Genomic DNA, 57671 nt, shown 5'->3' with positions numbered 1-57671 from the left:
TCCTCCGCGGGGCCGTCCAGGAGGTCATCGCGGACGAACGGCTGCACGCGGTGCTCGTCGAGGGCGGAGGCCGGCAGTTCAGTGGCGGCGCGCCCGCCGATCTCCTGCTCTCGTCCGATGCGGACAGCCGCGTCGAACGGCTGATGGCGGAGGCCGGCCAGTTGCTCCTGGACGTCCCCGTGCCGACGATCGCCGTGATGTCCGGCCACGCCGTCGGCGGCGGGCTGATGCTGGGCCTGTGGTGCGACCTGGCCGTTCTGGCCGAGGAGTCGCTCTACGGCGCCAACTTCCTCGACCTCGGCTTCACACCGGGAATGGGATCGACCGTCCTCGCCGAGGAGGCGTTCGGCGTTCCGCTCGGACGCGAGCTGCTGCTGACCGGGCGGCTGGTGAAAGGCCGGGAGATCCGCGCCTCTGGAGCCCCCATCGGGTACGCGGTCGTGCCACGGTCCGATGTCCGCGCGACCGCGCTGCGGCGGGCCCGGGAGATCGCTGACCTGCCGAGGGACGCCGTGGTCCTCCTCAAGCGGCACCTCGCGGCCGACCGCGGGAACCGCCTCCGCGAGGCCCTGCGACGGGAGAGCGCGATGCACCGCGAACTGCTCACGCAGCCGACGACCCGTCGCCGCATCGAAGAGCGGTATGTGGGCGGTGATCGTTGATGGGCGTTCCAGTACCTCCGCCGGACGAGACCGGCCCGGTCAGGGTGGACCGTCGCGGGACCTCACTGCATCTCGTCCTCGACGACGAGGCGAACCGCAACCGATTGTCCACCCGAGTGCTGCGTTCGTTGCGGCTCGCCCTTCCAACCGCCTCCCGCACGGTGGACGAGGAGATTCGCGTTGTCGTGCTGGAGAGCTCCAGCCGGCGGGTGTTCTCCGCGGGCGCCGACCTGAGCGAGATGAACACGCTCACGACCCCCCGCGGCATGAAGGAGCTCGCCGGCGCGCTACCGGCATTGGTCGAGGCGATGCGGCGGTGTCCCGTACCGGTCCTGGCCCGTGTGGACGGCCTCTGCCTCGCCGGAGGTGTCGGCCTGGTCCTCGCCGCCGACATCGCCGTCTGCGCCGACACGGCGCAGTTCGGGCTGACCGAGGTCGACGTCGGGCTCTGGCCGTTCATCGTGTCGGCCCTGCTCATGCCGCACTGCTCGCCGAAGCATGCGCTGGACCTGATGCTGAGCGCCGAATGGGTCGACGCCGCCGCGGCACGCGAACTCGGGATGGTCTCTCGGGTGGTGGACGCGGACGAGCTCGACACCGAGATGGACCAGCTGGTCGCCACGATCTCGCAGAAGCCCGCGACGGCGGTCCGCCTCGGGAAGTCCGCGTTCCACACCGCGTCGTCCCTCCCGCCCGACCGAGTGCTGGAGTACGCGCGGGAGAGGCTGGCCGCCTCGCTCGGGCATGCCTCCGTGCGGCGTCGCATCGCCGCTTTCCAAGCCGGCGCCTCCGGTGGATCCGCACGGGCCCGGAGGACCCAGGCGCCATGAACCCCGGGTCTTGGACCGCGCACCAGGCCGATGCACAGCCAGCCGAGGGAGAGGACAAGATGGGCACCACCAGATCGACCACCCGGCGACGTGGCCTGCCACCAGGCCCGGCCCTGCCGCCCGTCGCCCAGCTTCTGCTCTACGCGGCGCGCCCCGAAGGCTGGCTGCGCCGCTGCGGCGCCCGATACGGGGACACCTTCACCCTCCGGGTCGCGACGCTCGGCACCGTCGTGTTCTTCACCGACGCCGAGACCACGCGCGCGATCATCTCGGGCGATCCGAAGATCTTTCACGCATCCGAGATCAACATGGTCGAGCTGATGCCGATCGTGGGCCCGTACTCCTCCTTCACCCTCGACGAGGACGCGCACGCCAGATCCCGTCAGCTGCTGAATCCGTTCTTCGGCCGTGACCGCTCGCGTGCCTCCGGCGCCGCCGTCGAGGAGGTCGCTCGACGCCAGGTCGACTCGTGGCCCCGGGGACGGCCGTTCGAACTGCGTTCGCACATGCAGGACCTGACCCTGGATGTGATGCTGCGGGTGACCTTCGGCGATGACGTCGCGCCTCGCCTCGCCGAACTGGCGCAGGCGATCACCCGCATGGTGGAGAGCGGCACCCTGGTGCTCCCGCTACCGGCGCTGCGCCGTGACCTCGGGCCGCGGAGCCCGTGGGGCAGATTCGTCAGGGCCCGGGCCCGGGTCGATTCACTCGTCCACGAGATGATCGACAGGCAGCGCGCGGCGGCGGACGCGGCCGAGCGCACCGACATCCTCTCGCGGCTCGCCACGGCGACGGACAAGCAAGGCGGCAGGCTCAGCCGCAAAGAGATCCGCGATCACATCGTCACGGTGCTCATCGCCGGCCTGGAGACGACGTCCACGGCGCTTTCGTGGACGTTCCACGAACTCGCCCGCAACCCCGGCGTCCAGCAGCGCGTACGGGACGAGCGCGCCCGCGGCGACGACGCCTACACCAAGGCCGTCGTCAAGGAGTCATTGAGGCTGCACCCCCCGGTCCTGGTCGGCCCCGTGCCCATGGTGATGGAGGACATCACGCTGAAGGGGTTCCGCATCCCCGCCGGGACCTTCGTGACGCCGGGGACCACGCTCATCCATCATGACCCCGGCGATTACCCCGAACCCGACCGGTTCCTCCCCGACCGGTTCATCGAAGGCTCTCCTCCCGCCCACCGGTATCTGCCCTACGGCTGGGGCCCGCACCGCTGCGTGGGCGCCAATCTGGCGTCCATCGAGATGGAGCGCGTTCTGGGCGCCGTTCTCGAAAAGGTGGCCGTGCTCCCCACCGCGCCGAAGCCCGAGCCCGGCGTCATCCGCTATGTGACCTGCGCGCCCAAGAACGGGGCACGCGTCGTGGTTCAGCCCGCCTCCCGATGAACGGAGCTGAGTGACACAGTGAGCACCGAGCATTTAAGAACCCCCGAAAGCCCCCCTGCAGCATCGGCCGACAGGTTCGGTCTCCCGCAACTCGGCACTTCGATCTTTCCTGCGGCGAGCGCGCTACCCCGTACCGTCTCCTGGCGCTACGCGGTCGTGGTCGGCCTCGGAGCGGCCATCCTCATCGTCGTGTCCTTCGGCCCGATGAGGGACGACATCGGGAACATGGCCCTGGTCGTGTGGCCGTTCGCCGCCGTTGTCGGCGCTCTGCAGTGCCTGCTCATCGGCGAACTCGCCTCGCGGTTCCCCTACCGGGCGGGCGGGGTGGCACAGTTCGGCTACCGCGCGACGCCCAACGGCTCCCCCGCCCTGGGGGCCGTCTCGAGCTGGGCCTACTGGTTCGCATGGACACCCGGCATCGCCACGCACCTGATCCTCGTGTCGACCTACCTTCACGAGCACGTAGTGCCCGGGGTCAACATCCTGCTACTCGCGGCCCTCATCGGAGCCTGCCTCTATGCCGTCAACTCCCTGGGGCTGCGCATCACGATGACGCTCAACATCGGGCTGGCGGTATTCAGCATCGTCCCGCTGACCCTCATCATGGTCGGGCCGCTCTTCCGACCGTCCACCTTCGAGTTCGATCGGGTGTGGCCGATCAGGGTGCCCGACGAAGCCGCCGGCGATCCCCTCCAATTCGCCCTGATCTTCCTCAAGTGGCTGTTCATCGCCGCATGGGCCGCCTACGGAGCCGAGATGGCCTCCACCGTGGTCTCCGAGATCCGCGACGCGACGAAGAGGATCTCCCGATCGCTCGGCATCTCCAGCATCATCTGCATCGTCACGTTCACCGGGGTGCCGATTTCACTGATCGGCACCGCGGGCACGACCGGTGGCTCGTCCGAAGGGACGGCCGCGTTCGATCCGGCGGCACGGGCCATCTTCGGCCCCGCGGGCCCCACGATCATCGGGCTGATGCTCAGTTGCGCGATCCTCCTCGGGGCACAGGTGTTCATTCTCGGGTCGTCTCGGACGATCTATCAGATGTCCCTGGACGGGCACCTGCCCGGCGTCTTCGCGAAGACGAACCGGCGAGGTGCTCCGGTCGGCTCGATGTTCTTCGACATCTTGATCATCATCGGCCTGCTGTCGGTCTTCGGGACCGACGTGGTCGACATCGTCGCCGCCGCCGGCGTCGGGTACGTCACGGTGTTCGTCCTGCTCCCCCTCGCCTACCTGCTGCTGCGCCGCCGTCCAGACGGCGGTCCGGGCGCGTTCCGCCTGCCCCGCCAGGCGGCCGGACTGGCGGCGGCGCTGTTCCTGCTGAACCTGGTGGTCCTGCTGGTCGGCGGTTCACTCTGGGGCGCCAAGGTCATGGGAATCGGGCTCGCGATCACCTTCGCGATCGTCCCGATCTCCAAGCTGACCCGGCGCGCCCGCCGGCAGGCCGAGGGGCCCGAGGGCCCGGAGTCGCCGGAGGCGACATGAACAGCGGGCGCGCAGGAAACGGCCCCGCGGCGGCACGGGCTCCGGAGCCGTTGCCACCGCGGGACGGGTGCTGTCGTCGGACCCTGCTAAAGACCGCCGTCAGGTTGGCGGACGGTCCTCTGCAGGACGCGGTCCAGGTTGGCGTAGAGATAACCGTCCATGGCCTCGTCGGGGAGGTCGAGCCGAAGCGCGTCCCCGACCGCCCGGTCGAAGGCGAGAAGCGGCCATCCGCTCGCGAACATGACCTTCGTCCTGCCCCGCCGCGACCGCATGAACGAGACCAGTTCCGGCTTGAGATAGCGGGCGCTGTAGGCGGTCGTCATGAGGTAGAGGTTCTCGTACTTCATCATCAGCCGGATGAGCATCTCCTCCCATGGATGCCCGCCGTGCGAGGCGATGACCGTGAGGTTCGGGAAGTCCCGGAGTACACGGTCCAGATGCAGGGGGTCCTGCGTCCATGCCGCGCCCTTCGGCCCGGGGACCCCGACGTTGATGGAGACGATCGTGCCGCTCTGCTCGCACAGCGAGTAGTACGGGTAGAAGCAGGCATCCGTCGGCGGACGGTCGAAGTTGAACGGCACCAGCCGGAACACCCGGAGCCCCTGGTCGATCAGGGCCTTGAGGCGGCGGACTCCGGCGGTGATCCCATCGCCGTGGCCGCCGATCGCGCGCGGGGAGTTGAAGCCGGCCGATGCCGTGAAGAGGTCCGGCCGCTCCGCCGCCACCTTCACCACGTCCTCGCCTTGGACGCACCGGACCTCCGGAAGCTCCGGATACTCGACGCCGTAGGCGGTGAGAACGGCTCGCTCGATGCCCGCCGCACGCATCTCCTTGATCATTTCCGGGAGCGCGGTGCCGGCCTGCATCTGCTCCGGCCGACTGAAGAAGGAGCTGACCACATCGTAGATATCGACGGTGAATACCCCAGCAAACTCCGGGGTGTTCAGATTCACCCATCCATCGAGCACTCGGTGCATCACCTTTGCGCCTCCTTCACACATCGGGAACCGATGCGAGCAGTATGTTGCGGCGACAACACAGAAGCAAGGGAGGGGTAATTCGAGGCTGAAATCCATCCGACCAAGGCCTTTTGATAGATGGGAGTCAGCCAGCCGGCCTACATGGCGCCCGGCCGGCCATGAGCACTGACCTGCCTTTTTAATGCGCTAGGTGATCAGGACGGCGCTCCGACCACATCACTCGACCCCTTGACCAGTCGGCCGCGACATCGGATAGTTGCTAGCACGCGCACCGACGGATCTGTTTGGGAGAGGCCAAAGCAGATGAGTTTGGAAAGCGTAACGTCACATTCGACGGGTACGACCGCCAGAATGGAGCAGCCATCGAGCACATGCGCACATGCCAGCCTCCTGAAGATTGACGAGAACGCCGTTGCCCACGGCAACAGCCTCCGCATTCTCGCGCCGATACCGTTCACCCGGTGGAAGAAGATCGGCGACCAGCTGTCAATGCTGGCCAACGCGTCCGCCTGGTGGCTGGGCGACTGGCTGGTGTACGGCGAGACACGGTATCCCGAGCGGTACAAGCAGGCCGTCAGGGAGACGGCCCTCGACTACCAGACGCTACGCAACTACGCCTGGATCAGCCGCAAGATAGACAAGTCCCGGCGCCGGGTCACGCTCAGTTTTCAGCACCACGCCGAGGTGGCATCACTGCCCGAGGAAGAACAGGAGGAGTGGCTCGACCGGGCCGAGAAGTTCCGCTGGTCCAGAAATCTGCTGCGGCAATACCTCCGCGTTCACCGGCAGACCTCGGGAGCCGCTGGAGACGGTCGGCCCGCGAAGGGCGTCGTCATTCAGGTGAGCGTGCCCACCAGCGAGGAGGAGCGCTGGCTGGAGGCCGCACGGAAGATGGACCGCCCTCTCGACGAGTGGATGATCACCATCCTCAGCCGGGTGGCCGACGCACTGCTGCGCGGAAAGCACGAGATCACCGTCGAACCGATGTAACCGTCCAGCCGAGGTAGTCGCGGCGGCATCGACGAAGCCGCACGTTTCCCCAGAACATCGACCGGGAGGGCCGTATGTCCGATAACATCACCGCCGGCCACGACAGGACGCGGACCGGCAGGGTCGCTCTCGTGACCGGCGCCTCCAGCGGCATCGGCGCCGCCATCGCCCGCCGACTCGCCGGTTCGGGTGCGCGAGTGGTGGTCGCCGACGTGGACGAGAAGCGGGGCTCGGCCCTCGCCGAGCAGATCGGCGGCGCGTTCCACCGGACGGATGTCTCGGTGCTCGCCGACAACGAGGCCGCGGTCGAGGCGGCGGTCCAGCGGTTCGGCCGGCTCGACGTCGTCCATCTGAACGCCGGCATCTGCGGCGGCACGGAACTCGATCCTGATCAGTACCGCAGGACGCTCAGCGTCAATCTGGACGGCGTCTTCTACGGTGTCTGCGCCGCCGTTCCGCATTTCCAGCGGCAGGGCGGCGGAAGGATCGTCGTCACCGCCAGCATCGCGGGGCTCATCGGACTGCCGTACGACCCGATCTACACGATCAGCAAGCACGGCCTGATCGGCCTCGTCCGCTCCCTCGGACCGGCCCTCGCCCCCGCCGGCGTATCCATCAACGCTCTCTGCCCGAACTTCGTGGACACCCCCCTCGTCGCCGACGACCGCCCGTTCCTCGACGAGGCGGGAATCAAGCTCCTCGACCCCGAGCACGTCGCCGACGCGTTCGAGTCGGTGCTCGCCGACGAACGCACCGGGCGCGCATGGCTCGTGCAGGCGGGGCATGAACCGGCGCCGTACGACTTCGCGCCGATACCCGGCCTGCCCGCCGCCCTCGACTTCTCCTAAGACCGCCCGCTGAACATGGAGCAGAAGAAATGGCTGCCATGACTCCTTCCCACCGCGGCATTCTTTGGGACGATCTGCGGCACGGCCAGACCTTCTGGTCGAGCGGCCGGACCATCACCGAGCACGACGTGTCCGCCTTCTCCGCGCTGTCAGGCGACTTCAACCCGCTTCATGTCGACGACGAAGAGGGCAAATGCTCCGTCTTCGGACGCCGTATACCGCACGGCCCGCTGGGAATGCTGTTCGCGATCGGCGGATATGACCGTATCGGTCTCCTCGAAGGCGTCGTCGTCGCACTTCTGGACATGAGCTGGCGCTTCCGAGCACCGATGCACATCGGCGACACCCTGCGCACGAAGGTGACCGTCGCCGCGCTCGAAGAGAGCAGGAAGCCGGACCGGGGCAAGCTCACCATGCACCTTCAGATGTACAACCAACGCGAAGAGATCGTGCAGGAAGGCGAGCACCGTTTCCTGATCCGACGTCGCATCAACGGCGATGCATGACCTCCGGCAGGCCACCTGCAATTGACTGCCGTGTCCCTGAACGGCGGTGTCGGATCCGGCCCGGTCCCGCATCCCAGAGCACCGGTTGAGACCGTCGACCCGAGATGAGAAGAAGATGCTCCGCACGCTGAACATGGCGAGGCGGGAACCTGCCGGTGACGCCGACCGGCACCGGCTTCCCCCTGGTCCACGCCTCCCCAAGTGGCTGCAGACCGTCCTCGCGTTACACGACCCGGTCGGGTTCTTCGAACGCTGCCGCCAACGCCACGGCGAGGTGTTCCGGGTCGGCTTCATCGGGATCCCGCCCGTCGCCTATGTCGGCGATCCCGACCTCGCTCACCAGGTCTTCACCACCGACCGCGGCATCGGGCAGGCAGGCGAGGCGCGCAAGCCTTTCCTGGAGCCCCTCGTCGGCGTCAACTCACTGATCTGCCTCGACGGAGACGATTGGATGCGGCAACGGCGGCTGCTCGGCTCGGCATTCCACGGCAAGCGCATCGAACGGTATCGCGAGGACATCGCGGCCATCGCCGCCGCGTACGTGCAGGAATGGCCGACGGCCACGGAAATCCGTCTCCGCCCGCGCATACAGGTCATCACGCTCGAAATCATCCTCCGTGTCGTCTTCGGGGTTCGTGACGCCAGGCGTGTCGAGCGGCTCCACGAGTTGCTGCCCCCGCTTCTCGCCTCGTGGGAATCGCTGAACTCGGTCATCTCCATCCTGCCGAGATCGCTTTGGGCCCGCGTCGAACCGGTCCTGGCGCGCGTTCCCCGCAACCCGGTCGCGAGGTTCACCGACCTGTTCGCCAGGACCGACCAGGTCCTCTACGCCGAGATCACCGAACGCCGCGACGCGGACGATCTCCAGGACCGGGCTGACATCCTCTCCGTGCTGATGCGGGCCCGCGACGACGACGGCAGCGCGATGACCGACCTCGAACTGCGCGACGCGCTGATGACCCTCATCGTCGCCGGCCATGAGACCACCGCGACCGGACTGGCGTGGGCCTTCGAGCGGCTGGTGCGCAATCCGCGGGTGCTGGACCGCCTCACCCGGACGATCGACGGCGACGAGGACGATCGCGGCTACCTCGACGCGGTGATCAAGGAGACCCTGCGGACCAGGCCCGTCGGGCCGGACATGCCGCGGTACCTCACCGGTCCGCTCGAACTCGGCGGCTACCGAATCCCCGCCGGCTGGTGGGTCAACCCGTCCGCCACGCTGCTGCACAACCTGCCGGACCACTTCGCCGACCCCGACGACTTCCGCCCGGAGCGCTTCCTCGAAGCGGACCCGCCGGCCTGGATGCCGTTCGGCGGAGGGCGGCGCAAGTGCCTCGGCGCACAGCTGGCGATGTTGGAGATGCAGGCGGTGATACCGGCCGTGCTCGAACGCTACCGGGTCCGAATGGCCGGAGACGACCGTCCGGAGAAGCCGCTGATGCGGTACGCGACCCTCGTTCCGTCGCAGGACGGCCGCGTCATCGCGGACCGCCGCTGAACCGAAGGGAGCACAACGTGCAGGCATGGCGAGTCCGGTCGCTCGGCCGACCGGACGACGTGCTGTCGCTCGAGGACGTACCGGAGCCCTCCCCCGGCCCTGGCGAGGTCGTGATCCAGACCGAGGCCGCGGCGCTGAACTTCCCTGACATCCTGGTCTGCCGCGGTGAGTACCAGGAGCGACCTCCCCTTCCCTTCACGCCGGGGATGGAGGCCGCGGGCAGGGTGGTCAGCGCCGGAGCCGGCGTCACGATCGCCGAGGGCACGAGGGTGGCGGGGATCTGCCGCCTGCCGCACGGCGGTTTCGCCGAGCAGGCGGTCCTCGGCGCAGGAGAGCTCTTCGAGATCCCCGACGAGATCCCGACCGCGACCGCGGCCGCGATGGTGGTCACGTACCAGACCGGCATCGTCGGGCTCCATCGGCGCGCAGGACTGCGGGCCGGCGAGACGCTGCTGGTGCACGCGGGTGCGGGCGGCATCGGCAGTGCGGCGATCCAGATCGGCCTGGCCGCCGGCGCCCGCGTGGTCGCCACCGCCGGCGGAGCGGAGAAGGTCGGGGTGTGCCGCGCCCTAGGAGCCGACCTGGCGATCGACTACCAGAAGGACGACTTCGTCGCCGCCGTACGGGACTTCACGGGCGGCTGCGGCGCCGATGTCGTCTACGACCCGGTCGGAGGCGAGACGTTCGACCTGTCCCGCAGGGCGGTCGCGTTCGAAGGACGCATCGTGGTCGTGGGCTTCACCGGAGGCCGTATCACCCAGGCACCGACCAACCACGCCCTGGTCAAGAACTATTCCGTCGTCGGGCTTCATCTCGCCCTGTACTGGACGCGGCAGCCCCTGTACATCGCCGACGTCTACCAGACGCTCCTCAGGCTCTATGCGGAGGGCAGCATCGATCCACTGATCTCGGAACGGATCGACCTCACCGCCATCCCCAAGGCCCTCAACAGCATGGCCCTCCGCGGAACCATCGGAAAAATCGTCGTGACGAAGGAGTGATGGCCATGGCGGACACGATCCCCGCAAGCCCGCATTCGCGGCTCCGCCTCGGGGTCAACGGCATGCTGTGGAGCAAGGCCCCACCAGACGACCTCGCCGTCTCCGTCCGTGAGTTGGAAGAACTCGGGTACGACTCCTACTGGACCGCCGAGGCATACGGCGCGGACGCCTTCGTGCCGCTCTCGTGGGGCGCCGCCGGGTCGTCCCGTCTCCGCTTCGGGACGGCGGTCGCCCAGATCAGCGCACGCGCACCTGCCGCGACGGCAATGGCCGCGATGACGCTCGACCACCTCACCGGCGGCCGGTTCGTGCTCGGCTTGGGCGTGTCAGGCCCGCAGGTGGTCGAGGGATGGTACGGGCAGGATTTCCAGCATCCGCTGGCGCGCACGCGCGAGTACATCGCCATCGTTCGCGCGGTCATCGCGCGGGAGAAGCCGGTGAGTTTCGAGGGCGAGCACTATCGCCTTCCGCTGCGCGGCGGCACCGGCCTGGGCAAGCCGCTGAAATCCGCTCTGCACCCGCTGCGCCCGGACCTGCCGATCTACATTGGTGCGGAGGGCCCGAAGAACATCGCGCTGGCGCGGGAGATAGCCGATGGGTGGCTGACCTTCTTGTTCTCGCCGCATCACGAAGAGTCCTTCAGGGAGTCCCTCGACGCGGGGGCCGCCCAGGCTCGTCCCCGCCGGCCATGGGACGAATTCGAGGTGGTCGCCAGTACATGGCTGTCGATCGACGACGACATCGAGAGGGCCGCCGACCGGCTGCGTCCGACCCTCGCGCTGTACATCGGCGGTATGGGGGCACGGGACAAGAACTTCCATGCCGATCTCATGACGCGCATGGGATACGGAGAAGCGGTCTCCACGGTCCAGGAGCTCTTCTCCGAGGGCCGGCGGGCCGAGGCGGCCGCGGCCGTGCCCACCCGGCTCATCGAGGAGGTCGCCTTGATCGGTCCCCCGGAGAAACTGGCCGACGACCTGCGCGGCTGGAAGTCCAGCATGGTGACGACGCTCCTGGTGAACGGCGATATGCAGGCGCTTCGGACATTGGGTCGACTCGCCGTGTGAACGTCGCACGCGACCTCATACCGTGCCGGCAGTCCCGGCGCGGGACACGAGCCGAGCAATTGGCGGAGGTGGACGAGAATCGAACTCGCCAGGCGGGCGCAGCCCGCCTCAACGGTTTTGAAGACCGTGCCGGTCACCAGACCCGGAAACACCTCCAGATGCGCTGATCTAAATTCAGGATATATGGCCGCAGGTGCCGCGATCAACCTTTCCAGCCAGCTCCTGCCATGTCGGCCGAGCGAACGGTAGCATTCGCCCGTCAGCCACATTGTCAATCTGGCCACGATAACCCGGAGTATTCGCTCGATCACACCGACTCCCTCGCTGATCGATCAGAAAGAGGCGCCGCCATGGAAAATTTTCCTTTCTCTCGCACACCGTTCGATCCGGCCGATGACATCCGCTTGACGCAATATGCTCGGGGCGGCGGTTGCGCTTGCAAGATACCGCCAGGCGAGTTGGAGTCATTAGTCCAGAAGCTGTCATGGGACCACCATTTCTCCAATGAGACGGAGCTGCTGATCGGCCTGCTCGACGGGGATGACGCCGCTGTCGTCCGGTCGGCCGGAGGCTCGACGTTGGTGTTGACGACCGACTTCTTCACCCCGGTGGTCGACGACCCGTACGACTGGGGACGCATCGCCGCGGCGAACGCCCTCTCCGACGTCTATGCGATGGGCGGAACCCCGCTCATGGCGGTGAACCTGCTCGCCTGGCCGCGGGACAAGCTCCCCATCGAACTCGCCGCCGAGGTGATGCGAGGCGGCCTGGACACGGCCCACGAGGCGGAGTGCTTCCTCGCCGGCGGCCATAGCGTCGACGACGCGGAGCCGAAGTACGGGCTCGCGGTCTGTGGAACGGCAGACGCGGACCGCCTGCTGCGCAACGATGCCGGCCGTCCCGGCACACCCGTCTCCCTCACCAAGCCTCTGGGCACCGGGGTGCTGAACAATCGGCACAAGGCGACAGGTGAACGCTTTCCGCAGGCGGTCGCGACCATGGCCTCGCTCAACCGCGACGCGTCCGCCTCAGCCGTGCGGGGCGGCGCCGTCTGCGCCACGGACGTTACGGGGTTCGGCCTGCTCGGGCACCTGTACAAGCTCGCCCGCGCCAGTTCGGTGACCGCCGTGCTGGATTCCCGCGCGGTGCCTTACCTCGACGGTGCGCGCGAAGCGGTGCGAGACGGGTTCGTCAGCGGTGGGACGCGCAGGAATCTCGACTGGGTCGATCCGCACACCGACTGGGGCCCTGGGGTGAGCGAGGACGAGCGGCTGCTCCTCGCCGACGCCCAGACCTCGGGCGGGCTGCTCGTGGCCGGAGAGGTGCCGGGTGCACCGATCATCGGCGAGCTGGTCGAACCGCGCGACCGGGAACTCGTCGTCGTCTGATCCGGCGATGGCACGACCTGTCCCCTCGGAAACACCGCCCGCCCTCGTGAGGTGCCCATGCCTGATCCCCGTCGACTCGTCCCCGGCACCGATACCGTCCTCGCCGATACCCGTTTCGTCGAGCCTCTGCACCGGCTAGGCCAGACACTGGTCAAGCGGGCGGTGCGCGAAGCTCAGGTCCAGGCACGCCTCGGTGAGATACCGCCCGGGTCCGTGGCGGAGATGGCGCTCGCGCTCCTGCCGGACACAGCGTCCACCCTCCGGCCGGTTCTGAACGCGACCGGAGTCGTCCTGCACACCAATCTCGGGCGTGCCCCGCTGTCCCCCGCCGCGGTGGAGGCACTCCGCGCGGCCGCCGGGTACGTGGACGTGGAGTACGACGTGCTCAGCGGGGCGCGTGCCCGCCGAGGGCGCGGCACTCTGGACGCTCTCCGCGAGTCGGTTCCCGCGGCCGAGGACGTCCACATCGTGAACAACGGCGCCGCGGCCCTCGCACTAGTGGTCGCCACACTCGCCGCAGGACGCGACGTCGTCATCAGCCGCGGCGAGATGGTGGAGATCGGCGACCGGTTCCGCATCCCGGACCTGCTGGTCAGCGCCGGGGCACGGCTCCGGGAAGTCGGCACCACCAATCGCACCCAGCTCGCCGACTACGCGGACGCGGTCGGCGCGGACACCGGGTTCATCGTCAAGATCCACCCGTCGAACTTCCGCGTTGACGGCTTCACCCGGTCGGTCGGCGTCCGCGAGCTGAGCGCGCTCGGTCCGCCGGTCGTGGCGGACGTCGGCTCGGGCCTCCTCAGACCCGATCCGCTGCTGACCGGGGAACCGGACGTCACGACATGGCTGTCCGAGGGGGCCACCCTTGTCACCTCCAGCGGCGACAAGCTCCTCGGCGGCCCGCAGGCGGGCCTCATCTTCGGGCGCCGCGCCGTGGTCCACAGGCTTCGCCGCCATCCGCTCGCACGCGCCTTCCGCGTCGACAAGCTCACGCTCGCCGCTTTGGAGGCGACGCTGCGAGGTCCGGAGGACCCGGTGCGCCGGTACCTCAGGATCCCTCCGAAGGAACTCCGGCGGCGGGCCGAGGCCCTCGCCGCCGGGCTGCGGGCGGAGGGCGTCACCGCCGCCGCCGTGCAGAGTTCGGGCGCGGTCGGTGGCGGTGGCGCGCCCGGCGTGAAGCTTCCGGGCTGGGCGGTCGGGCTTCCCGAGTCCTTCTCCCTGCCGCTGCGCCAGGGCTGCCCTTGCGTCGTCGGCCGCGTAGAAGGGGGCCGGTGCCTGCTGGATCTGCGATGCGTGCCCGAGGACGACGACGCCGTGCTGCACCGTGCGGTGGCGACGACCGCCGCCCGGCTCGCGACGGGATGAGGACCGGCCGCCATGCACGTAATCGCCACGGCCGGCCACGTCGACCACGGGAAGTCGACCCTGCTGCGCGCGCTGACCGGGATGGAGCCCGACCGCTGGGCCGAGGAGCGGGAACGCGGCATGACCATCGATCTCGGCTACGCCTGGACCGTTCTTCCCGGCGGTGAGACCGTCGCGTTCGTCGACGTCCCCGGTCACCACCGGTTCATCACCAACATGCTCGCCGGCTTGGGGCCGGTCCCGGCGGCGATGCTCGTGGTCGCGGCGGACGAGGGCTGGTGCCGGCAGACGGGAGAGCACCTGGCCGCCCTCCAGGCGCTCGACGTCCGGCACGGACTCCTGGTCATCAGCCGCGCCGATCTCGGCGACGCCGACCTTGCGGCCGAGGAAGCGCACGACTACCTGGCAGGCACGGTGTTCGAAGACGTCGAGACAGTCGCCGTCAGCGCCGTCACCCGTCACGGCCTCGAGGAGTTGCGCGCCGCACTCGGGCGGCTGGCCGCGCGGATCCCCGCACCGTCACCGAGCCTGCCGGCGCGGTTGTGGGTCGACCGTGTCTTCACGATCCGCGGCGCGGGGACCGTCGTCACCGGCACCCTGGGGGCGGGCGAGATCGCGGCCGGGGACGAACTGCTCCTCGCCTCCAGCCGCAGACCGGTCCGGGTGCGGAAACTGGAAAGCCTCAAGGCGACCGTCATGCGGAGTACCGCCGTCGCCCGCGTCGCCGTGAACGTCCGCGGCTTGACGACCCGCGAGATCCGCCGGGGCGACGCACTCGTCGCCCCCTCCCGCTGGGCCCCCGTAGAGTGCATGGACGTGCGTCTGGTGTCCGCCGAGGAGAAGGTGGCCTCCCGTCTGATCCTCCACATCGGCTCGGCGGCCGTCCCCGTGCGCGTCCGCATGCTGGGGTCGGACACCGCGCGGCTGATGCTGGCGCGCCCACTCCCGCTGCACATCGGTGAACGCGCGATCCTGCGCGATCCGGGACCGCAGCGGATCGTCGCCGGCCTGATCATCCTGGACACCGCGCCCCCGCCGATCCGCCGCCGCGGCACCGGCGAGCGGGCGAGTGAACTCGCCCGCATGACAGGCCGCCCGGACCCCGCCGGGGAGCTGACGCGACGCCACGTCGTCGACCGGGGCCAACTCGTCGCGATGGGCGTCCTAGCGCCCGACGCGGAGCCACCCGGTAACGCGGTTGCGGTAGGAGATTGGTTGGTGCACCAACGGCAGTGGGACGACTGGAAGGCGGGTCTGTTCTCGCTCATCGACCGATGGGCGGCCGATCAGCCGATGGCACCGGGAATCCCGCGCGACACGGCAGCCAGGAAACTCGGTATCCCCGACGCCCGGCTCGTCGACGCGCTCATCGCCCACGCGGAGGGGCTGGTGTCAGATGGGGCCGGCGTCCACCGCAGCGGCGTCTCGGCGACATTGCCGCCACAGGCCGAAAAGGCCCTCGTAGTGATCATTCAGCGGCTCACCACCGAGCCCTTCATCGCCCCGGAATCACATGACCTGGAGAGCCTTGGGCTGGGGCCGCGCGCCCTCGCCACCGCAGTCTCATCGGGAAGGCTGCTCCGCGTCACCGACGGCGTATACCTGCTCCCGGAAGCCGTCGACCTGGCCGTCCAGCGACTTGCGACTCTTCCCCAACCCTTCACCCTGAGCGATGGGCGCCGCGCGCTCGGTACCACCAGGCGGGTCGCCGTACCGCTCTTGGAGATGCTGGACCGGGCGGGACGCACCCGCAGAGTCAACGCGAACCAGCGCGTTGTTCTCATGGCGCCGATGGACCAACCGGCTACCTGAAACGCATGGACCGCAAGTGCGAACGTCCTGGAGATCTCAATGACCTATGTGATCGCTCAGCCGTGTGTCGACGTCAAGGACAAGGCCTGCATAGACGAATGCCCGGTCGACTGCATTTACGAGGGCGAGCGCTCCCTGTACATCCACCCGGACGAATGCGTGGACTGCGGAGCTTGCGAGCCCGTATGCCCGGTGGAAGCAATCTATTATGAGGACGACGTACCGGAGCAATGGAAGGACTACTATGCCGCCAACGTGGAGTTCTTCTCCGACCTCGGCTCTCCCGGAGGCGCGGCGGCGATCGGTCCGATCGATCGCGATCACCCGCTGATCGCCGCGCTTCCACCACAGAACCAGGCGCCCTGATCCGCCCGGTCGCCATCGCGTCACGCTCCCTGCGGGTCGACGCCCAACGCGGTGCGGCTGAAACGCGGTGCGCACGAGCTCTCAGGTGAGGACCCACAGAACACCACCGGCGACCAGGCCGGCCGCCGCGACAGCGCCACCGGCGGCTGCGGTCACCCGCCATGACAGGTCTCGGACCACCATGACCATCGAAGGCAGGCTGACCGCCGGGAGCGTGATCAGGAGAGCGCCCAGCACGCCGGCGCCCGCTCCCGCCGCGGCGAGTCCCAGCAGGATCGGGATCTCTCCGGCCGTCGGGATGACCACGAGGGTGCCCAGTACCGCTGCGACCACGACCGTGAGTATCCCCCAGTGCGTCGCGGTGCCGTCGAACGGGAACAGCCAGCCGCGCAGCGCACCGACCGCGAACACCACCACCGCGTACTCCGGGACGAGCGTCAACGCCAGCCGTGCAAGTGAGCGGACGAAGCGGCGCGGTGCGGCGCGCATCCCTTCGCCGGCTTCGTCCTGCCCAAGCGTCACCGTCGATGCGTCGCCCCTCGTGCTCACCGCCCGGCCGATCAGCACCGTCGCCCCGAAGACCAGCACGACGCCCACGACCAATCGGGTGGCGAACCACTGCCACGGCGCGACGATCGCCAGGAACGCCAGCACCGCCGGGTTCAAGGTCGGGTTGCCGAACCAATAGGCCAGCACGGAGGAGGTGGGGGCACCGCCACGCCGCAGTGTGCCCGCGATCGGCGCCGTGCAGCAGGTGCACATCATGCAAGGGACGGACGCCAACCCACCGAGGACGGAACCACCGAACCGCCCCCGCCGGCTCAGCGCGGCGATGACCCGGCGACGGGGCATCAGGGCGTCCACGGCGGCTGCGACCACCAGCGCAACGACGAGGGCCTTCCACACCGCCTCGGCATAGTGGACGGTGAAGCTCCATCCGCCGTGCAGGCTGGGAGCCGAACCGCCCTGGCCGCCCTCCATCAGAAGAGAAGACCCGGGCCACGAGCGGTCGGCGAGAAGCCCGCCCAGTTTGAGGGAGTAAGGCCACCATTTGGCCCACATAAGGCCCACTATCGTGATCAACAAGAGCAGCAGTACGGCCGTCCGTACCTGAGGCGAACCGCGCCCCGGCTCGGTGGATTCAAGGTGCATCCAGATCACCGCTCCCAAAACCGCACGAGATCACAACTGCTGCCCCAGCTTCCAAAGTCACGCCGACCGTCGTCAATATCGTCAGGACATCGGCGGAACGCGCTTGCCCAAGACCAGGACGGCTGATATCAGGCGAGTGCGACGCCGACGGCACGAGCCCTTCACGGAACCGATGCCACGGGTTGCAACCGGTACCGGGGTACGGGCTTACCGTCGAGTCATGGAACTTGAACCAGTGCAGGGAAGGCCGGTTCACGAGTCTTGGATTCCGGCGGCGTGCACCTTGCCGACGGCCGAGCGCCCATTGCGGGTGGCCGCCTTCGACGCGCTCTTCGCCGAGGCCGTGACCGAAGTGAGCCCGTCCGGTCCCGGCCGCATACGACTGGCATTGCGCCCCGAGCCCCAGATCGCGGCCCGAGTGGCCGAGCTGACCGTGCGCGAGACCGGATGCTGCTCGTTATTCACCTTCACGCTCACCGCCGCCGACGGCGCGCTGGTGCTGGAGGTCGGTGTCGACGATCGGCACCGGGAGGTCCTGCACGCCCTGACCGCCAGGATCACCGCGGCGATGGGCGTGCCAGGGACCGATTCATGAGCGGCCAAGCTGCCACCGCCGGGATGCGCAGCGGACAACTCGCGGCGGCGGCCGGGGTGAACCAGCAGACACTGCGGTACTACGAACGCCGTGGACTGCTGGCAGAACCGCGGCGCACGCCCGGTGGGCACCGGCTGTACCCCACGGACGCCGTCACGAGGTTGCGAGTGATCAAAGCGGCACAGCGGCTCGGTTTCACCCTGCGGGAAGTGACCGAGTTACTGGAAGCCGGCGCTCACCGCCACCGGCTTCCCGATGCGAGCCTGGAAGCGCGAGCGCGGGCGAAACTGGACGAGGTCCAAGCAAAGATCGCGGATCTGACCGTCATCGCCGACACGTTGCGGCAGACGCTGACCACCGGCTGTACCGACCTTGTCGAATGTTCGCGACGGCTGGCCTGCCCAATACCGTTCACCGAGTTGGCCGATCGCACGGCCGACGACATGCCCGCCACCACGAGGGCGAACACGGTGCCCCTCCCAGACGGCGCCGCCCCAGCCGGCCACACCAGAGCCGACTCCTCCTGACGGCAACGATGGTGGGGGTTGGGGCATGGCAGGCGGGTGACTGGTGGGTGCGGTCATTGCCCGGTGGCTCCACTGACCAGTGCGGCCGCCGCTGTCGCGATGTCGGCCTGGGTGCTCCAGCGGCCCAGCGACAGCCGCACCGCGCCCAATGCCCGGTCGGCGTCCATCCCCATGGCCGACAGCACAGGCGAGGGTGTGTGGGCGCCGCTGTGGCAGGCCGAACCGGTCGAAGCCGCGACCTGCGCCGTGCGAGCGAGAAGTTCGTGCCCCGGGACGCCGTCGATGCTGATGTTGAGGGTGTTGGGCAGCCGCCGCAGCTCGGGCCCGTTGAGATGCACGCGGCCGGGCAACCCGTTGGCCAGCCGCCGGTGCAACTCGTCACGCAATGCCGCGGTCCGCACGGGCGCGCCGTCGGCCAGTTCGTCGGCCGCGAGGCGGGCGGCGCGACCCAAGGCCGCGGCCAGGGCGACGTTCTCAGTTCCGGAGCGCAGGCCGCGTTCCTGGCCGCCGCCGTAGACGACCGGCTCCAGCTCCACCCCTTCGCGCACGTACAACGCGGCCGCGCCCTTGGGGGCATACATCTTGTGCCCGACGACCGTCAGCAGGTCCACACCCAGCGCCCGGACGTCGATATCGAGCTTCCCGGCGGCCTGGGCGGCGTCGGTGTGCACGAGCACGCCGCGGTCATGGGCGAGGGCGGCCAGTTCGGCGACGGGCTGCAGGGCGCCGGTCTCATTGTTGGCGGCCATGATGGAGACCAGCACAGTGTCGGGGGTCAGAGCGGCGGCCAACGCGGAAGGCTGGACCAGCCCGTCACCGTCGACCGGCAGCACCGTCACCCGGGTGCCGTGCAGGCGCTGCAGGGCACGGCAGGTCTCCAGCACGACCGGATGCTCGGTGGCTTGGGTGATCACGTGCGGGTGCGAGGCCCCCGAGGCCAGGACGGCGCCGCGAACGGCGAGCTGGTCGGCCTCGGACCCCGAACCGGTGAACACGATCTCGTGCGGCTCGGCCCCGATCAGCGACGCCACGTCGGCGCGTGCTTCAGCGAGAGCGCGGCGGGGCCCGGCCCCGAAGGCGTGGCCACTGGAAGGATTGCCGAACGCCACGGTCAGGTGCGGCGCCATCGCCTCGGCCACCCGCGGGTCGATCGGTGTGGTGGCGTTGTAGTCCAGGTAGACCGGTCCGCCGGTGAGCCCCGGATGCGCGGGCGGCGCGGTATCGGTCATGCCAGGTCTCCTGCGTCGACGGACAACTCGGCCAGGCGCCACTCCAGCATGCCGTAGTCCTGCCGGATCGCGCGACGGCCGCGCCCTGGCCAAGGACGCCGCCCGCGGCCTGCGGCCACTGCGAAGCGGCGCGACCTGACCGTTGTCTTCGCCGCCGACACCCACTGCACGCCGACTCCGTCCCCGGCGCGGTCCATCTGACCCACGACATCGGCGCCACCGTCCTGGCCACGCTGCCGGACGCGACCGCGGTGCGGCCACGCACGGGGCCGACCCGCTCTGCTCGGCCCCACCCGGCGCCGAGCGCACCACCACGATCGGGCGCCCAAAGCGCACCGGTCCGCTGCTGGCCGCACCCGACGAGGACACCGAGCCGCTCCGGCCGATGCACAGGACAGCCATCCCATGAGAGATCGATGCAGTGGATGGTCTCGCTAATCGGAGCCGCGCGCGTTATGGCCATACTCCGAAACCTGTTCCCCACACTCAGGTACCCCACCCGCCATGGAGGCCCGAGCCGGTTCGTCATGGCGGCGATGTGGAACTGGCTCGTCATCTCCGAGCACGCAGGCCTGTGGTGGGGCTCGTCGGCCCGCTCGCCATGGTGACAGTAGTCGGCATGTGGGCCACCACCATCATCCTCGGCTGAACCGTCGTCTACTGGCCCACATGCCGGAGGCGTTCGTTTTCGAATCCGATTCCGGACTGAGGCAGCAGCCGGAGGTACTCGATTCCCTCTGTCGCTTGCCACGGTCGCCACGCTCGGTGCAGAGGCCCGGCAGGGCGCGGTGTTGCGGCCCCTTCTCGCCCACGTCATACCCGCGCGTGTCCCGGCCGACGTTGTCGGCTGCCTTGACGCTCTGGGAGTCGATGATGCCCACGCTGGGCTCGGCGCCCCGGCCCTTGTCCCGCCGGACCTGCTGCCGCAGCACGTCCAGCATCCGCAGCAAAGCCCGCTGCTTTCCCCCACCGCACGAAGTACCAGCACACCGCCCGCCAGGCAGGGAAGTCAGCAGGCAGCTGCCGCAAAGCGCAGCCGGTGCGCACCACGTACACCGCCTCACGACCTTCGCGCCGCGAGTGCTCCTCCCGACGGCGCCCGCCGCCAGGCGCGGGCAAGCAACTGCTCCACCAGCGCCCACTCATCGCCGGTCAGGCCCCGGGGGGACACGACGTCCGAGCCATCGCCACCCCCTGCACGAACCAGCACACGACATCACGCAACCACAGCGACCCTGATCAACTTCTCTAGCGCGTACTAGAGCCGTGGACGCCACTCGACCAAGCGCAGACAGCGGAAGCGATGCAGGAAAAACGCGTCGAGTTCGGTGTCGTTCGCGCGGGACGCCGCGCCGCGCGGCACTCGGCGGCCGGCGCCGTGACACGCGCCGACCAGGGTCCGTGGGTTGCCGTGCCCGCGCAAGACGTAGCTGGCCGTCCCCATCTACCCGGGCACGATGCCCGGCTCGCCCGAATCGCGTACGGTCCACCGACCATGTCGGCGTACCCCAGCGGAGGGCGCCGACCGCAGCGGGCGGCAAGATCTTCAAGGCAGCCAGCATGGCTTTCACCGCTGACCTCGACCGGCCCCGGATGGCGCACCCAGGATGATCGACCCTCTGTGTGAGCGCTTCGGGAATCTGCGAAGCGTACGGTGGCTCCCGAAACTGGCTCCCGAGACTACGAAGCGCTCATTGGAACACGCGAGATCGCGCCGTGGACGACGCTCTGACCTGCGGAAACTTGGGGTGGGCGATACTGGGTTCGAACCAGTGGCCTCTTCGGTGTGAAGAAAAGCAGGAACGTCGATCTAGGTCGATCCAAGTCGAACGGGGAGCCTCTCACCTGCACGAACGCCCTAACTAGGTCGTGTTGAGTCGATGGGAGCCTGACTGCGGTGGCTCCCGAAACTGGCTCCCGTGGCTCCATGATGCACGACTAACACGACGTGCTGATCGGCCCAGTGTTGGATTGGCCGGTCACGTCCAGCGGCGCGATATGATTGATCACGGTGAAGGCAGCAGACCAAAACACGGACACCACTGGCGCGCCGCAGCCCCAGGGACATGCAGCCTCCCAGCCTCAGCGGGTCAAATCCCGACCGCCAACGCTAATAACCACTATTTCTTTTTCCAAAAAATGCACCTAAGGCGAGCCCTGCAGCAAGCATAGTGGCACCGAATGCCACTCGCTTGACTCTGTCCATTCTTGCTGCATCGCTTGCAACAAGCGGCGGCATTTCCATCGCCTCTCGATATTCACTATCGATTATTTCGAACATCTGACGTCTTTTCTCGTCCCTCATCGCATCCGCCTCCCAGGTTGAACGCGCTACCTGCCACCACTCTCGACCAATCTCGGTTTGAAATGCACTCTGACACAATTCATCACGTATAACCCTTTCCGAGAATTCTCCGGAAAGGAATCCCTGTTGACAATGCTTGAAGTTCGAAGTTATGAATAGAAATTGTCGCCATTGCTCGTCAGTTCGATCACGGACCCGAATACCAGAATATCCCCATACAGGCAATATGGCTCTTGGATTTTCCATTGCCATTCGTATTAACTCTAAATGCCCACTTCGCTGAACAGTCTTCCTATTGTCACGGTAAGACCTAATCTGCAGAAGCAGAGACACAACAAGGCCGCAGAGTGCAATGGCAGACACAAGCGCAGAAATCCCCCCGTAAGCCTGGCCTATCTCGCTAATTCGCGTCCAATTTGCATTAAACGTTCCACTAAGAGCAAGCAGAGCCAGGGGCGACAGGAAGACAAGAATGAATAGAATGCTAAAAGCGAGCGTCCAAGCGAGTATCTGCCGAGAAGATATCTTCGTCATCAAGAAAGCCATTCCTGTCACAAGTCCGGAAGAGTGAGTTCCGGGGGCCACAATGGGAGATACTGGCAATGCGTTTGATGTTCCATCACAAGTCGTCGAGTGGAGGAAAGCGCGCCTGCCGCCTCAGGCAACTTACAGGGGGCTCGCGCGTCGTTGTTCAGTTGAGTGAGTCGGCGGTGCCTGCATCAGTGGAGCCCCCCTGCCTTCCAGTCTGCTTCCCGCAAGGGCAGGAATTCGTCCACTTGGTCGAGGAGCGGTCGACCCGATCTGTCACGGATTCGCTGAGCCCGCCGCACCAGTCGTTCACCGACGGGCGGAGCTATGTGGACGATGTTGGAGGCCTCATCCACCGAAACCCCTTGCTCGGCCAGGAGGAAGAGGGTGGTCAACGCGGTGCGCGGACAGTAGTGCCACTCGGCAAGGGCCAGAAGAGCATCAGCGGGGTCGGTCCACGCCCGTGGAACCGAGCCCGCGGCTCTCTTTGCCGGTGGCGAGGACAGGTACCGGAGCATCCAGGGCATATCGTCTTCCTCCTTCCACCAGCACCAGCGCCCGTGTGGCACGGCCAACTCCCAACCTGTGCCGTCGTATTTTTCGTTCTTGTTGTGCCAGATGAGGTAGCCGACACAGGAGCTGTGATGGCGGATCGTCCAGCGCGCATCACCCCACGGGGCGGGGGATGGGGGGAGTAATTGCCACCCGGTGCGGTTCTCCGCGCGAGATACTGTGGCAAGAGTGCGGCCGAGAATGCTGGAGATGTCGATCGACCGGTCGATGAAGGTTGACAGAACCAACTGGCCCAGCCCCTGAGGCTCGGAAGCGGTCGTCAGCGCGGCACTGACGTGCCCGACCGAGGCGATGCCCTGGGGAGCCGGCGACTCGTCTTCTGCGGAGTCGTGTCCCCTGGACAGGTCCTGGAGTGCTAACGGTGCCTCACCAAGCTCGCGAAGATTGGCCATCGCTTCACTTGCATCGGGTTCAATCCCGGATGAAGCCACCGTCTGCCATGCCTCGGCGGCACGTGAGACATCCCCGAGTTTCCCGTACACCTGGCCCAGCAGCACGCCCGCATGCGGCCACAGTCTCGGGTGCTGGCCGCTCACTACCTCGCGCAACATCGCCGCGGCGTTCCGGAAGCGACCGAACCAGTAATGGAGAAGTCCTAGGTGGAAAGCCGCCTCCAAGCGATACTCGGGATGCTTGGAGTTGTAGGCGATCTCAAGGTGCCGCATTGCCAACGCCGTCTGGTTCAAAACCCCGTAGAGCTGCCCCAGCGATGAGTGCGCGGCCGGGGTGAAGTCGGGGTGCCCCGCTGCGATGGCCTTCTGATAGGTCTGGATCGCGCCGTGGAAGTCCTCACGATCCTCCAGCAGGCGCCCCAAGATCCACGCTGCCTTGGCCCCCGCTTCGGAGTGTCGGGATGTGCTGGCCCTGCTCAGCAATGAGACAGCTTCGTCGGTGGCGCCGTCCCGTCCGTAGTGCCGCAGGCCGAGCTCGGTCAGCGCCAATGGCGACCACTCGGCGTCGTCGGCATCGATCGCCAACCGATAGAGGCCGTCAACGACATCCACATCCGCGCCCTGAGACTTGCGGATGTGGGCTATGAGTACTGCGGCGTGGGCCCGGCGTGTGGTGTCGCCGGTCGCCAGCACGCTCTCGAGGATCGCGACCGCGCCGACCTCATCCCCGACATCCATGCGGAGCAGGCCCATATTGAACCGCGCCCGCGCCGCCATCTCGGGTCCGCCCAGGTCCAGCACCACCGCCAATGCACGTTCGGCCCCGGCCGCGTCGCCCTCCTCTCGCCTGAGCCTCCCCAACTCCAAGGCGGCGTTCACCGAGTGCTGGGCGTCACCGCATTCGATGCACCGTTCAAAGGCTGTGGCGGCGTCCTGCTTCGACCCGAACAAGAGCGCCCTGTAACCCTGGTCGAACAGAGTCTCAGCACGGTTGACATCAACCGCCTCGGCGGCGTCGCCCGCCTCTGAGTTCCGGATGCGCCGGGTCACATAATCGATTAACGCGGACCTGAGCAGTCGCTCCTCGGGGTCATCAACGCTCCCGTCCCGATCCCCGGCTACCTCAGCCAGTCCCTCCGGCGTCGGCCGCAGCGCGGCCAGAACCATCACGGCCCGTCGCCGGACCGCAGGCTTGGCGCTGGAGAAGTCACGGTCGAGCAGTTCGACTGCTCGATCCACCTCGCCGGAGAGCGCGTGATGGGTGGCCAGGGCCAGGCAAGCGTCGGGCGACCAGTCCTGGTCACAATCCGCAGCATCGGTCCACCATCCGATCGCGGCATCGGTGTCGCCGTCGGCGTTGGCGATGTTGCCCAACTGGCAGGCGGCGAAGCATGCCTCACCGGATAGTCCGTCACGGACAGCCGCGTGATACCCGGCCTCGAATGACTCCCGCGCCGCTCGGCGGTCTCCGAGATCGCTGTACGCGGCGGCAGCGAGCAGACGGGCTTGCGGCTCGAGAGAGCGCATGGCCGCCGCCTTGGTGTGGGCCTCGGCAGAGTAAGCCAGCCGCCGTAGATCCCCCGCTCTCATTCCGATGTGGGTGCACTCCTCAGGCGTGGCGAAATCGATCAGTTCCGCCCACAAGGCGTCGGGAATCGCCCGGTTCGGCTCGGCACCGTCGACCAGGACTCGTGCTACTCCCCACAGCCGTTCGTCGCGGCCTCGGCGCGGCATGACAGTGAGCAGCGCGTCATTCGCCGAACCGGCCCCCTGCGCCCAAGTGATGCCCGCTTCGAAGAGCTCGTCCGTCGCAGAGATGTTCCTGATCTCTGCCAGGTAGTGCGGGAAGAGCCGCCGGAGTTCGCTGTCGGAGACCGGGCGCTTCAGTCCAGCGCGGCGGCAATCGACTGCGGCGCGCACCAACGCCATGCCCTCGGGGCTGCCCGTACGCGCGGTGGTCAGGCGGAGGATCATCATGTCTGCGTCGAGTGCGGCATCGCCGATCTGGTCCGCATCCAGCGACACGGCATCGCCAACAGAGTTGAGCGTCACCTGCTCGATGATCTCGGGCTCGTACAGTAGATGGAGCAAGTACGCGCTACGCAAAGCGTCCCGCGCCACCGGCAACCGACCGCGCGGGGCATCAAGGATCGCGGCGCAGTCGTGGGCCGAGACGGTCGCCACAATGAACACTGTACTGGCGAGCCGGTCCACGGTCTCGCGGGTGAGGCAGTCCAAATCTTCGACTGTCAATCCGTCCGCCCAGATCAGGGTCGGCGGCGCCGCAATCGAGGTCAAGTCTTTGTTTTCGGCGAGAGCGGCGAGCGCGTTCCCACCCTGTGGCACCAGTACTCTCGTGTTCGGAGGCAAGACCTCCTCGACCGCGTGCCAGGCGGACGTGGACTTGCCAGCGCCGTCGTCTCCATACACCAGCACGAACGGGTATGGCGCCGCTGGTACGGCGAGCGCCGCGCACAACTCCTCGTCGAAGTCGGGCCGAGGCAAGTAGACGCCGCCCTTGGGTGAGGGCTTACCGTCCCAGTCGCTGGAGAGTTCGCCCAGCGTCGGGAACGGCGGTCGTCGGATTCGATTCGGCGGTAGAACCGAGAACTCCGCCAGCAGAGCGCCCAGCCGAGCAGTGCGGTCAGCGGCCGCACGCTCCATGGCCTGCACCAGGAGTTCGTGACGCCTGCGCCAGTGCTTCGTATCCGCCATTCGGGCGTCCAACTCCAGGCCACGAGGCTCCGCGTAGGCGACCAGCGCCGTCACAACGTCGGACACCAGATCCCATCGCGGGGCGCGCTCACCACGCCCTGCTAACAGGGCGCTGATTGTCGCTATGCCTGGCTTGGCGACGGTCCGGCCCTGGATCTCCTTCAGCGACGGCGACCCCGCGTTTCGTTTGAGTTCACGAAGCTCATCGGCGAATCGGCGCAACAACGACGAGCCGTCCTCAGTACCACCCACAGTGGTATTTCCCTCACCCATGAACGAACCATAACTCTGGGCTAGGCAGGGCGTGCGGGAACGTTCGGTTCCCATCGGGCGCCGCCCCTGACGGCTCTCCTGCGCCCCAGGTCAGCGCCCTGCGCGGCCGACCTGTTCCACTTCGTTCGGGAACCGCCGCTGCCCGCCCGCGAAGAAGCAAGGTTCCTCTCAGCCGCGGCAGACACCGCGGTTGTGCGCAACGGAGGAAGACAATGGAACTCTTCGACCCCAAGGCCGTGCTAGTCCTCATCGCAATGATCCTCATCGCGGCGATAACGGCCAGTCTCACCCTGGCCGCCGGCGGCACCTGGCCGACCGCGCTGCTGGCCGGCGGAGGCAGCGCCTGGACTGTGCTGTCCACCCTCCCCTCGATACTGAAGTAGCACTCGGGTGGTGCCGGCCGAGCCCGGCACCACCCGTCTCTACGGCTCATTGCAGCGCTCACAGGCCGATCTCCGCACCAGCGTGGCCATGCCGGTCTCGCCCGGAAGGGGGTCTGTCCATTTAACGGCTCTGTCGCAGTTTCGGCTCTGTCGCAGTTTCGGTGGTAGCGGAGGGTGTCAGCCCGTCACGCTGAGGGGTGATTGAGGGCGACAGGCCTGTCGATGTGGTCTTCTCGGACCTGTCCGGCCTGGTCATCGAGGATGTGACGGACGAGGGCGAGCTGATTCGGGTGCGGGCCCGCAGCCGGAGGGTGCCGGTGCCTTGCCCGGACTGCGCGGTCGGGACCGCCCATGTCCATGGGTGGTGCGAGCGGACCGTGGCCGATGTTCCCGTCGATGGACGGCCGGTCGTGCTGGATGTGCGAGTGCGGCGGCTCGCGTGCCGGGACTGGCGGTGCCCCGGCGGACGTTCCGGGAGCAGCTCTCTGGGCTGCTGGAGCGGTATCAGCGACGAACTATCCGGCTGACCGCCCAGGTCGGGGCGGTGGCGGAGATTTAGCAGGCCGGGCCGGTGCCCGTCTGATCTCAGTCCTGGGAATACCGGTCTCCCGTCACACCGCACTGCGAGCCCTGCTGCGGATCCCGTTACCGGTGGTGGCGACGCCGCGGGTGCTGGGTACGGACGACTTCTCCCTGCGGCGCCCCAGGACCTACGCGACCATCCTGATCGACGCCGAGACCCGCCGGCGCATCGATGTCCTGCCCGACCGCAGATCCGACACCCTTGCAGCGTGGCTGCGCCAGCGTCCGGGTGTGCAGGTCGTCTGCCGGGACGGCGCCGCCAGCTACGCCGACGCCGTGCACCAGGCTCTGCCCGACGCCCTGCAGCGACCGGTGGCTTATCTGGCACAACTTCGCCCAGCTGTCGGTAAGGAGGTCGCCGTGCATAGCGGCTGCTGGGCCAGTGCCTCCCGAGTGCGCAGACTCGATGGCGGAAAGACCACCACCCTGGCCCGGTGGCAGCAGGTCCACGATCTGCTCGATGCGGGCGTTGGCCTGCTGGAATGTGCTCACTGCAAGCCATCTCTGAGCTTCCTCCGGTTCCACGGACACCTCATCTGGTTGACCTTGATCAACCAGGGAAGGAAGTGCCCCGTGCCACCACCTCACCCGCCCGAGTTCCGGTGTCGCGCCGTCGAGCTGGCCAGGACCGGCGTTGTGCGACCTGCGGCCCTCGCCGTGCGGCGACTCTCCGATCATCGTGCCCATCAACGCTCCCGGCTCCATCGCCAAGGTTGAACTGTCGTTCCAAGCCTGCTGGCCATGGGCCCGACGTCAGTAGTTTCGTCCGATTCGGTCGTTAAACCGTTTCTCGTAGCTCCTCTGTTGGTCCAGCCTGGCTTGGAGCGCGTCTCGCTGAGCTGGGGCGAAATGCCCCCGCCTTCAGATCCCCTCCGCCGCCTCCGGAGAAGACCGGGGTTGGGTTCGCAGGACCCGTCGATCTTCGCCGATCGCTTGACGAACCAGATCGAGCACTGAGCCGCAAGGCCCAGACAAGATCAGCCTGAATCTGGATAATAGACCACATGACAAGTGAGCACGACGGGCGCCAAGATCCCGATGAACTCCCGGGTCCTTCGTCGACATCTCGGGGATGGCTGGGCCGGCAACTTGATAAGGTCCCTTGGACTCAAGTCCTCGGCCCTGCCGTCATGTTCGCTGTATTCGGGGCACTGGCGCAGTTGCTGGGTGCGGTCGGAGTAAGAGTCGTTCTGGCGGTTACAGTCGCCGTGGTCTCTGGTTACGCCCTCGTCCGCAGCATGGCTATTTTACGCCGGATAGGTAAATGGACAGGAATAGCCCTCAGCATCATCGGGATACTGGTTTGCACGGTCGTCATTTTCGACGCACGCGATAAGCCGGAAGAAGCGGTTCCGGAGCAAAAACTTGAAACGCAACCCCCGGCTGGCTCGGCAAATCTAACCGTCACCGTGAACACAAACCCAATGGATTTGCATTCACCCAAGCTTCGGCTTCTCTATTCCGCTCGGCAGGACTGGATGCTGCCTTCAGGTCAAACAGTCAAGGGTGAACCAGGTCACTCGGACGACGGCCTCTATCTATTTGCCAAGAAGTTCCATGGTGTTGCTATGGGGTATCTGTATTTTAGTGTCGTGATCCAAAACCTCACCGGTGGCGCGGTCAGTCTCGATAGCATTCACGTGGCAGACTTTAGTTGCACTGGTCCCCTGAAAGGGGTACATATCTGGAGCGGCGGTGGTGCAGAAGAAACACCCGTTAGCACCGTTCTTATAGACTTGGACAAGAAGTATCCGCTTGCGGTAACGTCGAAAAATTATCCGAATGAAGTTTCGCCAGACGAAGAACCTTTCGGTTACACGATTGCCGCACAAAAATCCCAGGCATTCGATGTTGTGGCTTGGCTGCACAAACATCAGAGTTGTAGCTTTAAACTTACAATAAAGGCTATCATCAATGGACGAGATAAGGTCATTGCAGTGTCGGACAACAGAGAGCCTTTCCGTATCACAGCTCCGCCTTCAGAGGGTGCGCCTATATGGCAATTGAATGACTTTGGACCAAGCCACGTCTGGGACTATGTGGACCCGGCCAAGGGCGGCGATCCACCGTTCAAGAGCGCGTATGAGGCGCTGACAGTTACAGATCCGTAGCCCCATTGTCCAACCGGCACGGGCCCACTACCTTCCCGAACCTTGCGGCAATGCCGCTTTTGCCTCGGTATAGAGACAGCGAAGCAGGACGGGCAGACGGTGGCCGATCTTCTGTTCGGCATCGGCAACCGCCGAAGCCGAGGCGGGCGGCGGCAGCGAGCCATGTTTGGCGGCGGCCGCCATGATCTCGGTATCGGTCAGCCGGTCGACTGCGTCGACAGGGGGAAGAACGAGGGGGCGACTGGACGACAGCCCGCAGAGCTGCTGGATGAACATGGCGATCACTTGTCCTGAACCAATCGCTTCTCAACACTCGGCGGAGCAGCTCGGGATTTGATGTCGAATTCGTTGCCCCGGCGTCAAGCGGGATCACCTGGGTGTGGTCGCCCAGGCTGCTGTGGGTCTCGCCAAGGCAGGACCAGGTGTGCGCTTGGTAGGCGAGGTTGTCGAGCTCCCGGTGGAGGGCGAGGGCCTGCTGCAGCAGCGTGACGGCCTGTCGTTGGTCTCCGAGGCGGGCGTGCCATCAGCCGACGTCGGTGAGTGCGTTCGCATGGCCGATCCGATCACCTGCGATCTCGAACAGTTGGCTGGCCTGCTGAGCTGCGGCCAAAGCGTCGGCGGGGCGCTCCTGCAGACCGTAGGTGAGGTTGCGGGCGTAATGGGCTTCGGCCTGGCCGGCAAGGTCGCCCATGGCCTCGGCGAGGTCGAGGGCATGGCCGTAGTGGCGGTGGGCGACCGGGAACCGGCCCAGGTCCGCCTCGGCCGCAGCGAGATGGCGGTGCGCGCGGGCTTGCGCCGCTGTGTCGGCCAGCCGTCGCGCGGCGCCCAGCGCGGCCCGGTGGGCCGCGGCGCGATCGTGCCAGCGGCCACTCCGGTGGAGGAAGACCGAGAGCGCCCAGGCCAGTTGGCAGGCGTGGCGGTTCAGCCCGGCGCGGTTAGCATGCCTGACCACCGGCTGATGGGCCACTACCTCCACTCCGCCCACGCGGCTGACCTGCTGCTGTACCCGCACGGCGAGAAACCGGCCATCAACCCGCCGGAACCCGGCATCACCCTGGCAGCACCGGGCGACCGGGAGCAGGCGCTGACGTGGTTCGCGGCAGAGCGCGAGGTGCTGCTCGCCGCGCCGTTGCAGCCGACCCCGCAGCCGCCGCCGCTGGATGCGCGCGGTGACGCGAGGTAGACGCCGCCTCCTCCTCTTCTGAAGGAGTTGCGGTGCTGGTTGGCGTTGTCCCAGCGTTCGCGGGCTCCGTCGTTGCCGTAGTTGCTGGGCCCTGGTCGGAAGCCGTCGTCGCGGTACTGGCCGGTGGGGTCGGCGTGGTCGATGGGGTTGTTGCCGGCTTAGGAGTAGCCGTTGGCGGTGAGGGGGTCGCCGCCGCCGGTGACGGGGTCGGCGCTGAGGAAGCGGCCGGTGACCGGGTCGTACTCCCGTGCACTCAGGTGGGTGAGGCCGGTGGTGGTGTCCTTGGTGCCGCCGACGTAGCCCCTGTCCATGAGTGTGGGCCACAGACCGATCGGGCTGCTGCGCTCGTTGCCGAAGGGCGCGAATCGGCGAACGCTCCAGTTGTCCTGGTCGACGGCATTGACGGTGGTGTCAGCGCTGCCCTGGGAGTCGGGGACCAGGAACTGGACGGTGGAACTGGAAAGACCCGAGCGGTAGGCGATGTTCTGGCCGGCGTGGCTGTAGTGGCGGACCGCGGTGACGGTCCCGCTCGCAGACACCTTCACTTCCTGGCTGGGCAGGTAGAGGGTCTTGCCGTTGGTGTCCTTGCGGATCAGGCGGTTGCCTGCAGCGTCATACAAGTAGCCGGCCAGTTCCTTGCCGGCGTCATCGGTGACCTTGGACAGGTTGCCTTCGGCGTCCCAGACCAGTTTTTGACCGGGGCGGGTGGTGGTGTTGCCGACCTTGTCGTAGGTGAACAGGTCGGTGGTCTCAGTGACCCCGTCGGATTCGGTGAGCGACTTCAGCGCGTGGGGGCTAGTGGATCAAGTCAGCCGTGTTGGTGACCTTGCTGGAGCCGTTGGCCGGCTGCCGCCCGAACTCGTCGTGTCCTTCCTTGGCTGGCAAGGAGGGCAAGGGCATCGGGTGATGTCAGGACTTCGACGGCCTTTCGCTGGAACCAGTCGGATGCGCCGGTGACTTGGGCGGGCGCCCAGGGTTTGTCCTGGGCGATAGCGGCCAGCAGCGTCCATTCGGTCAGGCGGCGGGTGAGGAAGTCCCGCTCGCCGATGACGCCGGTCATGGTGTGGACCCAGCCTGGAAACCGTTCGTCGGTCAGCAGGAGGCGTGCCTGTTCGTCGATGTGGCGGGCCACTGCGGCCTGTGCCATCGCCTGGTCGGGATCCTGCAGGATCTCGTTCACCAACGTGGGCTCATCGTCGGCGCCCACGGCGGCCAGGGCCCGCAGGTGGCAGGCGTAGCGGCGGTGCTCGTCCGGCTCGGCGGGCCCGTCAACGGGACTGCTCACGCGGCCGCTCCTTCGGGACGTTCGACAAGCCGGCCGCGTCCGCGGACTCGATGAGTTTGAACGCCATGGCCCAACCCGGCCGCCGCGAGCCGGGTCCCTTGCTCTCGATCGGGTTGGTGGTGCGCAGACAAATCCAATGCGCGGCCGGGAAGCGACGGTACGGGCTCGCGGTCACGTCGCACCGCAGCAGGTCTCGCACTCAACGCTCACCGTGATAAGCGGGCCGAAGGGGGTCGGTGACGATGAAGCGCCTTGCATCCGGCCACCTTCTCGCCCACGTCATACCCGCGCGTGTCCCGGCCGACATTCTCAGCTGCCTTGACGCTCTGGGAGTCGATGATGCCCACGCTGGGCTCGGCACCCCGGCCCTTATCCCGCCGGACCTGCTGCCGCAGCACGTCCAGCATCCGCAGCATAGCCCCCTGCTATCCCCCACCGCACGAAGTGCCAGCACACAGCCCGCCAGGCAGGGAGCCAGCAGGCAGCTGCCGCCAAGCGCAGCCGGTGCGCACCACGTACACCGCCCCTACGACCTCACGCCGCAAGTGCTCCTCCGGACGGCGCCCGCCGCCAGGCGCGGGAAAGCAACTACTCCCCAGCGCCCACTCATCGTCGATCAGGCCCCGGGGTTGCACGACGTCCGAGCCGTCGCCACCCCTGCATGAACCAGCGCACGACATCACGCAGTCACAGCGCGACCCTGATCGACTTCTCTACTAGAGCGGTGGACGCCACTCGACCAAGTGCAAATAGCAGAAGCGATGCGTGAGGAACGCGTCGAGCTCGGTGTCGTTCGCGCGGGACGCCGCGCCGCGCGGCACTCGGCCGCCAGCGCCGTGACACGCGCTGGCCAGGGTCCGCGGATTGCTGTGCCCGCGCAGGATGTAACTGGCCGCCCCGCATCTACCCGGGCACGATGTCCGGCTCGCCCCATATCGCGTACGGTCCACCGACCATGTCGGCGTACCCCAGCGGAGAACGCCGACCCGCAGCGGGCCCCAGGATTCTCAAGGCAGCCAGCATGGCTTTCGCCGCCGGCCCCGGCCTCAGATGGTGCACTCAGGATGATCGACCGTCTGGGTGAGCGCTTCGTGAATCTGCGAAGCGTACGGTGGCTCCCGAAACTGGCTCCCGAGACTACGAAGCGGTCATCGGGACACGCAAGATCGCGCCACTGGCGACGCTCTGACCTGCGGAAACTTGGGGTGGGCGATACTGGGTTCGAACCAGTGGCCTCTTCGGTGTGAACACGATCAATGGAGCCCAAGCCTTGTCGCCTCCCGACATCGCCGCAGGTCAAGCGACGTCCTTCACCACGTCACAGCGCGCCTCAAGGAGGATCGAGTCTGTTACACCCTCCCGAAACTAGCATCCTGCTGGGATCGAGAGCGTGTAACCCACCGTAGCCGTGGAGGTCCGGGCCGCTGCACAGTGGGCCGAGCGCATGCCTTCCCGCGTGCGGCCAATAGGCATTGGCCCGACCGTGCTACACCAAACCCCGTACAGCCCATAAAATCGACGCTCATCTGCGCGGCTTCCCTTGATCAAGAAGCGGCACCCCTATGGGAGTTACGAACTCAAGCCCCTTGCGTCTACGCCTTCTCACCAAGTCGGCGCGCCATCGTACGGAAACCCGACGCGGGCATGTCGTCAAAGGTTCCGGACAGCGCAATGCCCAGCCACTCCGACATGGACAAGTGCAGAGGGAACAAGGCATCATCGTGATCGGCATCGATAGATTCGTCGCGCGGGTATGGCCCCATTGGATCCCAAACCCAGATAGAGCCCCGATCGTCTCGGCAGTCGACGAGCAGCCAGACGGCGCTTCCCCAGTCGCACAACCAGACCATGCCGTTGGGGACCAACTGCTCTTCACCTGAACTGAACAGGTCGTACTGGTTCACTAGATCGGTCCAGTGGTCCTGGGCCAGCGTTCCGGGCACGCCGAGGACGCCGCCTTTGGGCCCGAAGCCTCCGTTCGCCACCTCGGTATAGAGACGGCGAAGCAGGACGGGCAGACGGTGGCCGATCTTCTGTTCGGCATCGGCAACCGCCGAAGCCGAGGCGGGCGGCGGCAGGGAGCCATGTTTGGCGGCGGCCGCCATGATCTCGGTATCGGCCAGCCGGTCGACTGCGTCGACACGGGGAAGAATCTTTGGGTCATCAGGCACTCGGCGCCGCTCGGCGATGGCCTGGAGACTGGACGTCTCGAAGGCTTTCTCGAGGGCTCCACTGAGTGACTCGGTTAGCCATTCTTCGAAAGTCATATTCTGCGGGAAAAGGCAAGTGAAGTCGGCATCCTCCGGTCCGTTGGGATCCCAACCCCACATCGGGCCGGATGGATCACGACAATCGACGACGGACCAGATTCCGCAGCCCCATTCGAACAACCACAGCAATCCCTGATACGCTCCATCCTCATTAAACGCTTCACTGATCTCAGTGATGTGGGCCCAGTCAGGGTGGTGCTCATAGTCGCTGCCGGCCAGACCGAGAACCCCTTCCCGAGGACCGAAGCCGCCGTTTGCACCCTCGAGGTATAGCCTTCGAAGCAGCGGCGGCAGTGGATGACCAAGTGCTCGCTCGGCCTCGGCGACCGCCTCGGGTGGTGCTGGTGGCAGCAAACCGGGCAGGCGCTGGATCATTTCGACGATCTCGTCCTCGGTCATGTGTCCATCCTCAGTTCGGCTGTGCGGGTTTCGGCCGGGGAGGGATAGACTCATCCCCTCCCCGGCGTGGAGCGGTCGATCAGCTAACGGCGGCCCCTGAAACCACCGCTGCCAGCGCGGCCGCCTCCAGATCCTCGAGAGAACATGCCTCCCCAGTAACTGCGCGCCGTAACCCAGGTGGCAGTTTTGCCGCTAAGCCCGAACGCTGTTCGTAGGTTCTTGAGCAGTTGCCCGGTGACCTGGGTTCCCTCGACCATGCCATTCGATCCCATCTTCACGCTCTTGGCCGGATCCCCGATGAACTTGTTGATGTTGCCCTCGCACTGCCGGGAGCAGATCCGGCTGGTCGTGAACGCGGTATGCACGCTGATGATACGACCGCCCAGGTCCCTGATCTGCTGGGCTACGTTGGCGCGGAAGTCCGCCGCTGCTCGCTCCGCATGCCCTGCGGTGCTGCCAGACGGCGCTCCTGGCGCCTTGTAGATCGTCACCCCAAGCCTGGTCAGGTCTCTCTCCAAGTCCTTCGGCAGACCGGACTTGCTAGTGAACGCGACAACCCGAGGAACCGGGCCGTCGGAGGTCTGAACGGTGACGCGGGACAGCAGGACAGCGAAGTTGCCGCGTTGCGGGCCTGACATCTTCTGCAGGTGACCGGCGAGCGTGGAGAGGCTGGCGCCGAGAATGAAGCCCGCGGCTTGGTTCGCCTGCTCAGAAGTCATCCCCGGCGGGGGGTTGGACAGGTCGGGATCGTTTAGTTTCTCGAGGTCGCCGGGGTTGGGCAGCCCCTGCCGAGTGCGTTCGGCGTAGTACGCCTCCCTTCCGCGCTCGTGGCAGGCGCGCGACGACGCGTCGTCGGTCGGAGCGCAGCCGTGCGGGTCGTGCCCGTCCAACTCGATGAGGTTGACCGGGTTTCCGCCCGCGAAGGCGTACCGGTTGCTGGTCCACGGATCGGTTCCCAGGTCCAGGTCGTCCAGGGCACCGGTGTACATGTCTCGCGTTAGGAAGCGGTTCAGGCCGGGGTCGTAGTCGCGGAACCCCATGTCGTAATCGCGAGAAGCGGAGTCCCAGCGCTTGGCGTTGAACCTGTAAGGGTTGTAAGGCTCCTTGGTCGGGTCCTGGGGATCAGGTTTGTCGATGCCCGTGGTTTCGGCGTCCTCGCCGGAGCCGTAGGCGGTGTAGCCGTAGGTGGCTTTGGTTCCGCCGGCCTGATCAGTAAGCGTCTCGACATCGCCGTGAGCGTTATAGCCGTAGTAGCCGCCCTCGCCCGCATCGGAGCCGTGCTTCACCTGGGACAGCCGTTCACCCCACGGGCTGTGCTGGTAGGACTTGGTGATCTCGCCAGCGGACTCTTCGGTGAGAACCTCAGCCGACAGCCCGAGGTAGTGGTAAGTGGTGGTCTTCTCGCTGTCTCCGCCCACGCCGGTGGTCCTGGAGCTGGTGCGGTCGAGCGGGTCGTAGGTGTAGTGGGTGCTGGACAGGCTCCCGGTCCCGCCCTGGGTCTGCTTTTCGATGATGCGGTCGAATCCGTCGTATTTATTGCGCTCGATGATGCGCCCAGCGGCCGTGACGGTGTCGATCCTGCCGAAGGGGTCGTAGTTGTACGTGCCGACGACGCCGCCGGAGGCCGAGGTGAGAAGTCGGTTCCGGTCATAGTCGTACGTGGTCGTGACTTCGTTAACCGTTTGCTCGATGACGTTATTGTTCGCGTCATGAACATAGGTCTCGGTTCCCGCGCCTGCGCCGGTCTTGACCACCCTGGCCACCCGGTCACGCGGGTCGTAGGTGTAGTCGGCGGTTGTCGTGAGGTACGCGTTAGGGGTATCGGCGTTCAGCTTCCGGCCCACATCTCGGCTGCGCTGCCCGTTGAGGTCGTAGTCGAGGGAGTGTTCGGAAACAACAGTGCCGTCGTTCTTCTTCTCTGTCTGCTGCCTGATCAAGCCGTCGAGATAGTAGTCGAAATCGACGGTGTTGCCGTTGCCCTTGACCTGGTGCAGCCGCTGCCCCCGCGCCGTGTAGGTGAACGTCGTCAGTTTCGGGGTGGGGTCGGACTCTGAATTCGCGTGGCTGACCCTCGCCGGCAGGTCACGGACGTCGTACTCGAAGGTCGCGTACTCCCGGTCGTGCTTCTGCGTCTTGGGCTGACCGTTCTCGTCGTAGGTGAACGACGTGGCGTTCTCCAAAACGCCGTTGAGCCTCTCTTCGACCTTAGATACCTGATTCAGACGGGTGTATGTGACCGCATAGTCGTCGACCCTCGCATTGGAGCTCGAATCGCTGATCGAGATAAGGTTTGCGTTCGGATCGTAGCGGTACTCGAAATGCTTTCCCTCGGTGTCGGCGTCGCCGCTGTTGTCACGGACCAGCCTCACGGAGTCGGCGACCACAGTCGTCCCGGGAGTGGCCTTGTCCGTTAGGATGACCCGGTGCGTGGTGCCCTCGTCGAACTGGTATCGTCCGAGGCTGATCCACTGCCCCGGCTGCGCTTTCTGGTCGATGGTCTTTGCTGCGGTTCCGGTCTTATGGTCGATCTTCAATTCGGCGTCCGGCGCTGCATTCGCCACGTCGGGGTAGCGGACGAAGACCTCGTACTCGCCGGACTGCGGGATGTTCAGCCCCCACTGGAACTGGCCGGACCCGTCCCCCGCGGGCTTGGTGTGGAAATTCGGTCCGTAAAGTCCTTCGCCTTGCGAGGAGGCTGTCCACGTGCCCGCTACACGGGTGTTGTTGAAGTCGGAATTGTCGACCAGGACGGAGTGCCCTCCTACCGGCACGCCGTCATCGGTCCGTGTCCTTGGCTTACCGTCCGGGTAATAGGTCCAGCTCATCACGCGGCTGGGCGACCCGCCGGCGCCGGTGAGAGTGTTCTTCGTGGGCTGCCCGAGCGCGTCGTACTCGTACGAGGTAGTGATGTCCCACGGGTCTCGCGAGGTCTTGATCCAGCCGTTGTCGTAGTGGGTGTAAACGGTGTCGTTGCGTACCGTCTGGCCGCTTGAGGGCGGTGAGCTGACCTTGGTCAGGTTGCCGACCGCGTCGTAGGCCCGGATAGTCCTGTCGGGACGGTTGTAACGCGGGTCGTCCGCGTCGTAGCCGTAGATCTCTTCTTTGACCCGGTTCAGTTCGTCATAGACGATCTGCTGCACAAAGTCGTCGGGGTCATCAGCGGTCGCGACACCGCGGGGGGTGATGATCTTGGTGCGGTTGCCAACCTGGTCGTACTCATACCGGGTCGTGCGGTAGACGACGGTGTCGCCGTCCTTTCGGTGCGGGATCCTGACCTCTGTCGGGTTCCCGCGGGGGTTCAGCGTGACGAGCGTGTCGTTGCCGTCCTCGTCCGTCGTGTTCGTGGCCAGGCCGTCGCGGTCGTAACCTGTTTCGCGGATCCCTCCAGCCGCGTTGGTCGTGGCCGTCACCCGATGTGCCAGGTCGTAGGTGTACTTGGTGGTGTAGTCGTCAGTAGCCGGAGTGGCGTTCTTGCGCGGGTCCACAAGGGTGGTCACGTTTCCCGCGTCGTCGTAGGCGTAGGAGAGCTTGTGACCTTCGGCGTTGGTGACCGAGGTGAGCCTTTCAATCTCGTCGTAGCCGTAGGTCGTGGTGTAGTCCCCCGGCTCGTCCGTCAAGTTCCCCTTGGGCTCGGTCTCTGACGTGAGGTTGCCGTTCCTGTCATAGGTGTAGGTGGTCCTGCGCTCGGGGTCGCCGGGCTCGTCCTCCGGTTCGACCACTTGAGTGACCTGATCGACGGCGTCGTAGGTCGCCGCCGCAGCAGTTCCGTTGGGCGCATACTGCCGCAAAACGTTGTCATTGGGGTCATAGAGCGGTGCCGCCGTGACGATGTACTCGCCAGCCGACTGGTCCTTGGGGGATCTGTTCTCCAGCGACCTGCTGAACTCGTCGTATCCCTGCGTCGTGGCCTTCCCGCGGGCGTCTGTGAGTTTGGTGACGTTGCCTCGCACGTCGTACTCGAAGGTGGTGACGTTGCCAAGCGGGTCGGTCATCTTCTGCGGGTAACCGGATGCATCGAAATCTGAGTGCCTGGTGGTGTGGTCGTTGGCATCGGTGGCCGTCTCAAGTTGGCCCCAGGTGTCGTAGGTATAGGTGGCGGTGTAGTCGCCGTCTTCTGGGGTGGCATTTCCGAGGGGGTCAGTGACCGCGCTCAGGCTCCCCTCAGCGGAGTAGGCGAAGGTCCAAAGCCGCCCCTCGGGGCTTTTCTTGGCAATCAGGTCTGCGATGTGGCCGTTGAGGCCGGTCTGGTACGTGAGAGTGGTACCGCTCCAGGCGTTCTTGACGGCTTCGGCATCTTTGATCTCTGTGGGGTAGCCGGTCTTGGGGTCGTAAGACCATGTCGAGATCGCTGGAGTGGCGCCGGTGGTGGCGGGAGGTTCTTCGAGGCGGGTGACGTTGTTGTCGTCGTCCCAGCCGAGTTTGGTTGTCTGTCGTTTGGCGTTGGTGCTTTGTATGGGGCGGCCTTTGCCGTCCATCAGGTAGGTGGTGGCGTGGTTTTCAGCGTCGGTGACGACGGTCTGAACCTGCTGGCCTTGGGTGCCGTCAGGGTCCGTGTAGGCGTAAGAAGTGGAGTTGTTCAGCCGGTCGGTGATGGTCTTCAGTGACCATTTAAATTTGGGGTCGTCTTCGGGGGTGTCGTAGTAGGCCAGGTTGGTGGCGTGGCCGCGGGGGTCGGTGACTTTGATGAGTTTGACGTTCTTGTTGCCCTGGGTGGCGTCGTACTGGAATCCGAACACCTTGGGCTGGGAGGAGCCGGCGCCGTCGACGAGTTCTCCGAGGAGGCCTTTGTCGGAGTAGGTGAAGGTTAGGGTGCGGCCGGAGATGTCGGTGATGGTCTTGACGTGGTCGATGATGTGGGGGTTGGTCAGGCCGGTGCCGGTCTTCTTCTCCCAGGTGGTGTCGTCGATGTAGGAGTAGTCCTGGCCCTTGGCCCAGTAGTCGATGGTGAGGGTTTGCCGGCCGGTGGGGTCGGTGATGTAGCGCAGGAATTTGGTGGGCTTGTTCTGGGAGCGGCGGACTTCGTAGGTGAAGTCCATTCGGTTGCCGTTGTTGTCCTCGATGGAGGAGATGTAGCCGTCGCAGTCGAAGAAGAACTGGGTGCGGTCGGGGCGGGTCATCACCCAGGCGCGCGATATCTCGTCTTTGGGTTTGCATTCGGCGAGGCGTTGCAGGTAGTAGTGCACGCCCGCGGGGGCGACGTATTCGTCGTCGGCGGGATCGGTGTTGCCTTTGTCGTCGAGGGTGAAGGTGTGGGTGGTGCCGTCGCCGTCGGTGAGGGAGACGGTGCGTCCCTTGGTGTTGGGGTGGGGGTCGACGGGGCTGCCGAGCCGCATCGGTGAGGACGCTTGGATGGACCAGCCGTAGCCGGCGACGGTGTCGGAGGTGTCCTTGGAGTTGTAGGCAAGGCGCAGGAAGGTGGCCAGGCCGCGGGAGGGGTTGGTGAAGGCGTTGTACTGCCAGACCGCGTTCCCGGCGTGCAGGTTGTTCATGACCGTGGAGCCGGCGCCGGTGTTCTTGCCGGCGTAGGCGTAGAACTTCTCCAGTCCGACCTGGTCGGAGGTGGATTCTTCGACGGCCAGGCTCTGCTTGAGCGCGCCGACCTTGTCCACCGCGGCGGCGCGGGCCGCTGCCGCTGTGCCGGACGACAGCCAGGTGCTGGTCGTGGTGTTCCACATGTCCCATTCCAGGACGTGGTCGACGCGTTTGTTGCCCTCGATGGACGCCGGTGGCGCTTTGACCTGGGCCTGGACGGTGACGGCGTCGCCGGGGACCAGGTTCTTGGGCAGTGCGGTGTGGGTCTGCTGCACGGTGACGGGGGACCCGTCGGGGCGGCTCCAGCGGTAGGACAGCACCCAGTCGGCCTGGTTCCAGGTTGAGGTGGTGGTGTTGGTGAGGGTGACGTCGACGGTCTGGGTGGAGTCGGGCGCCACCTTGGCGGGAGTCGCGGGAACGTAGTAGGTGTTCTCCGGCGTGGTCTCCAGATAGGTGACGACCAGCTGGGGGCGCAGTTGGGGTTCGCGGCCTTCGCTGGAGGTGAAGATCGCGCGTTCGGCGGGTGTGGACTCGTTGGCGAGCTTGACGATGGCGCCCTTGTTGGAGGCCGGGTCGGCGACCCATTTCTGCGCCAGCGAGGTCGCGTTGAGGACACGCTGTTGCGGGTCGTTGCTCCAGTTGCTTCCGGTGCCGGACACGGTGGTGTCCATGTCGCCGCCCGGTGTGGTCCAGGAGGTGGTGGCGTCGGCCTTGTTCCAGGTCGCGGTCGTTTCGGTGAAGCCGCGGGTCAGGCCGCGCAGCTCATAGGTGGCGGTTCCGCCGGGGTCGACTCCCGCGCTCCACAGCCGTACTTGGGCGTCCAGAACGCTTGCGGTGGTAGGGATGTCGGATAGGGCGGGGAATTTCAGTACGGCGCGGGAGGTGCCGTAGGTGGCGCTGTTGTTGCCGACCATCAGCCAGGGTTCGCCGGCCAGGACGTCTTGGTTGTCGTCCGGGCGGGAGGCGGTGAGGGTGGTGTCGGTGACGCCGGACTGGTAGATCCGGTAGGCGCGTCCGGCCTTGGGCAGGCGGGCGAGCTGGGTCGGGCCCGGGGTGATCTTTCCGTCGCGGGTTTTGACGGCGACCATGTAGTAGTAGGAGTTGCCGAACGGGTCGGTGCTGTCGGCGGGGGTGGGTTGGGCGGTGGTGTCGGTGTAGGTGCGGACGTCCTTGGACACCGGCGCGATGAGTGTGGCCTGGGAGGGGGTGAAGGTCTGCCACACCGAGCGGTGGACCTGGTACTCCACGATGTCGTCGTCGGCCGACGTCGAGGGGTCGTTGTAGGCGGGCCAGGTCAGATCGGCGCCGGTGGCGTGGATGGTGGTCGGGGAGTTGACCTCGACGCCGGGGCGGCCGTAGGTGACGACGAGTTTGGGGTAGGTCGCGGTCTCGCCGTTGTAGAAGAACAGGCTGCCCTCATACCTGGGCCCGCCCTGTCCGAGGGTGTTCTCGTCGCGGGCTTTGATGACGAACCCGTGGTTGGGTTGGGAGCCGTCCAGCCAGTGCTGCACGGTGTCGCGGACCGAGAAGGAATGCCATGCCGAGGCGTCGTCGCCGGCCGGGCGGACGGCGGTGCCTTCCCTGTACAGCCGGACGGCGTCGGCGATCACGCGTTTGGAGGAGTCGGAGACGTCGCCGAGCTTCACCGATCCTTGCGTTCCGGCGGCGAAGGGGTGTGAGCCGAGGGTCTTCCACACGCCCGCGGCCTTGGTCCCGGCGGACTGGTCGATCGGGTAGAGCTTGCTGCCGCCGTTGTAGGTGACGGTGTAGGGGGCGGTGGTGGCGGCGTCGTCGTACTGCTTGTAGTGCGCCTGCACCTGGTAGGTGCCGGTCTCGGTGACCCGGGGCACCCAGGTGTAGGAGTCGCCGGTGGTGGCGTTCTTGGAGGTGTACAGGTCGTTGCCGACGGCGCTGCCGTCGAAGGTGTTCAGCCGGGTCCAGGTGCCGTTGAGCGCGGTCTTGCCGGGGTCGCCGTCGTCGACCTGCTCGGTGTTGCCGCTCAGCTCGCCGGTGATCGCGTTGGCGCTGTTCCAGGTCGCGGTGGTCTCGTCCCACGCCGCTGTGGCGCGCCGGGCCTCCAGGGTGACGGCATTGGCGGAGCTGGTGTGGTTCTGGTCGTAGTACAGCTGCAGTTGCGCCGAGTCGATCTGAGTGCCGGCCGGAATCTGGTCCAGGGGGAACTTCAGCAGCGCGCGGGATTTGCCGGTGTTGGTGGTGCCGACCGACAGCCGCCAGGTGTCGTCGTAGTTCTGGGTCGGCCCGTCGGAGGAGATCATGGTGTCCTGCGACTGGGTGGGCGTCGGCGCGATCTTGATGGTGGGGTCGATCACCACCGGGTAGGTGCGCTTGGCGTCGTTCAGCCAGGTCTTGTCGGCTCGGACGGTGATGTGCAGCAGCCCGGCTTTGGCGTCCCACCGCATCGACTGGGTGACCTTCGGGCTCCAGGCCTTCCCGTACGGGGACGCGGCATCAGCCTTGGAGTCGTACATGAACGGCTTGGGCATTACGAAGACCGGACGGCCGTCGAAGTCGCCCTTGTAGAAGGCGATCGCACCGTCCGGGCGCTGCCAGGCCCGCACTCCGGCGGCCTTGACGGTGAAGCTGTAGGTGCCGTCCTTGGGCGGCGCGTCCAGGACGATCTTCTCCTTCAGCGCGTCCCGGGCGATCTCATAGGACACGTCCGCGCCGTCGCCGAGCAGGCCCTGGTAGGTGACGGTGTTGCCGGTGGCCTTGGGCTTGTCCGGCGTGGCCTGCGGGGTCCCGAGCGTCAGGCTCGCTCCGTTGGCGTCGAAGGTGACCAGTTCGTCGGGGCGGGTGCTGAAGAAGCTGTGGAAGGTGTTGGTCTGGTTGCCGTAGACGAAGCCCTTGCGGTCGGCCGGTTTGATGCGCGGGTCGATGTCGTGCCAGTCGCCGTCCTTGCCGCGGTAGTGCAGCGGGACGGCCGACAACTCCTTCTGCAGCCTGCCGTCCGACAACTCGTACACTTTGGCGTTCGCCGTCCGGCGGCCCGTCAGCTCCTTGACGCGCTTGGCCGGTGCCGCCTTCTTCCTGGCCGGTGCCGGGTCGTTGCGGGGCACACCACCGGCCGGCAGTCTGCGCGGCTTGGGGTCGTTATCGCCGAACCAGCCTTTGAAGCGGTCCCAGGCGTTGCGTTTGCTCTCGGGCTTCCATCCGTCTCCCGGGTCGGACACCTCGGCGCCCGCGGCGGGCTGCTGCGCTCTGGCCGGCGGTGCCAGCGCCAGCGCCAGAACCACGACCAGGATTCCTGCCAGGAGCCTGCGAAACCTGCTCACCACAAAGGGGTCCCTTCACACCCGGCCGCCGAAGGCACGACGTTCGACGGCCGCAACCGGAGAAACGCACAGCAAGGCAGATCTCCGGGCAGGATTGAACGCAGAGACCTTGGTCCACAAAAATGCGATACCGCTAGGAGAACAGCGGCGGCTTAACAGGGCAGATGGCGGTTAAGACGCTTTATTACCTGGCCTTCAATCCCCGTCGGGGACTCGTCGAACCTCCAAAGAAAGCTTGAGGACGCGCTCCCCCACGGCACATCGCACCATCACCGGAACGGCGACTCCCGAGCCGGGCGAAGCCGTTCCGCCTTGGACGATGCACGGCCGGATGATCTCCGTCAACCCCCTGCCACCAGGGGATGCCGACATCGGCCACCGCGATCGTGCGATCGTCCTCCCAGGTAAGCGTCACCCCATAGGCGAACGTCACATCGAACCCGGAAATTTTCTTGAAGACCCTTCTGACGTGCCGAAACAGAGAGAGACACCACTGGCCCCGGCGCGCGAACATCAACCTAGATCACTTGGACCTGTTTTTCGCAACGAACCCAGCGGAACAATCATGCCAATCCGGCAATGGATCAATGATGGAGTTCGTGTTAAAACCTGGAATTACCGGGCACCGGGCGATCCGAAGCTTTCGATATACCGAAAGTGCGGCGTCGAACGACAGCCCGTTACCCGGATCCCCAAGGAGGACAAAAGGTGAGGGCTCGCCCGCTGATCGCCGCCATGACCGCCGCGCTCACGGCCACACTGACCACCACCATGACGATCACCGGGCCGACCGCCCGCGCCGCCCAGCCCGCCACCGCACCGACCAGCGACTTCGACCACGACGGCTACCAGGACCTGGTCGTCGGCGCCCCGGCGGCCACCGCCAACGGACAGGCCGAAGCCGGCTCGGTCACCGTCGTCCACGGCGCCCCGGGCGGCATCACCACCACCCGGGCCGTCGTGCTGAACCAGGAGAGCCCCAACGTGCCCGGGGTCTCCGAAGCAGGCGACGCCTTCGGCACCGCCATTGCCACCGGCGACCTGAACGGTGACGGCTACGCCGACCTGGTGGTCGGGCAGCCCGGCGAAGACCTCGACACCATCACCGACGCGGGCTCGGCGATCCTGCTCTACGGCGGCGCCACCGGCTTCGCCACCACCGCCGGGATCGGCCTGCCCGTGGACGCACGCGGCCCCGGGGACCGCTTCGCCGAAGCGCTGTCCATCGGCGACTTCAACGGCAACGGCAGCAACGACCTGGCCGCCCTCACCGCCAGCGGCATCGTCCAGCCCTACTACGACGGAGCCACCACGGCCACACTCGCCGGGGCCCAGAACAGCGGATCAGGCGGCACCGAGCTGCGTCCGGGAACCCGCGGACGCTACCGCGCCATCCCCCGCTCCACGCTCAACGCCGCCTCCACCACCGGAACCGTCACCCGCTCGACGGCCGCCGACATCAACGGCGACGGCTACACCGACCTGGCCATCACCTACCTCGGCACCGACGGCCGCACCAGCCTGGTCACCATCCCCGGCTCCACCGCAGGACTGGACTACGACGCACTCACCGCCATCCCCGGCGGAGGCCGCGCCCTGGCCTCAGGCGACCTCGACCACGACGGCTACGCCGACGTCATCGCAGGCCAGCCAATCGCCTCCGACAACGCCACCACCACCATCGGCGGCGCCGTCACCGCTTACTACGGCGGCCCGACCGGCATCACCGCCACCAGCCGCCGCACCACCATCACCCAAGACACCACAGGCGTCCCCGGCACCGGCGCCGACGGTGACGACATGGGCCTGTCCGTCGCCGCTGGAGACGTCAACAACGACGGCTACGACGACGTCTACACCGGCATCCCGCACAAGGACATCACCAACACCGCGCTGCGCACCGACGCCGGCACAGCCCTCCTGCTCTACGGCAGCTCCACCGGCCTGACCGGCACCGGGTCCGTCCTCATCCACCAAGACCTCGGCCAAGTCCCCGGAGGCGCCGAAACAGGCGACGAGTTCGGCTCCGCCGTCGCACTCGCCGACACCGACAACGACGGCCACGCCGACACCGCGACCGGCGTCGAAGGCGAGAACACCGGAGACGGCGGCATCAGCCACCTCCTCGGCGCCGCCACCATGCCACCCGCCACCACCGGCACCGCCTACCTCGGCAGCGCCCTCGGCCTCGGCACCACCTCCTACGCCGGACGCGTCCTGGCCCCCTGACCGGCCACCGAACCCACCCCTGCCCCGTGCCCAGCTCCTCCCCCGCAGCAAGGCACCGCCCCCATGCCTGTCGACGAACACGAACAAACCCACCACGCCCCCGACACCCCGCCCCGGGCGCGCCCCACCCGCCCGCAGAAAGCCCACCGCACCCCGGCACCCGACCCCGTCCAGCCGCCCGACCGCCCGGACCTGACCTGGGCGCTGCGATCCGCCCAGCGCGGAGACCAGCACGCCTTCAAAGTCCTCTACGACGACCTCAACCCCCGCCTGCTGCGCTACCTGCGCACACTCGTCCACACAGAAGCCGAAGACGTCGCCGCGGAAACCTGGCTCCAGATCGGACGCGACCTGACCGCCTTCCACGGCACCTGGCACAAATGGCGCTCCTGGGCCATCACCATCGCCCGCAACCGCGCCCTCGACCACATCCGCCACCAGCAACGCCGACCCCACACCCATATCCCCATCGAGGAACTGCAGGACCGCTCCAACCACCACAACACCGAAACCGATGCCCTCAGCCGCCTCGCTTGGCAAACCGCTCTCCTCCTCATCACCACCCTCCCCCAAAGCGAAGCCGAAGCCGTTCTGCTACGCCGCATCATGGGCTTCACCGCCACCGAAGCCGGCCACATCCTCGGCAAAGAACCCGGCGCCATCCGCACCGCCACCCACCGCGGACTCCGCAAACTCACCCACCACGCCCACCAGTTAGACCCCAACCCCTAACCCGCCGAGACGCCTCCGTTACATCGCCCACCCCGAGCACCAGCAACGGACTCCCAGCACTACCGCGCAGCCCACCGGTCGGCAGCCATAACGGCCCGGTGGGCTGGCGGTTCGCCGCGGTCGCCCACCCGGACCACCAGATGGAGACCAGATTCGAACCCTCTCGAGGACGTCGGCAATAGGAGGTCCGCAGACAACTCCACCCTCCAGATGGAACGGCCGACCGGGAAGCGGCCCGAGAAGTCGCAGGCTGACGACGAGGCTCCGGGCTGCCGCCACAGCTAGAGGGCCTGGCGGCCGGAGAGCACCCCACGCACCAGCGAGCAGGACACCGGGCGAGAGCCATCCCTGTGGCCTCGTTCGAGGTGGGAGAAAGATGATCTCCCAGATTCCTCCCAGTGGATCAGGAAGGCCCTCCCTCAGAGTCGAGGAGGGCCTGTGAGACGGCGATGCGCACCAGTTCGAACGCGTGGCCTCTTCGACGCCTCGAAAACGCCGAAGAGGCCCGCTCTCTTCGAGAGCAGACCTCTGAGCTGGGGAAACGTGGGCGATACTGGGTTCGAACCAGTGGCCTCTTCGGTGTGAACACGACCGATCAGGGCCAGGACAAGCCGCTTCTCGCCATCGCCGCTGGTCAGCGAGCGCCCTTCGCCCCACCACGGCACAGCTTGGGGAAGATCGAACCCGTTACGCTCTCCCGCAATTGACAGCCTGCCGCCTCGACAACACGTGACCCACGGTAGCCGTTGTTCGGGGCCACCGCCCGATGGATGTTGTGGAGGACGGGGAGCCCGGGTGGGAGTCCGGGCTTGACCCCGTCATGGCCGTCGGTGCGCTGTCATCGGATCCCAAGACCGAAGGGGCGTCCAAGCGACTGAGGTCTACGATCCCCCGAGTTCCGGCCCGGTGGCATCGTGGCGAACCCTGCCTTCTGCGCAGCTGATCAGCGTAACGATTACCCGAAGAGACGGCAGTAGACAGATTTTTACAACGGCCGGTTACGTCTGCCCTGGTCAGGCGCGTAACAGTGTGTGCAGATACGTAAATACCCCCATCAAGCCCTTCCGCGCTTCCATGACGTAGGCCACGATGATGCGCAAGGTGCCTCCTCCGCTCGGCCCGGTTGTGGGAGATCTGGTCGGTGGGATGCGGTCGGTCGGCGCCCCGTCATGGATCCCAAGACCGTGCGGAAGGCGAGATGAAGCTGACACTGCAAGTCGACGAGGTTCCGGCCTGGCCGGTCCCGTTAGCGCATGTGATCAATGCATGCGGAGGGTTTGCGTTCCTGCTGCAGGGAGCACCGGGACCAATGGGCACCGTGGTGACGCTGGCGGTAGGTGCCTCACTGGGGCAACTCGCCGCTGCCTCAGTCCGTCAGCGGCGGGCCTGAGCGCAGCGGACCCACGGCGATGAATCAACCCGTAGAGGGTGTGCCGTTCGAAGAGTTGGTCGTAGGGCTGGTTCAAGCACGTCCGCAGCATGATCTGCCGCGACAGTTGGTACCAGCCCTTCGACAGCTTATCGATCCGCATGCCCCCCTGCCGAACTGGCGCGAATGCCCACGCGTGCTGGAGCCACTGGGAATGCTGCCAGCTCAGATCCCCGTCTTCAAAATGGCGCATGAAGAGGCCGTGCAACGTCGCCATCTCACACGGCCGCGATCGACGAGTCTTTTGGAGTCAGAACAGGTCGACGTTTTCATGACGCCTGTATCGCGGGAGCTAGATGGTTTACCGAGGCCCCCGGAGGACGTCGAAGCACATAATCACAAGCCGGATCCCCTTACGGAGGTGCCCCGGCCGAGCACCTTCGCGGAGTTGGACCTTGTTTTGCGGAGGTACTGGCGATGGGCCGGTCGTCCTCCGACCCGGGAACTGGCCAAACGTTCCGGTGGCGTGTTCTCGCACGCCACCGCCCACAAACTGACCGGTGGACGACGTGCGGGGGCTATGCCGTTCACCACCAAGCTGCACTATCTCATCGCCTTCGTGAGAGCTTGCGGAGGCAATGACGAGGATCAGCGTCGGTGGAGCAGCGCTTGGCGAGTGATCGAGATGCATGAGGATGGGCGATGACTTCGTCGATCGACTTCCGGCTCAGGAGCCACGCGCACGCTTCATCGAGCGCCATGCCGAAGCGGGCAGGATCGGCGCTCTGGAGGTGTCACCATCTCTGAACAGAGCCAACCGCCGCATGCATTCGGTCAACTTCCACTGATCGGCCAGGGCGACATCCGTGCTGAGTTCGATCGCGCGTTGGCGACGGTCGAGCAGGATGGATTTGCGTTCCTCGCCCTGACCGGCGAATTGGGGGCCGGCAAGACTCGCTTGCTGAGAGCGTTGGCGGACGTCGCGGGCACGCGATGGCTCGTGCTGATGGGTCAGGCGCCGCCAGTACAGCCCGCACAGCCGTGGGGAGCAGTCGCTGATGCTCTCGACGGCTATCTGCTCTACAACAGGCCCGCCCTGGCAGGTCCAGTCCAGGAACTTCTGGCGGAGCTCGCCCACGCAGCGGACCGGCATGCCACCCCAGATGTCACCGAAGCGCCAGACAGGGGCGAGGCACCCGAGGGCGAAGGCGAGGAGGGTGCAAGACTTCTGTTGCGGCCCACCGTCAGGCGACTCCTGGAGCAGTTGGCCGCACCGTCTGGCCTGGTGTTGATTTTGGATGACCTTCACTGGGCTGACAGCACCACCCTCGCGCTGCTTGACGACCTGGTTCGCCATCCACCGCTTGCGAAGATCTTGGTGGCGGTGGCCTACCGCTCCGGCCAGGCATCAGCGCGGTTGACCGCATTGATCAAAGCTGCCGAACTGAAATACACCTCGATTACGATTCCTGCGCTGACACCGGACCAAGGAGAAGACCTGCTCAGCCGTCTGGGCTCGTACATAAGCCCGGATCAGCAGCAGGCGCTGTACCGCGCCAGTCAAGGCAATCCTCTGTACCTTGAGGCACTGGGCCGAATGGCCCAGTGCCAAGACGATGTTTTGGAGTCCCTGCCGTACGCCTTGCCATCGCAACGGGCACCCATGCTACCGCCCCACCTTGCCACCGTGCTGACGCTCGAACTGCGCCTGCTGTCGACATCTGCCTTGCAGGTCGCCTGGGCGGCCGCAGTGATCGGTCGAGACTTCGAGGTTATGCACGCCGCAGCCGTTGCCGAACTGTCACCACAAACAGCCCAGAACGCGGTAGACGATCTGTGCGCCCACGGCATCATCCAGCCCGTCACGGGCGGCCGATTCGCCTTCCGTCACCAGCTTCTCCGTCACGCGGCCTATGCCTGCAGCCCCTCCGACTGGCGGCAAACCGCCCATGCCCGCGCGCTCATGTCAAGTGAGACACCCTCCCCAGAGCAGATCAGCTCACCTCCCACTCCTGGACCACCACAGACCGCTCGGAACACGGCCGTGCGCTCAAGGGCTCTCTCTCTACGCGAGCGCTGGCCTGATCCCCTGCCCGGGCAGGGGAAACTGGTGGGTCGCGGGGACGCCCTCCACGCGCTTGGCCGCGCCCTCGACGCGCCGGGCTTCGGGTTCGTCGCCGTGGTCGGGGAGCCAGGCGCCGGGAAGACTCGGCTGCTCAACGAACTCGCGGACGGCGCGACCACACGACGGCTGCCGTTCCTAGCGGGCCGCGCCGCCGAGTTCGAACAGGAAATGCCGTTCGGCGCCGTGGTGGATGCTCTCGACGACCAGCTTGAGGAGCGCGCCCCAGAGCTCGGGCCTGTCGCACTGCAACTGCTCGGCGCTGTGTTCCCCGCCCTCGGCGGTATCGGCCCGGCGGCTACGCCGCCTGCGGCGTCGTCGCATGTCGCTCGGTACCAGCTTCACCGCACTATCCGGCACCTGTTGGAGGAGCTGGCCGGCCCGCCGGGCGGGCTCGTTCTAATCCTGGATGACCTGCACTGGGCCGACGACGCCACCATCGAACTTCTCGACCACCTCGTCCGGCACCCCCCGCGCGCCCGGCTGCTGGTGGCAGTGGCCTACCGACCCGCACAGGCATCGCCGCGACTCGCCGCCTTGGTCGCTGCGGCCGGCCCGCAGGGCACATACGTGGCGGTCAACCCGCTTACGCAGAGCGAAGTAGAGGAGTTCCTCGGCCCCGACGTAGGCCAGACATACCGCGAGGCGCTTTACAAGGCAACCGGGGGAAATCCCTTCTACCTGGAAGCGCTAGTCCGGATGAAGCAAGATGACGCGTCCTCCGCAAGTGACGGCGCCGAGTGGCAAGACAAGATCGCCTCTCTACCAGGGGTCCCACCCGCCGTGCGGACCGCACTGCAAGTGGAGCTGAGAACGCTACCCGAGCAGGCGCTACTCTTGGCACGAGGTGCCGCCGTCGCCGCCGATGTGTTCGAACCTTCACTCGCTGCGGTCGCCGCCGAGATCGACCAGGCCGCCGCGCTCGCTGCGCTGGATGTGCTGACCGCGCACGACGTGGTACGTCCCGCGCCCGGCGGCCGGTTCCGGTTCCGGCATCCGCTGGTGCGGCACGTGGTGTACGCGTCAACGGCTGCGGGGTGGCGGGTCGCCGCGCACGCACGCCTGGCTGAGCACCTCGCAGAGGTGGGCGCACCCACCTCCGTCCGGGCCCACCACGTGGTGCGGTCGGCGCGGTTCGGCGACCGCACCGCGATCGGAACGCTAGTCGACGCGGCCCGCGTCGTCTCGCTCCAGGCACCCAGAACCGCCGCGTACTGGCTGGAGGCTGCGCTAGCGCTGCTGCCGGAAGAGGCCGACGCTGTTGCCGACCGGCTTGAACTGCTTCTGGAACTAGCGCATGTACAGGCGGTGAGCGGCAATGCAGCGACGGGCCTCGAGACCGCGCGAACTCTACTCGGCCTGCTGCCCGCTACCGACACTGCCCGCCGCGCACGCACCATTCAGCTGTGCGCCGTCATGGAGCGGCAACTCGGCCGCATCCACGAGTCGCGGGCCATCGTGCTGGACGAGCTACGCCGCATCACTGACCGGCAGATGCCCGAGGCTGTCCTACTCCGCCTCAGACTCGTCTCCGATCGCATGCAACGCGCCGATATCCTCGGGGCACGGGCAGTCCTCGATACAATTGCCAACAGTGCCCCGGAGCGGGGACCGGGGCTGGCTGCGGCCGTCGCCTCGATGCGCCCGATGGCGGCCTATGCCGCCGGCGACATCGCTGACGCGATCGCGTACATCGACACTGCCGACCGGCTCTTGTCCACAGCGACCGATATCGACTTGGCCGACTGCCTGGAAAACGCCCTCTGGCTGGTGAGGGCGGAAACATTTATTGGCATGTACGACAGCGCGCTCAGACACGTCGAGCGGCTCATCACGATCGCGCGGGCGCAGGGGCAGACCTACATCCTCGGCTACATGTTGGCCGCGCAGGCGCGGGCGCTCGCGCTGATCGGCCGGATCGGCGAGGCCACGGCGTCCGCCGACGAGTCCGCTGCAGTCGGGCGTGAGCTGCGCTCCGCCGAGGTGCTCGCGTACGGGCTGACCGAGCAGTGCCTCCTCACGAGCTGGAGGGGTGACCACGACCACGCAGTCCAACTCGGCGCCGAGGCCGTCGCACAGGACCACGGTTCCGGCGAGTGGTGGACGCAAATGGCTCACGTTGCCCACGCCTACGCCTTGATCAACGCCGGACGACAGGAAGAGGGCGCCGACATGTTAATCGAGGCGTGCAGCGACGTTGTCTCCCCACGCCTCGACCGGAGCACCCTCGTAATGTGCGCAGAGACACTGGCGTCCATACGCTCCGGCCAGGACCGTTCAGACCAAGCGCGCAAGTGGGCCGACATCGCCGCCACCCTCACCACACCCGAGCTCGGCGGCGACATCGGGGTGGCAAGGCTCGCCGAGGCCCACGCGATCCGTTGCACCGACCCGGCACTCGCCGCAAGGACTGCCGCTGAAGCCGCGGAGATCCTCACTGCGGCGGGACGCCGACCGGACGCAGGGCGCGCCGAGCTGGCCGCCGGGACCGCGTATGGGGTGGCGGGCCAGCGCGCCCCAGCCCGCGAGAGGCTGCGCGCCGCGGCGGAGGTCTTCGAGTCGTGCGGGATGCGGGCGCTGCACGCGCAGGCCGTCCGGGAGCAGCGACGGCTCGGCGTCCGGATACCGGGAGCGAGCAGGTCGGGCAAGGCTACAGCTAGGAAGGGTGAGGCCTTCCTCGGACTCTCCCCCCGCGAATGGGAAATCGCGCTCCTGGTCGCAGACGGCCACAGCAACCAACAGATAGCCGGACGGCTCTATCTGAGCGTGCGAACGGTTGAGACCCATCTGTCAAAAATATTCACCAAGATCGGCGTCGCGTCACGTGTTGGCGTGGCCACTGCAGTGAACCGGCAACAGTTGTAGGTGCGGACACTTAAAAGCAGACTTCAGCCCGGCGACGCTACCTCCGAGCGATGGTCCACCTCGTCGACCGAAACGGGCGCGCGGTACCTACGAGCAACATGGTGTCGCCGACCGTGACCGCGACGCGCCTCGGCCGGCTCGGGACCGGCCAGCGGCGTCAGCGATCCCGTCCCGCATGGTGCTCGGGAGATCTGGGATCTCTGGCATACCGGCCGTCCGACCCGAACGAACCTGTGGTCCAACTGCCACCGGGCACTGCGACATGAATGGTGCCGTGCGGCGGTTACCCACTATCGCCATGACCGGCCGGACCGGCCGACTGGAGGCACCTACGACCTCGACAGCCGCTACATCACCGACCTGGAGGACTCCTACTGTGCCCTCGGCAAGGCCATCAACTGCCCTGGCGGTTACTTCGGCTGGAACCCCCAGGCGCTTTAAGAGTGCCTGCGCGGCCCATGGGGCGCCGCCCCTCCGTTCCATCTGTGCTGGCATCGGTCCGACGTGGCACGCCGCCACCTCATCCCGGGCGATGACCGCCCACCCTACGACATCCACCTCTGGGGCCCCACCATCACGCTTCAGGACCTCCTCGATGTCCTCAGCGTGGCCGAGGGACTGTCCTAAAGATCGTGTGGGTGGGGTGGTGACCCTGAAGGCTGGGGCCGTTGCCCCCGCCCGGGAGAGAATCTGCGAGCGACGACGAGCGGTCGGGCTGGCTGGATGTCCGGGCCTCCGTCGAGCTGATCCAGCGGGTCCGGGCAGGGGTCGACGGTGGGCCGACGGGCTTGCCCAGTGCCACCAAGGCGGTGCTGCAGACCGCGCGCCCGAAGCGGAGATTTCCGAGCATCTGCGCCACGAACGGGCGAACACCCGGCCCGCTGGCCGGTAGCCACCGCAACCGCCAACTCGTCCGCAGCCGTGTCCACCAAACAGAATCGCAGTACCGCGGGACTGGGCGAAACCTTTACGTTGTAGATCATTAAATTGTTCACCTCCGCTCTGTACTGCTCTCCGCGAGAATGGGCGGGAGCGTAGGCAAGGGCCACTGGTATCCAGCGCTGCTTCTCGTCGTTCAAGCCGGAGCGGGGGGCGGTGAGGACAGCGTTGGACCGATGGCCGGCCGGTTCCGCCAGCGGATATCGCCGCCGTCGCAGGTGACGACGGTGCCGCCCGGATGCACGGTGGCGGTGACGGCCTCGCGGGTCTTCGCGAGGCAGCGGACGCTCGTTCGAGCACGGCGACCGGCGGGTCTGCACCCAGCAGGACGTCCCGGCATGCGCGGATGACCGCAAAGCCGGAGCCGGTGAAGGCCGCGCCGTACCAGCGGGCCTTCCCCGGGACGGGTCAGACGGTTCGACGTTGCAGCAGCGACACCTTCAGACGATCCAGCTGACCTGCTACCTGCACCCTGCCAAAGCAGGACGCAGGCTCCCCGCACACTGGCCTGTCGGGCATGCCGCAAGGCAGACTCCAGCTCCACCCCGGCTCGTGGTTCCTGAGCAGACATGCGGCGAGCACTCAGCTCGACTTCGACCGCGCAGAGTGACTGGTAGTGCGGTCTTCTTGTGGCCTCGTTCGCGGTGGGAGAGGGATGATCTCCCAAATTGCTCCCACCGGGGCACCAGTGGCCAACCCCGGAGTCCAAGAAGCCGCCCTGCGGGAGCGAGGTTGCGCGCTGCTGGACCGAAACCCGTGACCTCTTCGGGGCTGCGACAACGCCAAAGAGGCCTGCTCATCGTCCGAGCAAGCCTCTGACCTGGCAAAACGTGGGCGATACTGGGTTCGAACCAGTGGCCTCTTCGGTGTGAACGAAGCGCTCTCCCACTGAGCTAATCGCCCCTGCGGAACGTGTTCCGACGTCGGAAACTCTAGCGCATGTCCTGGGGTGGTCGCGCGCTGGTTTCGCGGGGGTCAGGTCCAGAAGGCGGGGTCTTCTATGTTCCAGGGGAGGGTCTTGCCGTAGACGGCCAGGTAGGCGGTCAGGGCGGCGGCGAGGGCCAGGGCGGTCAGGGTGCCCAGGATGGTGTTGCGGCGGCGGGCTCGGGGGTCGAAGGCCTTCTCCTTGGCGCGGTCGGCGGCGGTCTTGGCGCGGTGGAGGGCGCGCTGGGCCCAGGCGAACTCTGTGGCGAGGATGGCCAGGCCGATGACGATGCCTAGGAGGCCGGGGCCCGGGGTCACCATCATGACCAGGCCGCCGACGAGGACGGCGGCGCCGGTGAGGAAGACGCCGGCGCGCCAGGCGGTGTTGAGGAGGGGGTTGCGGCGGATCCGGGCGCGGAGGCGGTGGATGAGGCGGGGCTCCGCTTCCTTTTCATGATTTATTGCCACGGATTTACTCTAAGGCAGCGGATGGGCCGTCGGGGGCGCCGGGGAGCATGCGGATCGGCCTGCGGGGCGGGCGGGTGAGGGCGAAGGAAAGTTTCGGATGATCCGCTTTTGCGCAGGTCAGACGCTGGTTTTGCTAGGGTGAGATGGATCACAAAGGCCGGGGACGCCGGAATGTTCGGCCGAGTTCAGGCAGTTAGGCGTCATAGATCGCGGGGATGTCGGTGAGGAGGAGAACCGCTCACCGGAGCACCCGTGAGCCAGCGGGACCGACGTAAGAGGGAATGGCCATGAACAGCAGTACCACCGTCTCAGCAGAGCTGGGCCTCCGTCTCGTCGTCCCCGACAGCACGACCGTCCCCCTGCTGGCCGGGCTGGAGTACGCGGCCGACGACCCGTACGCCATCCGGATGGCCTTCTACGTGGGCGACGACGAGCCGGTTGAGTGGATCTTCGCTCGGGAGCTGCTCACGGTCGGCATCGTGCGCAAGGTCGGGGACGGGGACGTCGAGGTCTGGCCGGGCGAGGACGACGGCACGCTGAACATCGCGCTGTCCTCCCCGTTCGGGGACGCGCTGTTCGAGGTGCCGCTCTCCCCGCTCGCCGACTTCCTCCACCGGACGTACCAGGCGGTGCCGGCCGGTGAGGAGAGCGAGTTCATCGACATCGACGCCGAACTGGAGAACCTGCTCTGGCCGTCCTAGCCGGACAGCCGCGCGATGTGGCGCATCTTGTTCATCGCGTCCAGGGCGGCGACCTTGTAGGACTCGGCGAGGGTGGGGTAGTTGAAGACGGCGTTGACGAGGTAGTCGATCGTGCCGCCGCAGCCCATGACCGTCTGGCCGATGTGGACGAGCTCGGTGGCGCCGGTGCCGAACACGTGGACGCCGAGGAGCCGCCGGTCCTCCGGTGAGACGAGGAGTTTCAGCATCCCGTAGGAGTCCCCGATGATCTGGCCGCGGGCGAGCTCGCGGTAGCGGGACACGCCGACCTCGAAGGGGACCTTGGCCTCGGTCAGGGCGTCCTCGGTGCGGCCGACGAAGCTGATCTCGGGGATGGTGTAGATGCCGATGGGCTGGGTCTCGTGGATCTGCGAGACCGGCTCGTCGCAGGCGTGGTGGGCGGCGAGGCGGCCCTGCTCCATCGAGGTGGCCGCGAGGGAGGGGAAGCCGATCACGTCCCCGACCGCGTAGATGTGCGGGACCTCGGTGCGGTAGTGCTCGTCGACCTTGATCCGGCCGCGCCGGTCGGCGGTGAGGCCCGCGGCCTCCAGGCACAGGTCGCCGGTCATGCCGTGGCGGCCCGCGGAGTACATGACGGTGTCGGCGGGGATCCGCTTGCCGCTCTCCAGGACGGTGATCGCGCCGCCGCCCGTCCGCTCGACGGACGCGACGCTCTCGCGGAACCGGAACGTGACGGCCAGGTCGCGCAGGTGGTACTTGAGGGCCTCGACGATCTCCAGGTCGCAGAAGTCGAGCATGCGTTCGCGCCGCTCGACGACGGTGACCTTGGTGCCGAGCGCGGCGAACATCGAGGCGTACTCGATGCCGATCACGCCGGCGCCGACGACGACCATGGTCTCGGGGATGCGGTCCATGTGGATGATGCCGTCGGAGTCGATGATCGTCCGGTCGTCGAAGTCGACGGTGTCGGGCCGGGCCGGGCAGGTGCCCGTGGCGATCACGATGCGGTCGGCGGTGACCTTCTGCTCGCGGTCGCCGGCGCCGCTGACGGCGATCGTGTCGGGCTCCAGGAAGCGGCCGGTGCCGGAGAGCACCGTGACGTGGTTGCGGGCGAGCTGGCTGCGGACGACGTCGGTCTCGCGGCCGATGACGTGCTGGGTGCGCATGCCGAGGTCGGCGATGGTGATCTCTTCCTTGACCCGGTAGCTCTGCCCGTACAGCTCGCGCTGGTTGAGCCCGGTCAGGTAGAGGACGGCCTCGCGGAGCGTCTTGGACGGGATCGTCCCGGTGTTGATGCAGACGCCGCCCATCATGTCGCGGCGGTCGACGATGCCGACTTTGCGGCCCAGTTTGGCGGCGGCGATGGCCGCGCGCTGCCCGCCGGGTCCGGAGCCGAGGACGAGGAGATCGAAGTCGTTCACTCCCCCAGTCTGACGGTCAGGCACCTTACTGATAAGGGCTTTCGCCGGATCTATCCCGATGCCAGGAGGCCGGCGGCGAGCGCGTCCAGTCCTGACTTGATGCGGTCGAGGGGCATGCCGAGCGTGCGGCGCTGGTGGAGGAACAGGTTCGCGGCGAGGGGCGCGAGGAGGGCGTCGGCCAGGTAGGCGGTGTCGGCGTCCGGGCGGATCTCGCCCAGCAGCATCGCCAGGTGCCGGTGGTAGAGCCCATAGGAGCCGTCGCGGAAGCGGGCGTCGGGCGGGTCGGACTCGGCCATCAGAAGCAGGTCGGCCTGGGCCTCGGTGCGGTCGGCCAGGGCGTGCAGGAAGGCGCGGACGCGCTCGGCGGGAGCGGCGCCGGGGCCGAGCGGCGGCGGGC

General features: G+C 66.9%; 45 protein-coding genes, 2 tRNA genes and 1 pseudogene (2 of these 48 running past the window's edge). 27 read left to right on the top strand and 21 right to left on the bottom strand.

What is annotated here, in order from left to right:
- The 4 genes in view from K4S16_RS34925 to K4S16_RS34910 are tightly spaced (at most 59 nt apart) and all read left to right on the top strand, a layout consistent with a single transcriptional unit that may run on beyond the window.
- Positions 1–662, top strand: the 3' portion of a protein-coding gene (locus tag K4S16_RS34925) for a polyketide synthase (protein ID WP_160161138.1). It extends 97 nt beyond the left edge of the window; 662 of the gene's 759 nt are visible here — the last part of the coding sequence; its start codon lies beyond the left edge, outside the window; the stop codon is at positions 660–662.
- A complete protein-coding gene (locus tag K4S16_RS34920) occupies positions 662–1492 on the top strand; it encodes an enoyl-CoA hydratase/isomerase family protein (RefSeq protein ID WP_149263331.1) in 831 nt (276 codons plus the stop codon). The genes K4S16_RS34925 and K4S16_RS34920 overlap by 1 nt, the downstream gene beginning before the upstream one ends.
- 59 nt (positions 1493–1551) lie before the next feature.
- Positions 1552–2886 (top strand): cytochrome P450, encoded by a 1335-nt coding sequence (locus K4S16_RS34915; RefSeq protein ID WP_160161137.1) that lies wholly within the window; start codon positions 1552–1554, stop codon positions 2884–2886.
- 18 nt (positions 2887–2904) lie between these two features.
- Positions 2905–4374 (top strand): APC family permease, encoded by a 1470-nt coding sequence (locus K4S16_RS34910; RefSeq protein WP_268843291.1) that lies wholly within the window; start codon positions 2905–2907, stop codon positions 4372–4374.
- Between the two features lie 86 nt (positions 4375–4460).
- Here the strand turns inward: K4S16_RS34910 and K4S16_RS34905 are convergent, their stop codons facing one another.
- Entirely contained in the window at positions 4461–5450 is a 990-nt protein-coding gene (locus tag K4S16_RS34905; RefSeq protein ID WP_149263328.1) for an amidohydrolase family protein, read from the bottom strand.
- 255 nt (positions 5451–5705) lie between these two features.
- On the opposite strand from K4S16_RS34905, the gene K4S16_RS34900 reads away from it, so the two are divergent.
- The 6 genes from K4S16_RS34900 to K4S16_RS34875 all read left to right on the top strand — a co-directional run bounded on the left by K4S16_RS34900 (position 5706) and on the right by K4S16_RS34875 (position 11267).
- Complete coding sequence (locus tag K4S16_RS34900) at positions 5706–6344, top strand: LmbU family transcriptional regulator (protein ID WP_200842288.1); 639 nt, start codon at positions 5706–5708, stop codon at positions 6342–6344.
- Positions 6345–6418: 74 nt separating this feature from the next.
- Positions 6419–7192 (top strand): SDR family oxidoreductase, encoded by a 774-nt coding sequence (locus K4S16_RS34895; RefSeq protein WP_149263327.1) that lies wholly within the window; start codon positions 6419–6421, stop codon positions 7190–7192.
- A 29-nt stretch (positions 7193–7221) separates the two neighbouring features.
- Positions 7222–7698, top strand: a complete 477-nt coding sequence (locus K4S16_RS34890) for a MaoC/PaaZ C-terminal domain-containing protein (protein WP_149263326.1) — start codon at positions 7222–7224, stop codon at positions 7696–7698.
- A 115-nt stretch (positions 7699–7813) separates the two neighbouring features.
- Complete coding sequence (locus tag K4S16_RS34885; protein ID WP_149263325.1) at positions 7814–9199, top strand: cytochrome P450; 1386 nt, start codon at positions 7814–7816, stop codon at positions 9197–9199.
- A 17-nt stretch (positions 9200–9216) separates the two neighbouring features.
- Positions 9217–10200 (top strand): NADPH:quinone oxidoreductase family protein, encoded by a 984-nt coding sequence (locus K4S16_RS34880; protein WP_149263324.1) that lies wholly within the window; start codon positions 9217–9219, stop codon positions 10198–10200.
- Positions 10201–10205: 5 nt separating this feature from the next.
- The gene (locus tag K4S16_RS34875) at positions 10206–11267 is read left to right on the top strand and encodes an LLM class F420-dependent oxidoreductase (RefSeq protein ID WP_149263323.1); all 1062 of its coding nucleotides are present in this window, start codon (positions 10206–10208) and stop codon (positions 11265–11267) included.
- A 60-nt stretch (positions 11268–11327) separates the two neighbouring features.
- Here K4S16_RS34875 and K4S16_RS34870 read toward each other — a convergent pair.
- A tRNA-Sec gene (locus K4S16_RS34870) sits at positions 11328–11423 on the bottom strand.
- A gap of 194 nt (positions 11424–11617) precedes the next feature.
- Here K4S16_RS34870 and selD point away from each other — a divergent pair.
- The 4 genes from selD to fdxA are packed head-to-tail and all read left to right on the top strand — an operon-like array spanning position 11618 to position 16198.
- On the top strand, positions 11618–12655 hold the full coding sequence (gene selD / locus K4S16_RS34865; RefSeq protein ID WP_149263322.1) for a selenide, water dikinase SelD: 1038 nt from the start codon (positions 11618–11620) through the stop codon (positions 12653–12655).
- Positions 12656–12712: 57 nt separating this feature from the next.
- Complete coding sequence (gene selA, locus K4S16_RS34860) at positions 12713–14020, top strand: L-seryl-tRNA(Sec) selenium transferase (protein ID WP_149263321.1); 1308 nt, start codon at positions 12713–12715, stop codon at positions 14018–14020.
- Between the two features lie 12 nt (positions 14021–14032).
- Positions 14033–15832 carry a selenocysteine-specific translation elongation factor gene (gene selB / locus K4S16_RS34855; RefSeq protein ID WP_149263320.1) on the top strand — a complete coding sequence of 600 codons (1800 nt, stop codon included), beginning with the start codon at positions 14033–14035 and terminating at the stop codon, positions 15830–15832.
- A gap of 39 nt (positions 15833–15871) precedes the next feature.
- Entirely contained in the window at positions 15872–16198 is a 327-nt protein-coding gene (fdxA, locus tag K4S16_RS34850) for a ferredoxin (protein ID WP_149263319.1), read from the top strand.
- 81 nt (positions 16199–16279) lie between these two features.
- On the opposite strand, the gene K4S16_RS34845 is transcribed toward fdxA, so the two are convergent.
- Complete coding sequence (locus K4S16_RS34845; protein ID WP_149263364.1) at positions 16280–17350, bottom strand: permease; 1071 nt, start codon at positions 17348–17350, stop codon at positions 16280–16282.
- A gap of 220 nt (positions 17351–17570) precedes the next feature.
- Here K4S16_RS34845 and K4S16_RS34840 point away from each other — a divergent pair, with 220 nt between their 5' ends.
- Complete coding sequence (locus K4S16_RS34840; protein WP_149263318.1) at positions 17571–17945, top strand: hypothetical protein; 375 nt, start codon at positions 17571–17573, stop codon at positions 17943–17945.
- Positions 17942–18472: a MerR family transcriptional regulator gene (locus K4S16_RS34835; RefSeq protein ID WP_149263317.1), complete on the top strand. Its 531-nt coding sequence runs from the start codon at positions 17942–17944 to the stop codon at positions 18470–18472. The genes K4S16_RS34840 and K4S16_RS34835 overlap by 4 nt, the downstream gene beginning before the upstream one ends.
- 53 nt (positions 18473–18525) lie before the next feature.
- Here the strand turns inward: K4S16_RS34835 and K4S16_RS34830 are convergent, their stop codons facing one another.
- The 6 genes and pseudogenes from K4S16_RS34830 to K4S16_RS34800 form a co-directional block, all read right to left on the bottom strand.
- Positions 18526–19701: a cysteine desulfurase family protein gene (locus tag K4S16_RS34830; RefSeq protein ID WP_149263316.1), complete on the bottom strand. Its 1176-nt coding sequence runs from the start codon at positions 19699–19701 to the stop codon at positions 18526–18528.
- A gap of 635 nt (positions 19702–20336) precedes the next feature.
- Positions 20337–20651 (bottom strand): hypothetical protein, encoded by a 315-nt coding sequence (locus K4S16_RS47050; protein WP_375708359.1) that lies wholly within the window; start codon positions 20649–20651, stop codon positions 20337–20339.
- 16 nt (positions 20652–20667) lie between these two features.
- Positions 20668–20847: pseudogene (locus tag K4S16_RS47045) on the bottom strand (transposase); the annotation flags it as partial.
- Between the two features lie 112 nt (positions 20848–20959).
- Positions 20960–21145: an RtcB family protein gene (locus tag K4S16_RS47040; RefSeq protein ID WP_149263313.1), complete on the bottom strand. Its 186-nt coding sequence runs from the start codon at positions 21143–21145 to the stop codon at positions 20960–20962.
- A gap of 666 nt (positions 21146–21811) precedes the next feature.
- On the bottom strand, positions 21812–22540 hold the full coding sequence (locus K4S16_RS46025) for a DUF6082 family protein (RefSeq protein ID WP_235037255.1): 729 nt from the start codon (positions 22538–22540) through the stop codon (positions 21812–21814).
- Positions 22541–22725: 185 nt separating this feature from the next.
- Positions 22726–26487, bottom strand: coding sequence for a lipopolysaccharide assembly protein LapB (locus tag K4S16_RS34800; RefSeq protein ID WP_149263311.1), 3762 nt, complete (start codon positions 26485–26487; stop codon positions 22726–22728).
- A gap of 212 nt (positions 26488–26699) precedes the next feature.
- On the opposite strand from K4S16_RS34800, the gene K4S16_RS44645 reads away from it, so the two are divergent.
- The 4 genes from K4S16_RS44645 (at position 26700) to K4S16_RS34790 (ending at position 29563) form a co-directional block, all read left to right on the top strand.
- The gene (locus K4S16_RS44645) at positions 26700–26870 is read left to right on the top strand and encodes a hypothetical protein (RefSeq protein WP_160161134.1); all 171 of its coding nucleotides are present in this window, start codon (positions 26700–26702) and stop codon (positions 26868–26870) included.
- A 197-nt stretch (positions 26871–27067) separates the two neighbouring features.
- Positions 27068–27397: a transposase family protein gene (locus tag K4S16_RS47035; RefSeq protein WP_375708357.1), complete on the top strand. Its 330-nt coding sequence runs from the start codon at positions 27068–27070 to the stop codon at positions 27395–27397.
- Positions 27398–27524: 127 nt separating this feature from the next.
- Complete coding sequence (locus K4S16_RS47030; protein WP_160161133.1) at positions 27525–28169, top strand: transposase; 645 nt, start codon at positions 27525–27527, stop codon at positions 28167–28169.
- 287 nt (positions 28170–28456) lie between these two features.
- Complete coding sequence (locus tag K4S16_RS34790; RefSeq protein WP_149263309.1) at positions 28457–29563, top strand: hypothetical protein; 1107 nt, start codon at positions 28457–28459, stop codon at positions 29561–29563.
- A 27-nt stretch (positions 29564–29590) separates the two neighbouring features.
- Here K4S16_RS34790 and K4S16_RS34785 read toward each other — a convergent pair whose 3' ends face one another.
- Positions 29591–29848: a hypothetical protein gene (locus tag K4S16_RS34785; protein ID WP_149263308.1), complete on the bottom strand. Its 258-nt coding sequence runs from the start codon at positions 29846–29848 to the stop codon at positions 29591–29593.
- 172 nt (positions 29849–30020) lie between these two features.
- On the opposite strand from K4S16_RS34785, the gene K4S16_RS34780 reads away from it, so the two are divergent.
- A complete protein-coding gene (locus tag K4S16_RS34780) occupies positions 30021–30746 on the top strand; it encodes a hypothetical protein (RefSeq protein ID WP_149263307.1) in 726 nt (241 codons plus the stop codon).
- A gap of 158 nt (positions 30747–30904) precedes the next feature.
- Here the strand turns inward: K4S16_RS34780 and K4S16_RS34775 are convergent, their stop codons facing one another.
- The 7 genes from K4S16_RS34775 to K4S16_RS34745 form a co-directional block, all read right to left on the bottom strand.
- The gene (locus K4S16_RS34775; RefSeq protein ID WP_268843293.1) at positions 30905–31435 is read right to left on the bottom strand and encodes an RHS repeat-associated core domain-containing protein; all 531 of its coding nucleotides are present in this window, start codon (positions 31433–31435) and stop codon (positions 30905–30907) included.
- Positions 31436–31554: 119 nt separating this feature from the next.
- Positions 31555–32031, bottom strand: a complete 477-nt coding sequence (locus K4S16_RS34770) for a hypothetical protein (RefSeq protein WP_149263305.1) — start codon at positions 32029–32031, stop codon at positions 31555–31557.
- Positions 32015–32230 carry a hypothetical protein gene (locus tag K4S16_RS34765; protein WP_149263304.1) on the bottom strand — a complete coding sequence of 72 codons (216 nt, stop codon included), beginning with the start codon at positions 32228–32230 and terminating at the stop codon, positions 32015–32017. Before K4S16_RS34765 ends, K4S16_RS34770 begins: the two co-directional genes overlap by 17 nt.
- Positions 32231–32456: 226 nt before the next feature.
- On the bottom strand, positions 32457–32711 hold the full coding sequence (locus K4S16_RS47025) for a transposase (protein WP_375708358.1): 255 nt from the start codon (positions 32709–32711) through the stop codon (positions 32457–32459).
- A gap of 36 nt (positions 32712–32747) precedes the next feature.
- A complete protein-coding gene (locus tag K4S16_RS47020; RefSeq protein ID WP_160161131.1) occupies positions 32748–32981 on the bottom strand; it encodes an RtcB family protein in 234 nt (77 codons plus the stop codon).
- 642 nt (positions 32982–33623) lie between these two features.
- Positions 33624–34700, bottom strand: a complete 1077-nt coding sequence (locus K4S16_RS34750; RefSeq protein ID WP_149263302.1) for an SMI1/KNR4 family protein — start codon at positions 34698–34700, stop codon at positions 33624–33626.
- 83 nt (positions 34701–34783) lie between these two features.
- Positions 34784–43486, bottom strand: coding sequence for a DNRLRE domain-containing protein (locus K4S16_RS34745; RefSeq protein ID WP_149263301.1), 8703 nt, complete (start codon positions 43484–43486; stop codon positions 34784–34786).
- Positions 43487–43856: 370 nt separating this feature from the next.
- On the opposite strand from K4S16_RS34745, the gene K4S16_RS34740 reads away from it, so the two are divergent.
- The 5 genes from K4S16_RS34740 (at position 43857) to K4S16_RS34725 (ending at position 52842) form a co-directional block, all read left to right on the top strand.
- Complete coding sequence (locus tag K4S16_RS34740; RefSeq protein ID WP_149263300.1) at positions 43857–44237, top strand: hypothetical protein; 381 nt, start codon at positions 43857–43859, stop codon at positions 44235–44237.
- The gene (locus tag K4S16_RS34735) at positions 44234–45754 is read left to right on the top strand and encodes an FG-GAP-like repeat-containing protein (RefSeq protein WP_149263299.1); all 1521 of its coding nucleotides are present in this window, start codon (positions 44234–44236) and stop codon (positions 45752–45754) included. The genes K4S16_RS34740 and K4S16_RS34735 overlap by 4 nt, the downstream gene beginning before the upstream one ends.
- Before the next feature lie 63 nt (positions 45755–45817).
- Positions 45818–46486, top strand: coding sequence for an RNA polymerase sigma factor (locus K4S16_RS34730; RefSeq protein ID WP_149263298.1), 669 nt, complete (start codon positions 45818–45820; stop codon positions 46484–46486).
- Positions 46487–48550: 2064 nt separating this feature from the next.
- Positions 48551–48703 (top strand): hypothetical protein, encoded by a 153-nt coding sequence (locus K4S16_RS44640; protein WP_160161130.1) that lies wholly within the window; start codon positions 48551–48553, stop codon positions 48701–48703.
- Positions 48704–48741: 38 nt separating this feature from the next.
- Positions 48742–52842 (top strand): AAA family ATPase, encoded by a 4101-nt coding sequence (locus K4S16_RS34725; RefSeq protein ID WP_149263297.1) that lies wholly within the window; start codon positions 48742–48744, stop codon positions 52840–52842.
- A gap of 1770 nt (positions 52843–54612) precedes the next feature.
- Here the strand turns inward: K4S16_RS34725 and K4S16_RS34720 are convergent.
- Positions 54613–54684, bottom strand: a tRNA-Val gene (locus K4S16_RS34720).
- 72 nt (positions 54685–54756) lie between these two features.
- Positions 54757–55173 carry a TIGR02611 family protein gene (locus K4S16_RS34715; RefSeq protein WP_149263296.1) on the bottom strand — a complete coding sequence of 139 codons (417 nt, stop codon included), beginning with the start codon at positions 55171–55173 and terminating at the stop codon, positions 54757–54759.
- Positions 55174–55460: 287 nt separating this feature from the next.
- On the opposite strand from K4S16_RS34715, the gene K4S16_RS34710 reads away from it, so the two are divergent.
- The gene (locus K4S16_RS34710) at positions 55461–55874 is read left to right on the top strand and encodes an SsgA family sporulation/cell division regulator (RefSeq protein ID WP_149263295.1); all 414 of its coding nucleotides are present in this window, start codon (positions 55461–55463) and stop codon (positions 55872–55874) included.
- On the opposite strand, the gene sthA is transcribed toward K4S16_RS34710, so the two are convergent.
- Positions 55871–57274: a Si-specific NAD(P)(+) transhydrogenase gene (sthA, locus tag K4S16_RS34705; protein ID WP_149263294.1), complete on the bottom strand. Its 1404-nt coding sequence runs from the start codon at positions 57272–57274 to the stop codon at positions 55871–55873. The genes K4S16_RS34710 and sthA overlap by 4 nt on opposite strands.
- Positions 57275–57324: 50 nt before the next feature.
- Positions 57325–57671 carry the 3' portion of a TetR/AcrR family transcriptional regulator gene (locus tag K4S16_RS34700; RefSeq protein ID WP_149263293.1) on the bottom strand. It continues 253 nt past the right edge of the window, so the window shows 347 of its 600 coding nt (coding positions 254–600); its start codon lies off the right edge, out of view — the gene reads right to left on this strand; the stop codon is at positions 57325–57327.

This window comes from Actinomadura sp. K4S16, from assembly GCF_008327685.1.
Lineage (GTDB): Bacteria > Actinomycetota > Actinomycetes > Streptosporangiales > Streptosporangiaceae > Spirillospora.
Note: the sequence above shows the minus strand (reverse complement) of the source record. Positions and strands in the feature narration are given on the sequence as shown.

Coding starts and splice junctions, on each gene's coding strand:
- selD (WP_149263322.1), top strand. CDS start 11,618: ATGGAAAATTTTCCTTTCTCTCGCACACCGTTCGATCCGGCCGATGAC.
- K4S16_RS34915 (WP_160161137.1), top strand. CDS start 1,552: ATGGGCACCACCAGATCGACCACCCGGCGACGTGGCCTGCCACCAGGC.
- selB (WP_149263320.1), top strand. CDS start 14,033: ATGCACGTAATCGCCACGGCCGGCCACGTCGACCACGGGAAGTCGACC.
- K4S16_RS34845 (WP_149263364.1), bottom strand. CDS start 17,350: ATGCACCTTGAATCCACCGAGCCGGGGCGCGGTTCGCCTCAGGTACGG.
- K4S16_RS34710 (WP_149263295.1), top strand. CDS start 55,461: ATGAACAGCAGTACCACCGTCTCAGCAGAGCTGGGCCTCCGTCTCGTC.
- K4S16_RS34835 (WP_149263317.1), top strand. CDS start 17,942: ATGAGCGGCCAAGCTGCCACCGCCGGGATGCGCAGCGGACAACTCGCG.
- K4S16_RS34895 (WP_149263327.1), top strand. CDS start 6,419: ATGTCCGATAACATCACCGCCGGCCACGACAGGACGCGGACCGGCAGG.
- K4S16_RS34730 (WP_149263298.1), top strand. CDS start 45,818: ATGCCTGTCGACGAACACGAACAAACCCACCACGCCCCCGACACCCCG.
- K4S16_RS34840 (WP_149263318.1), top strand. CDS start 17,571: ATGGAACTTGAACCAGTGCAGGGAAGGCCGGTTCACGAGTCTTGGATT.
- K4S16_RS46025 (WP_235037255.1), bottom strand. CDS start 22,540: ATGACGAAGATATCTTCTCGGCAGATACTCGCTTGGACGCTCGCTTTT.
- K4S16_RS44640 (WP_160161130.1), top strand. CDS start 48,551: ATGGGCGATGACTTCGTCGATCGACTTCCGGCTCAGGAGCCACGCGCA.
- K4S16_RS34905 (WP_149263328.1), bottom strand. CDS start 5,450: ATGGATTTCAGCCTCGAATTACCCCTCCCTTGCTTCTGTGTTGTCGCC.
- selA (WP_149263321.1), top strand. CDS start 12,713: ATGCCTGATCCCCGTCGACTCGTCCCCGGCACCGATACCGTCCTCGCC.
- K4S16_RS34920 (WP_149263331.1), top strand. CDS start 662: ATGGGCGTTCCAGTACCTCCGCCGGACGAGACCGGCCCGGTCAGGGTG.
- K4S16_RS34830 (WP_149263316.1), bottom strand. CDS start 19,701: ATGACCGATACCGCGCCGCCCGCGCATCCGGGGCTCACCGGCGGACCG.
- K4S16_RS34790 (WP_149263309.1), top strand. CDS start 28,457: ATGACAAGTGAGCACGACGGGCGCCAAGATCCCGATGAACTCCCGGGT.
- K4S16_RS34900 (WP_200842288.1), top strand. CDS start 5,706: ATGGAGCAGCCATCGAGCACATGCGCACATGCCAGCCTCCTGAAGATT.
- K4S16_RS34740 (WP_149263300.1), top strand. CDS start 43,857: ATGATCTCCGTCAACCCCCTGCCACCAGGGGATGCCGACATCGGCCAC.
- K4S16_RS34885 (WP_149263325.1), top strand. CDS start 7,814: ATGCTCCGCACGCTGAACATGGCGAGGCGGGAACCTGCCGGTGACGCC.
- K4S16_RS34890 (WP_149263326.1), top strand. CDS start 7,222: ATGGCTGCCATGACTCCTTCCCACCGCGGCATTCTTTGGGACGATCTG.
- fdxA (WP_149263319.1), top strand. CDS start 15,872: ATGACCTATGTGATCGCTCAGCCGTGTGTCGACGTCAAGGACAAGGCC.
- K4S16_RS34750 (WP_149263302.1), bottom strand. CDS start 34,700: ATGACCGAGGACGAGATCGTCGAAATGATCCAGCGCCTGCCCGGTTTG.
- K4S16_RS34875 (WP_149263323.1), top strand. CDS start 10,206: ATGGCGGACACGATCCCCGCAAGCCCGCATTCGCGGCTCCGCCTCGGG.
- K4S16_RS47040 (WP_149263313.1), bottom strand. CDS start 21,145: ATGGGGACGGCCAGCTACGTCTTGCGCGGGCACGGCAACCCACGGACC.
- K4S16_RS44645 (WP_160161134.1), top strand. CDS start 26,700: ATGGAACTCTTCGACCCCAAGGCCGTGCTAGTCCTCATCGCAATGATC.
- K4S16_RS47025 (WP_375708358.1), bottom strand. CDS start 32,711: ATGTCGTGCGCTGGTTCATGCAGGGGTGGCGACGGCTCGGACGTCGTG.
- K4S16_RS34800 (WP_149263311.1), bottom strand. CDS start 26,487: ATGGGTGAGGGAAATACCACTGTGGGTGGTACTGAGGACGGCTCGTCG.